Source organism: Rhodanobacter sp. OR92 (assembly GCF_000427545.1).
GTDB classification, from domain to species: Bacteria; Pseudomonadota; Gammaproteobacteria; order Xanthomonadales; family Rhodanobacteraceae; genus Rhodanobacter; species Rhodanobacter denitrificans.
In genome coordinates this window covers 328046-383785 of the sequence record NZ_ATYF01000001.1, presented here as the reverse complement: position 1 = coordinate 383785, position 55740 = coordinate 328046, and the positions used below count along the sequence as shown (strand labels likewise).

General features: G+C 68.0%; 52 protein-coding genes and 3 pseudogenes (2 of these 55 only partly in view). 30 read left to right on the top strand and 25 right to left on the bottom strand.

What is annotated here, in order from left to right; genetic code table 11:
* The 3 genes in view from RHOOR92_RS0102000 to RHOOR92_RS0101990 are tightly spaced (at most 6 nt apart) and all read left to right on the top strand, a layout consistent with a single transcriptional unit that may run on beyond the window.
* Positions 1-282 carry the 3' portion of a hydrogenase 4 subunit F gene (locus RHOOR92_RS0102000; RefSeq protein WP_007508095.1) on the top strand. The gene continues 1170 nt to the left of window position 1, outside the view, so 282 of the gene's 1452 nt are visible here — the last part of the coding sequence; the start codon falls outside the window, past its left edge; it ends in the stop codon at positions 280-282.
* 5 nt (positions 283-287) lie between these two features.
* On the top strand, positions 288-1832 hold the full coding sequence (locus RHOOR92_RS0101995) for an NADH-quinone oxidoreductase subunit C (RefSeq protein WP_231378290.1): 1545 nt from the start codon (positions 288-290) through the stop codon (positions 1830-1832).
* Positions 1833-1838: 6 nt separating this feature from the next.
* Entirely contained in the window at positions 1839-2354 is a 516-nt protein-coding gene (locus RHOOR92_RS0101990) for a formate hydrogenlyase (RefSeq protein ID WP_007508091.1), read from the top strand.
* A gap of 119 nt (positions 2355-2473) precedes the next feature.
* Here RHOOR92_RS0101990 and lolA read toward each other — a convergent pair whose 3' ends face one another.
* The 3 genes from lolA to RHOOR92_RS0101970 form a co-directional block, all read right to left on the bottom strand.
* A complete protein-coding gene (lolA, locus tag RHOOR92_RS0101980; protein ID WP_007508089.1) occupies positions 2474-3133 on the bottom strand; it encodes an outer membrane lipoprotein chaperone LolA in 660 nt (219 codons plus the stop codon).
* 138 nt (positions 3134-3271) lie between these two features.
* Entirely contained in the window at positions 3272-5596 is a 2325-nt protein-coding gene (locus RHOOR92_RS0101975) for a DNA translocase FtsK (RefSeq protein ID WP_027489433.1), read from the bottom strand.
* A 26-nt stretch (positions 5597-5622) separates the two neighbouring features.
* Complete coding sequence (locus tag RHOOR92_RS0101970; RefSeq protein ID WP_027489432.1) at positions 5623-6687, bottom strand: alanine dehydrogenase; 1065 nt, start codon at positions 6685-6687, stop codon at positions 5623-5625.
* Positions 6688-6900: 213 nt separating this feature from the next.
* Here RHOOR92_RS0101970 and trxB point away from each other — a divergent pair, with 213 nt between their 5' ends.
* The 3 genes from trxB to aat all read left to right on the top strand — a co-directional run bounded on the left by trxB (position 6901) and on the right by aat (position 9813).
* Positions 6901-7866 carry a thioredoxin-disulfide reductase gene (gene trxB, locus RHOOR92_RS0101965; RefSeq protein WP_007508084.1) on the top strand — a complete coding sequence of 322 codons (966 nt, stop codon included), beginning with the start codon at positions 6901-6903 and terminating at the stop codon, positions 7864-7866.
* A gap of 76 nt (positions 7867-7942) precedes the next feature.
* A complete protein-coding gene (locus RHOOR92_RS0101960; protein ID WP_027489431.1) occupies positions 7943-9088 on the top strand; it encodes a peptidogalycan biosysnthesis protein in 1146 nt (381 codons plus the stop codon).
* On the top strand, positions 9085-9813 hold the full coding sequence (aat, locus tag RHOOR92_RS0101955; RefSeq protein WP_027489430.1) for a leucyl/phenylalanyl-tRNA--protein transferase: 729 nt from the start codon (positions 9085-9087) through the stop codon (positions 9811-9813). Before RHOOR92_RS0101960 ends, aat begins: the two co-directional genes overlap by 4 nt.
* Before the next feature lie 3 nt (positions 9814-9816).
* On the opposite strand, the gene RHOOR92_RS0101950 is transcribed toward aat, so the two are convergent.
* Complete coding sequence (locus tag RHOOR92_RS0101950; RefSeq protein ID WP_027489429.1) at positions 9817-10617, bottom strand: HD domain-containing phosphohydrolase; 801 nt, start codon at positions 10615-10617, stop codon at positions 9817-9819.
* Positions 10618-10872: 255 nt separating this feature from the next.
* Positions 10873-12132 (bottom strand): flavodoxin-dependent (E)-4-hydroxy-3-methylbut-2-enyl-diphosphate synthase, encoded by a 1260-nt coding sequence (gene ispG, locus RHOOR92_RS0101945; protein ID WP_007508077.1) that lies wholly within the window; start codon positions 12130-12132, stop codon positions 10873-10875.
* 14 nt (positions 12133-12146) lie between these two features.
* Between ispG and RHOOR92_RS0101940 the strand changes: the two genes are divergently transcribed.
* The 8 genes from RHOOR92_RS0101940 (at position 12147) to ccoS (ending at position 18448) form a co-directional block, all read left to right on the top strand.
* Complete coding sequence (locus RHOOR92_RS0101940) at positions 12147-12368, top strand: hypothetical protein (protein WP_007508074.1); 222 nt, start codon at positions 12147-12149, stop codon at positions 12366-12368.
* A 64-nt stretch (positions 12369-12432) separates the two neighbouring features.
* Entirely contained in the window at positions 12433-13899 is a 1467-nt protein-coding gene (gene ccoN / locus RHOOR92_RS0101935; RefSeq protein ID WP_007508072.1) for a cytochrome-c oxidase, cbb3-type subunit I, read from the top strand.
* Positions 13900-14026: 127 nt separating this feature from the next.
* Entirely contained in the window at positions 14027-14689 is a 663-nt protein-coding gene (ccoO, locus tag RHOOR92_RS0101930; protein WP_007508070.1) for a cytochrome-c oxidase, cbb3-type subunit II, read from the top strand.
* The gene (locus RHOOR92_RS0101925) at positions 14686-14868 is read left to right on the top strand and encodes a cbb3-type cytochrome c oxidase subunit 3 (RefSeq protein ID WP_007508068.1); all 183 of its coding nucleotides are present in this window, start codon (positions 14686-14688) and stop codon (positions 14866-14868) included. Before ccoO ends, RHOOR92_RS0101925 begins: the two co-directional genes overlap by 4 nt.
* Positions 14865-15773, top strand: coding sequence for a cytochrome-c oxidase, cbb3-type subunit III (ccoP, locus tag RHOOR92_RS0101920; RefSeq protein WP_007508064.1), 909 nt, complete (start codon positions 14865-14867; stop codon positions 15771-15773). The genes RHOOR92_RS0101925 and ccoP overlap by 4 nt, the downstream gene beginning before the upstream one ends.
* Positions 15757-15999 carry a hypothetical protein gene (locus tag RHOOR92_RS0101915; protein ID WP_015447960.1) on the top strand — a complete coding sequence of 81 codons (243 nt, stop codon included), beginning with the start codon at positions 15757-15759 and terminating at the stop codon, positions 15997-15999. The genes ccoP and RHOOR92_RS0101915 overlap by 17 nt, the downstream gene beginning before the upstream one ends.
* The gene (locus RHOOR92_RS0101910) at positions 15996-18257 is read left to right on the top strand and encodes a heavy metal translocating P-type ATPase (RefSeq protein ID WP_027489428.1); all 2262 of its coding nucleotides are present in this window, start codon (positions 15996-15998) and stop codon (positions 18255-18257) included. The genes RHOOR92_RS0101915 and RHOOR92_RS0101910 overlap by 4 nt, the downstream gene beginning before the upstream one ends.
* Positions 18254-18448, top strand: a complete 195-nt coding sequence (gene ccoS, locus RHOOR92_RS0101905; RefSeq protein WP_015447962.1) for a cbb3-type cytochrome oxidase assembly protein CcoS — start codon at positions 18254-18256, stop codon at positions 18446-18448. Before RHOOR92_RS0101910 ends, ccoS begins: the two co-directional genes overlap by 4 nt.
* An 18-nt stretch (positions 18449-18466) precedes the next feature.
* Here ccoS and RHOOR92_RS0101900 read toward each other — a convergent pair whose 3' ends face one another.
* Entirely contained in the window at positions 18467-20422 is a 1956-nt protein-coding gene (locus RHOOR92_RS0101900; RefSeq protein ID WP_027489427.1) for an acetyl-CoA hydrolase/transferase C-terminal domain-containing protein, read from the bottom strand.
* 54 nt (positions 20423-20476) lie between these two features.
* Between RHOOR92_RS0101900 and RHOOR92_RS0101895 the strand changes: the two genes are divergently transcribed.
* The 3 genes from RHOOR92_RS0101895 (at position 20477) to RHOOR92_RS0101885 (ending at position 24979) form a co-directional block, all read left to right on the top strand.
* On the top strand, positions 20477-21943 hold the full coding sequence (locus tag RHOOR92_RS0101895) for a phospholipase D-like domain-containing protein (protein ID WP_037114680.1): 1467 nt from the start codon (positions 20477-20479) through the stop codon (positions 21941-21943).
* Between the two features lie 96 nt (positions 21944-22039).
* The gene (gene xseA, locus RHOOR92_RS0101890; RefSeq protein ID WP_027489426.1) at positions 22040-23410 is read left to right on the top strand and encodes an exodeoxyribonuclease VII large subunit; all 1371 of its coding nucleotides are present in this window, start codon (positions 22040-22042) and stop codon (positions 23408-23410) included.
* 138 nt (positions 23411-23548) lie between these two features.
* Positions 23549-24979: an aldehyde dehydrogenase family protein gene (locus RHOOR92_RS0101885; RefSeq protein WP_027489425.1), complete on the top strand. Its 1431-nt coding sequence runs from the start codon at positions 23549-23551 to the stop codon at positions 24977-24979.
* Positions 24980-25085: 106 nt separating this feature from the next.
* On the opposite strand, the gene RHOOR92_RS0101880 is transcribed toward RHOOR92_RS0101885, so the two are convergent.
* Entirely contained in the window at positions 25086-25847 is a 762-nt protein-coding gene (locus RHOOR92_RS0101880; RefSeq protein WP_037114678.1) for a YdcF family protein, read from the bottom strand.
* 109 nt (positions 25848-25956) lie between these two features.
* Here RHOOR92_RS0101880 and RHOOR92_RS0101875 point away from each other — a divergent pair, with 109 nt between their 5' ends.
* The 4 genes from RHOOR92_RS0101875 (at position 25957) to RHOOR92_RS0101860 (ending at position 33611) form a co-directional block, all read left to right on the top strand.
* A complete protein-coding gene (locus RHOOR92_RS0101875) occupies positions 25957-27396 on the top strand; it encodes a hypothetical protein (protein ID WP_027489423.1) in 1440 nt (479 codons plus the stop codon).
* Between the two features lie 159 nt (positions 27397-27555).
* Positions 27556-30978, top strand: a complete 3423-nt coding sequence (locus RHOOR92_RS0101870; RefSeq protein ID WP_027484916.1) for a glycosyltransferase — start codon at positions 27556-27558, stop codon at positions 30976-30978.
* 102 nt (positions 30979-31080) lie between these two features.
* Positions 31081-32829 carry an Eco57I restriction-modification methylase domain-containing protein gene (locus RHOOR92_RS0101865; protein ID WP_027489422.1) on the top strand — a complete coding sequence of 583 codons (1749 nt, stop codon included), beginning with the start codon at positions 31081-31083 and terminating at the stop codon, positions 32827-32829.
* A complete protein-coding gene (locus RHOOR92_RS0101860; RefSeq protein ID WP_051281120.1) occupies positions 32826-33611 on the top strand; it encodes a PaeR7I family type II restriction endonuclease in 786 nt (261 codons plus the stop codon). The genes RHOOR92_RS0101865 and RHOOR92_RS0101860 overlap by 4 nt, the downstream gene beginning before the upstream one ends.
* Positions 33612-33685: 74 nt before the next feature.
* On the opposite strand, the gene RHOOR92_RS0101855 is transcribed toward RHOOR92_RS0101860, so the two are convergent.
* Positions 33686-34567 carry an EamA family transporter gene (locus RHOOR92_RS0101855; protein WP_027489420.1) on the bottom strand — a complete coding sequence of 294 codons (882 nt, stop codon included), beginning with the start codon at positions 34565-34567 and terminating at the stop codon, positions 33686-33688.
* A 412-nt stretch (positions 34568-34979) separates the two neighbouring features.
* Between RHOOR92_RS0101855 and RHOOR92_RS0101850 the strand changes: the two genes are divergently transcribed.
* Positions 34980-37709, top strand: a complete 2730-nt coding sequence (locus tag RHOOR92_RS0101850; RefSeq protein ID WP_027489419.1) for an Ig-like domain-containing protein — start codon at positions 34980-34982, stop codon at positions 37707-37709.
* A gap of 104 nt (positions 37710-37813) precedes the next feature.
* Here the strand turns inward: RHOOR92_RS0101850 and RHOOR92_RS0101845 are convergent, their stop codons facing one another.
* Positions 37814-38287, bottom strand: coding sequence for a DUF1456 family protein (locus RHOOR92_RS0101845; protein WP_027489418.1), 474 nt, complete (start codon positions 38285-38287; stop codon positions 37814-37816).
* 128 nt (positions 38288-38415) lie between these two features.
* Here RHOOR92_RS0101845 and RHOOR92_RS0101840 point away from each other — a divergent pair, with 128 nt between their 5' ends.
* The 3 genes from RHOOR92_RS0101840 to RHOOR92_RS0101830 all read left to right on the top strand — a co-directional run bounded on the left by RHOOR92_RS0101840 (position 38416) and on the right by RHOOR92_RS0101830 (position 41163).
* Positions 38416-38670 (top strand): hypothetical protein, encoded by a 255-nt coding sequence (locus RHOOR92_RS0101840; RefSeq protein ID WP_027489417.1) that lies wholly within the window; start codon positions 38416-38418, stop codon positions 38668-38670.
* Positions 38667-39260 carry a YigZ family protein gene (locus RHOOR92_RS0101835; RefSeq protein WP_027489416.1) on the top strand — a complete coding sequence of 198 codons (594 nt, stop codon included), beginning with the start codon at positions 38667-38669 and terminating at the stop codon, positions 39258-39260. Before RHOOR92_RS0101840 ends, RHOOR92_RS0101835 begins: the two co-directional genes overlap by 4 nt.
* Positions 39261-39390: 130 nt before the next feature.
* Positions 39391-41163 carry an ABC transporter transmembrane domain-containing protein gene (locus tag RHOOR92_RS0101830; protein WP_027489415.1) on the top strand — a complete coding sequence of 591 codons (1773 nt, stop codon included), beginning with the start codon at positions 39391-39393 and terminating at the stop codon, positions 41161-41163.
* A 150-nt stretch (positions 41164-41313) separates the two neighbouring features.
* Here RHOOR92_RS0101830 and RHOOR92_RS18375 read toward each other — a convergent pair.
* Positions 41314-41820: pseudogene (locus RHOOR92_RS18375) on the bottom strand (zinc-binding dehydrogenase); the annotation flags it as partial.
* On the opposite strand from RHOOR92_RS18375, the pseudogene RHOOR92_RS19885 reads away from it, so the two are divergent.
* Positions 41800-41969: pseudogene (locus RHOOR92_RS19885) on the top strand (LysR family transcriptional regulator); the annotation flags it as partial. The pseudogenes RHOOR92_RS18375 and RHOOR92_RS19885 sit on opposite strands and share 21 nt — an antisense overlap.
* 79 nt (positions 41970-42048) lie before the next feature.
* Here RHOOR92_RS19885 and RHOOR92_RS0101820 read toward each other — a convergent pair.
* Positions 42049-43251, bottom strand: a complete 1203-nt coding sequence (locus tag RHOOR92_RS0101820) for a serine hydrolase domain-containing protein (RefSeq protein ID WP_027489414.1) — start codon at positions 43249-43251, stop codon at positions 42049-42051.
* Between the two features lie 279 nt (positions 43252-43530).
* On the opposite strand from RHOOR92_RS0101820, the gene RHOOR92_RS0101815 reads away from it, so the two are divergent.
* Positions 43531-44031: a PepSY domain-containing protein gene (locus RHOOR92_RS0101815; RefSeq protein ID WP_027489413.1), complete on the top strand. Its 501-nt coding sequence runs from the start codon at positions 43531-43533 to the stop codon at positions 44029-44031.
* A gap of 112 nt (positions 44032-44143) precedes the next feature.
* Here RHOOR92_RS0101815 and RHOOR92_RS0101810 read toward each other — a convergent pair whose 3' ends face one another.
* The 3 genes from RHOOR92_RS0101810 to RHOOR92_RS0101800 form a co-directional block, all read right to left on the bottom strand.
* Positions 44144-45091, bottom strand: a complete 948-nt coding sequence (locus RHOOR92_RS0101810) for an alpha/beta hydrolase (RefSeq protein WP_037114773.1) — start codon at positions 45089-45091, stop codon at positions 44144-44146.
* Positions 45092-45255: 164 nt separating this feature from the next.
* Positions 45256-46227 (bottom strand): helix-turn-helix domain-containing protein, encoded by a 972-nt coding sequence (locus tag RHOOR92_RS0101805; RefSeq protein WP_081660196.1) that lies wholly within the window; start codon positions 46225-46227, stop codon positions 45256-45258.
* Positions 46205-46735 carry an isochorismatase family protein gene (locus RHOOR92_RS0101800; protein ID WP_231378289.1) on the bottom strand — a complete coding sequence of 177 codons (531 nt, stop codon included), beginning with the start codon at positions 46733-46735 and terminating at the stop codon, positions 46205-46207. The genes RHOOR92_RS0101805 and RHOOR92_RS0101800 overlap by 23 nt, the downstream gene beginning before the upstream one ends.
* A gap of 332 nt (positions 46736-47067) precedes the next feature.
* On the opposite strand from RHOOR92_RS0101800, the gene RHOOR92_RS0101795 reads away from it, so the two are divergent.
* Positions 47068-47559, top strand: a complete 492-nt coding sequence (locus tag RHOOR92_RS0101795; RefSeq protein WP_007514601.1) for a GNAT family N-acetyltransferase — start codon at positions 47068-47070, stop codon at positions 47557-47559.
* A 302-nt stretch (positions 47560-47861) separates the two neighbouring features.
* On the opposite strand, the gene RHOOR92_RS19125 is transcribed toward RHOOR92_RS0101795, so the two are convergent.
* The 4 genes and pseudogenes from RHOOR92_RS19125 to RHOOR92_RS0101780 form a co-directional block, all read right to left on the bottom strand.
* Positions 47862-48221, bottom strand: coding sequence for a hypothetical protein (locus tag RHOOR92_RS19125; protein WP_196801995.1), 360 nt, complete (start codon positions 48219-48221; stop codon positions 47862-47864).
* Positions 48218-48525: pseudogene (locus RHOOR92_RS18370) on the bottom strand (addiction module antidote protein). The gene RHOOR92_RS19125 and the pseudogene RHOOR92_RS18370 overlap by 4 nt, the downstream one beginning before the upstream one ends.
* A complete protein-coding gene (locus tag RHOOR92_RS18365) occupies positions 48522-48776 on the bottom strand; it encodes a type II toxin-antitoxin system RelE/ParE family toxin (protein ID WP_051281118.1) in 255 nt (84 codons plus the stop codon). Before RHOOR92_RS18365 ends, RHOOR92_RS18370 begins: the two are co-directional and overlap by 4 nt.
* Before the next feature lie 303 nt (positions 48777-49079).
* Complete coding sequence (locus RHOOR92_RS0101780; RefSeq protein ID WP_007511327.1) at positions 49080-49313, bottom strand: hypothetical protein; 234 nt, start codon at positions 49311-49313, stop codon at positions 49080-49082.
* A 125-nt stretch (positions 49314-49438) separates the two neighbouring features.
* Between RHOOR92_RS0101780 and RHOOR92_RS0101775 the strand changes: the two genes are divergently transcribed.
* Both RHOOR92_RS0101775 and RHOOR92_RS0101770 read left to right on the top strand, forming a co-directional pair.
* On the top strand, positions 49439-49786 hold the full coding sequence (locus tag RHOOR92_RS0101775; RefSeq protein ID WP_027489410.1) for a RidA family protein: 348 nt from the start codon (positions 49439-49441) through the stop codon (positions 49784-49786).
* Positions 49787-50093: 307 nt separating this feature from the next.
* The gene (locus RHOOR92_RS0101770) at positions 50094-50420 is read left to right on the top strand and encodes a DoxX family protein (RefSeq protein WP_015447985.1); all 327 of its coding nucleotides are present in this window, start codon (positions 50094-50096) and stop codon (positions 50418-50420) included.
* A gap of 69 nt (positions 50421-50489) precedes the next feature.
* Here RHOOR92_RS0101770 and RHOOR92_RS0101765 read toward each other — a convergent pair whose 3' ends face one another.
* From RHOOR92_RS0101765 to RHOOR92_RS0101735, 7 genes are all read right to left on the bottom strand, one after another.
* Entirely contained in the window at positions 50490-50840 is a 351-nt protein-coding gene (locus tag RHOOR92_RS0101765) for a MazG-like family protein (protein ID WP_015447986.1), read from the bottom strand.
* The gene (locus RHOOR92_RS19120) at positions 50837-51754 is read right to left on the bottom strand and encodes an HNH endonuclease (RefSeq protein ID WP_081660195.1); all 918 of its coding nucleotides are present in this window, start codon (positions 51752-51754) and stop codon (positions 50837-50839) included. The genes RHOOR92_RS0101765 and RHOOR92_RS19120 overlap by 4 nt, the downstream gene beginning before the upstream one ends.
* Positions 51755-51856: 102 nt before the next feature.
* Positions 51857-53059, bottom strand: coding sequence for an enoyl-ACP reductase FabV (gene fabV, locus RHOOR92_RS0101755; RefSeq protein WP_027489407.1), 1203 nt, complete (start codon positions 53057-53059; stop codon positions 51857-51859).
* A 294-nt stretch (positions 53060-53353) separates the two neighbouring features.
* On the bottom strand, positions 53354-54079 hold the full coding sequence (locus RHOOR92_RS0101750; protein WP_027489406.1) for a copper homeostasis protein CutC: 726 nt from the start codon (positions 54077-54079) through the stop codon (positions 53354-53356).
* Between the two features lie 12 nt (positions 54080-54091).
* On the bottom strand, positions 54092-55141 hold the full coding sequence (locus RHOOR92_RS0101745) for a N(4)-(beta-N-acetylglucosaminyl)-L-asparaginase (protein ID WP_027489405.1): 1050 nt from the start codon (positions 55139-55141) through the stop codon (positions 54092-54094).
* Positions 55142-55224: 83 nt separating this feature from the next.
* Entirely contained in the window at positions 55225-55428 is a 204-nt protein-coding gene (locus tag RHOOR92_RS0101740; protein ID WP_007511306.1) for a cold-shock protein, read from the bottom strand.
* Between the two features lie 160 nt (positions 55429-55588).
* Positions 55589-55740, bottom strand: partial view of an S-methyl-5'-thioinosine phosphorylase gene (locus RHOOR92_RS0101735; RefSeq protein ID WP_027489404.1) — the end only. 610 nt of this gene lie beyond the right edge of the window; 152 of the gene's 762 nt are visible here — the last part of the coding sequence; its start codon lies beyond the right edge, outside the window; it ends in the stop codon at positions 55589-55591.

The window sequence follows — 55740 nt, the reverse complement described above, 5'->3', positions numbered from 1 at the left end:
CCGTTCGGCGTGTTCACCAGTGAGTACATGGTCTTGATCACGGCCATGCGCGACCATCCGTGGGCGACACCGTTCCTGCTCGTCGCCCTGGCCGTGGCATTCGCCGCGATCTTCCTCAAGGTGCAGCCGATGGTGTTCGGCGAAACGGATGCGCAGCGCCTGCCGCACCCGCCGGCACTGGTGCCGGTGTTTGTGCACCTGTCGATCGTGCTGATGCTCGGCCTGTACATGCCGCCCGCCCTGGCCCAGTGGTATCGGCTCGCCGCGAGCCTGATCGGATGAAGCTCATGTGGCCCGACTTTCTCGACACCGAATCTGTGCCCTTGCCCTCCAACGTGGCGGCCCGCCGCATACAGGTCGATGCCGCGCGCTGGTGCGAGGCCGCGGATGCGATGCGCGAAGCCGGGGCGGACCTGCTGTCGTTGTGGGGCAGCGATGATCGTGACCGCGACCGGTGCCTGCGCGTGCACGCGGCCTACCTGCTGCGCGATCGGGTGGTCGTGGTGGAGCACGCGATGCCCGCCAGCCAGGCAATCTACCCCTCGCTGGCCACGCGCTTTCCGGTGGCCGGGCGGCTGCAGCGCGCAACCTACGATCTGCTCGGCATCCGCGCCGACGCTGGCGATACGCGGCCGTGGCTGCGCCACGGCGGCTGGCCGGAGGATGTGTTCCCGTTGCGCCGCGACGTCGCGGCGACCCAGACCTGGCCAGTGACCAGCAGCCCGTATCCCTTCGTCCCGGTCAGCGGTGACGGCGTGCACGAGATGACCGCCGGTCCGGTGCATGCCGGCACCATCGAGCCGGGGCGTTTCCAGCTGGCCGTGGTCGGCGAAAAGGTGCTGCGCCTGGAGGTTCGCCTCGGTTACACGCACAAGGGCATCGCCAAGCGCTTCGAGGCGCTGGCCCAGCGCGACGCCCACCGCCTGGCCGCCCATATCTGCGGCGATTCGACGGTGGCTTTCAGCTGGGCGTATTGCGCCGCGCTGGAATCGATCACCGCCAGCACACCTTCGCCGCGCGCCCTCGTCCTGCGTGCACTGGCGCTCGAACGCGAGCGCATCGCCAATCATCTGGGCGATCTCGGCGGACTGGCCAACGATGCCGGCTTTGCCTTCGGCCAGACCCAGTTTTCCAGCCTGAAAGAGCAGCTTTTGCGGCACAACGCGGCGCTGTTTGGCCAGCGCTACCTGTTTGACTTTGTGGTACCCGGCGGCGTCGCCCGCGACCTGCCGGCACGCGCGCTGCCGGGCATGCTCGACGAGATCGCGGCACTGGAACACGCGGTAGGCGACCTGCGTGGAATCTACGCTCGACACGCGGGCCTGCAGGATCGTTTCCTCGGTGCCGGCCGATTGACCCCCGCCCAGGCTGCCGCATTGGGTGCGATCGGCCTGGCCGGGCGTGCTTCCGGCGTCGCCCGCGACCTGCGCGTGGACCAGCCATGGTCGCCGTACGATCACTCGTCGCCGACGTTGGCCACGAGCACCGAAGGCGATGTGGCGGCGCGCGTGCAGGTGCGCTTCGACGAGACGCTCGAATCACTGCGGCTGTGCCGGCAATGGCTGCAGGCGCTGCCAGCCGGTGAGCGGGTCTGCGACGTGCCGGTGGCGCCCGCCGGTCAGCTCGGCATCGGCCTGATCGAAGGCTGGCGCGGTCCGGTTATGCTGGCGCTGGAAACCGGCCCCGCCGGTGGCATCCGGCGCTGCCGCGCGCATGATCCCTCGTGGCAGAACTGGCCGCTGCTCGAAGTCGCCATCTTGGGCAACATCGTGGCGGACTTCCCGCTGATCAACAAATCCTTCAACCTTTCCTACAGCGGACACGACGGGTAAGCGCGCATGTTCGATATCCTGTCACGCATTCGTCGAACCGGCCGCCTGAGCGAACCGTATCCGGTGCCGGATACCGGCGAGACGGCGTCAACCGCGATCCAGCGCGAGCTGCACGCCGTGTTCGGGCGCGCCTTGTGCATTCGCCATGTCGACGCCGGCTCCTGCAATGGTTGCGAGCTCGAAATCCACGCGCTGAGCAACGCGTACTACAACCTGCAAGGCGCCGGCATCCGGTTTGTGGCCAGTCCGCGCCATGCCGATCTGCTGCTGGTCACCGGACCGGTCTCGGTCAATATGGAAGACGCACTCAGGCAAACCTACGAAGCGATGCCCGATCCCAAGTGGGTGCTCGCCGTGGGGGACTGCGCGGCGGCCTGCGGCGGCCTGTTCGGCGCCAACTATGCAACCCGGGGGCCGGTCAGTGCCATCATCCCGGTGGATGCCGTGGTCACCGGCTGCCCGCCCGAGCCACTGGCGATCATGCGCGGCCTGCTGCAGATAACCAGCAAGCGGCCGGCATGACATCTCCGCGCTGCCCGGTCAGCGGCCTCATGCGTAATCGGTGAGCGCGACGATACCCTGCTCGTGCACCGGAAACGGCCAGCTGGCTCCGCTGGTCCGCAGATCATCCGGCTGCTGCATCAGTCCTTCAGCGGCTGTACGTCGATCACCGGCGCGTCGCCGATCACGTCGGCGCCCTTCGGCGGCACGAAGTTGAAGGTGGCCGGCGGAATCGGCACGTTGCGCTGCCAGCCGGAGAAGCGGATCTCGGTGGTGGAACCGAGCTGGTCGCGGAACGTCATGCGGGCCAGGCCGTTCGTGTCGAAGCCGAGGTCGGCGTAGTCGAACTGCGGGTCCTTCGCGGTGGAACTGAGCCGCAGCCAGGCCAGGCCGTCGTGCTGGCCTCGCTCGACCACCTTGAAGTCCCTGTCCATCTGCGCGAGGTCGGTCAGCACGGTGAGCGGGCTGTGCGCCTCCTCGCTCGACTGGATGCGCACGGTGACTTGCTCCAGCTCCGGGTCGTACATCCACACTCGGCTGCCGTCGGCCACGATGGTTTGCTTGTACGGTGCGGTGGTGTCCCAGCGGAACTGGCGCGGCGCCTGCAGCGCCAGCGTGCCGGAGCTGGCCTTGCTGGCATGGCCGTTGATGTCGGTCAGGGTCTGGCTGAAGTGGCCGGTCAGCGAATGCAGGCCGCTGGCAAACGCATCCAGCCGCGCGCGGGCGGGGCCGGTGGCGGCCTGGGCCGCGCTGGCCAGCGACAGCAGGAACGCGGCGGCGACGATGGTGAGGCGTTTCATCGGATTCCCGGAAGGTGGTGACATGCCGCAATTGTGGACAGCACTGGCTTAACCGAACCGTAGGAGCGCACTCCGTGCGCGCTGCCCTTCGGTACATCGAAAGGCATCGCCTGCCAGCAGGCTCCTGCGGGTCTCATTTCAATTCTTCGGCGGTGGCGGCGCCAGCACTTCGCGGTTGCCGTTGTGCTGCGGGGCGCTGACCACGCCGTCCTGCTCCATCTGTTCGACCAGCCGCGCGGCGCGGTTGTAGCCGATGCGCAGGTGCCGCTGCACGCCGGAAATCGAGGCGCGCCGGGTCTGCGTGACGATCGCCACGGCCTTGTCGTACAGCTGGGTGTCGGCGTCGCCGCCCTCTTCGCCTTCCTGCGGCAGGCCAGAGTCGTTGATGAACTTGCCGTCGCTGGTCGGTTGCGCCTCTTCCAGCACGCCCTCGATGTAGTTCGGCGCACCCTGCGATTTCAGCCAGGCGACCACGTGGTGCACTTCATGGTCGTCGACGAAGGCGCCGTGCACGCGTTCCGGCGTGGCAGTGCCCGGCGGCAGGTACAGCATGTCGCCGTGGCCAAGCAGAGTCTCGGCGCCGGACTGGTCGAGAATCGTGCGCGAGTCGATCTTGCTGGAAACCTGGAACGCGATGCGGGTGGGGATGTTCGCCTTGATCAGGCCGGTGATCACGTCCACCGACGGGCGCTGGGTGGCCAGGATCAGGTGCACGCCGGCGGCGCGCGCCTTCTGCGCCAGGCGGGCAATGAGTTCTTCCACCTTCTTGCCGACGATCATCATCATGTCGGCGAATTCGTCGATGAACACCACGATGTACGGCAGCGGCTCCAGCGGCTCGGCGGCGAGGTTCGGCATCTCCGGGTTCGGCCGGAACAGCGGGTCCAGCAGCGGCTGGCCGGCGTTCTCGGCGTCTCTCACCTTCTTGTTGAAGCCGGCCAGGTTGCGCACGCCGACGGCGGCCATCAACTTGTAGCGGCGCTCCATCTCGGCCACGCACCAGCGCAGCGCGTTGGCCGCTTCCTTCATGTCGGTGACCACCGGCGCCAGCAGGTGCGGGATACCCTCGTACACCGAGAGCTCCAGCATCTTCGGGTCGATCATGATCATCCGCACGTCTTTCGGACTGGCCTTGTACAACAGGCTCAGCACCATCGCGTTGACCGCCACCGACTTGCCCGAGCCGGTGGTGCCGGCCACCAGCAGGTGCGGCATCTTGGCCAGGTCGACCACCACCGGCTTGCCGCCGATGTCCTTGCCCAGCGCCAGCGACAGCGGCGACTTGGTCTGGTCGTACTTGTCCGAACGCAGGATCTCGGAGAGGTAGACGATCTGCTTGTGCGTGTTGGGGATCTCCAGCCCGATCACGTTCTTGCCGGGGATCACGTCGACCACGCGCACGCTGACCACCGACAGGCCGCGCGCGATGTCCTTGTCCAGGCTGGACACCTGCGAACCGCGGATACCCGGCGCCGGCTCCATCTCGAAACGGGTGATCACCGGGCCCGGGTAGGCGCCGACCACCTTCACGTCGATCTTGAAGTCCTTCAGCTTGAACTCGACCTGGCGCGAGAGCACCTCGAGGGTTTCCTCGGAATAGCCCGGCCCCTGCGGCGGCGCCTCGTCCAGCAGCGACAGCGGCGGCAGCTCGCCCGGCACGGCGGCGCCGACGAACAGCGGGATCTGCGTTTCGAGCTTCGCGCGTTCGCTCTTGGTCACCGGCGCCGGCGGCGCCTCGATGCGCACCGGTTCGCGCTTGGCCTGGCGCACCGCATCGGCCTTCTTGACCACCTCGCGCTCGGTGCGCGCCTGCCGCGCGGCCAGCGCCTGCGGCGCCTCGCGCAGCTTGCCCTTGAGCCAGTCGAGCAGCTTCAGCACGCCATGCCCGGTCCAGTCCATCACCTTGAACCAGGACAAGCCGGTGGCCAGCGTCACCGCGATCAGGAACAGCGCCAGCAGCAGCAGCGGCGCGCCCTTGTCGCCGAACGCGCTGAGCAGGGCGTCGCCCACCCACACCCCGATGATGCCGCCCACGCCCTGCGGCAGTACCGGCTCGTCGTGGAAATTGAGGTACAGCAGCGCCGGGCCGGTGATGAAGAAGAACACGAAGCCGATCAGGCGCAATGCCGGCTCCCACGGATGCACCGCCTGCTCGCCGCGCTGGCGCAGCACCTGCACGCCCAGCAGCAGCAGCAACAGCGGGAAACAATAGGCGACCAGGCCGAAGATCCAGCGCAGCAAGTCGGCGATGTAGGCGCCCACGGTGCCGCCGAAATTGCGTGCATGTTCCAGCTGGCCGGCATTGGTCCAGCTCGGGTCGTGCGGGTTGTAGCTGAACAGGCACACCAGCAGGTACAGCGCCAGCGGCAGCAGCAGCAAGGCGCCGGCTTCGCGCAGCCGTCGCTTCAGCTCTTCGCTGAGTCCCTCCTTCGGTGGTTGCCTGACGTTCGTGCTGCGCGCCACTCTGGGTATCCCTTTCCTGCCCAAGCTCAGAGCATACCTTGCAGCGCGGGATGCACCAGCTTGCCGCCGTCGACATTGATGCCGCTATTCAGCGGGGCGAACTGGCGCCACTCGTTGCCCGCCGCCAGGCGCTGCACGTAGGGCAGGATCGCGGCGGAAATCGCCAGCGACGAGGTCTGCGGCACCGCACCCGGCATGTTGGTCACGCAGAAGTGGGGGATGCCATGCACGTCGTAGGTGGGCTTCTCCCAGGTGGTCGGCTTCGAGGTCTCGAAGCAGCCGCCCTGGTCGATCGCGATGTCCACCAGCACGCTGCCCGGCTCCATCGTCCTGACCATCGCCTCGCTGACCACGTGCGGCGCCCGCGCGCTGGGGATCAGCACCGCGCCGACCACGATGTCGGCGTCGCGCACTTCCTCGGCCACCGACGACTCGTAGGCATACAGCGCGGTGACGTTCGGCCCCAGCGCCATCATCTCGGCCAGGCGGTCGTGGCGCTTGTCGAACACCACCACGTTGGCGCCGGCGGCCGCGGCCAGCGCCGCGGCATTGCCGCCGGCGGCACCGGCGCCGAGCACCACCACCTTGCCGCGCGGGGTGGAAGCCATGCCGCCAAGCAGCTTGCCCTTGCCGCCCTGCGGGCGATGCAGCAGCGTGGTGCCGAGCTGGGTGGCGATGCGGCCGGCGATCACCGACATCGGCAGCAGCAGCGGCAGCACGCCATTCTCCGTCACCGACTCGAACGCCACGGCGGTGAGGCCGATGTCGAGCAGGCGGCGGGTCAGCTCGGGCTCGGCGGCCAGGTGCAGGTAGCAGAACAGCAGATGGCGCTTTTCCAGCAGGGCCAGGTCGCCGGCGATCGGCTCCTTCACCTTCACGATCAGCTCGCCGGCCGCGTACAGCGCGGCGGCGTCCGCCACCACCGTGACGCCTTCCCGGGTGTAGGCCGCGTCGGCAAAGCCGCTTTGCAGTCCGGCACCGGACTGGATGAACACCTCGTGGCCGCGGCGCGCCAGGTCGGCGGCGGCAGCGGGAATGAGCGCGACGCGCCCTTCCATCGTCTTGGTTTCGCAGGGAATGCCGATGCGCATGGAGAAGGAGTCCTAATGGAAGGTTGAACCCATCGCGCCGTCGACGCGGTCGTGCCGCCGATCTGCCGATGCCTTGAATCGGTGCCGCATATTCCCCATTCTTCCGGGGTCGTGCGCTCCGTCGTCATCGCCCGCAGCGGTCCGGAAGGAAACCGCCGCAGGGGTCGGAGCGAATAGCCACTCAAGTCACCCGAAAACCCAAGGATTATAACCATGAGCGTCGCCCCCAAACACAGCCGCCTGCTGATCCTCGGCTCCGGCCCCGCCGGCTACACCGCTGCGGTGTACGCGGCCCGCGCCAACCTCAAGCCGACCCTGATCACCGGCCTGCAGCAGGGCGGCCAGCTGATGACCACCACCGACGTGGACAACTGGCCGGGCGACGTCGAAGGCCTGCAGGGCCCGGCGCTGATGCAGCGCATGGCAGAGCACGCCGAGCGCTTCCACACCGAGATGATCTTCGACCACATCCACACGGCGGACCTGAAGCAGCGCCCGTTCCGGCTCAAGGGCGACTCCGGCGAGTACACCGCCGACGCGCTGATCGTCGCCACCGGCGCCACCGCCAAGTACCTCGGCATCGAAAGCGAGGAGAAGTTCAAGGGCAAGGGCGTCTCGGCCTGCGCCACCTGCGACGGCTTCTTCTTCCGCGACCAGGACGTGGTGGTGATCGGCGGCGGCAACACCGCGGTCGAGGAAGCGCTGTACCTGGCCAACATCGGCCGCAAGGTCTACCTGGTGCATCGCCGCGACAAGCTGCGCGCCGAGAAGATCATGCAGGACAAGCTGTTCGAGAAGGCCGCCGCCGGCAAGATCGAGCTGGTCTGGAACCACAGCATCGACGAGGTGCTCGGCGACGACACCGGCGTCACCGGCGTGCGCGTGAAGGACGTCAACTCCGGCGCCACCCGCGACATCGCCGCCACCGGCTTCTTCGTGGCGATCGGCCACACGCCGAACACCGGCATCTTCGAGGGCCAGCTCGACATGCACGACGGCTACATCAGGATCCACAGCGGCCAGAGCGGCATGGCCACGATGACCTCGGTGCCGGGCGTGTTCGCCGCCGGCGACGTGGCCGACCACATCTACCGCCAGGCCGTCACCTCGGCCGGCTTCGGCTGCATGGCGGCGCTGGACGCGGAACGCTGGCTGGATCAGCAGACGCCGGCCGGCTGATGAGACGGGAGTGAGTGGAGAGGAGTGAGCAACGAGTGGTGGCGGGAACTTGCCGCTTCCTCCACTCTCCACGGCCATGCACGAAATCCGCTTCCACACCGCGATCGCCGAACTGCCAGCCGCGGCGTGGGATGCCCTGCGCGCCGACGCGAACCCGTTCGTGTCGCACGCGTTGCTGGACGCGCTGGAACGCAGCGGCTGCATCCGTCCCGACTGGGGCTGGCAGGCCCATCACCTGGGCCTGTACGAAGACGGCCGCCTGCTCGCCGCCGCGCCGCTGTACCTGAAGGGCAACTCGCACGGCGAGTTCGTGTTCGACTGGAGCTGGGCCAGCGCGTGGCAACGCGCCGGCGGCGAGTACTACCCGAAGCTGCTCAACGGCGTGCCCTACTCGCCCGTTGCCGGTCCGCGCCTGCTGGCCGGTAACGACGCACACACGCCATCGCTGCAGCGCGAACTGGTCGAGGCGATGCGCCGCGAAGCCGAGCGGCTGGGCCTGTCATCGGTGCACGCGAATTTCCTGCAGCCGGCCGAGCTCGCCGCGTTCGGTGACGGCTGGCTGGCGCGCTCGGACGTGCAGTTCCACTGGCACAACCGCGGCTACCGGCACTTCCCGGATTTCCTCGCCGCGCTCAACCACAAGAAGCGCAAGAACATCCTGCGCGAACGCCGCCAGGTGGCGGCGAGCGGACTGGCCATCGAGTGGCGCAGCGGCGACTCGCTCCATGACGACGAATGGCAGCGCGTGCATGCACTGTACGAAGCCACCTTCGACATGAAAGGCAACCACGCCGCGCTGACCGCCGCGTTCTTTCGCCAGCTCGGCACGCTGGGATCGACCGCGCAGCTCGCCCTGGCCCGCGACGGCGCAGCCATCGTGGCGATGGCGCTGTTCGTGCAGGGCGACAAGGTGCTGTACGGCCGCTACTGGGGCGCTGCGGTGGACGTGCCCGGCCTGCATTTCGAGCTGTGCTACTACCGCGGCATCGACTACGCGATCGCGCACCGACTCGACCGCTTCGAACCCGGCGCGCAGGGCGAGCACAAGCTGGCGCGCGGCTTCCTGCCGGCGCGCACGCACTCGCGCCACTACCTGGCAAACCCGGATTTTCGTGCCGCGGTGGCCGCGGCGCTTGCCAGCGAGGCCGAAGCGGTCGACGCTTATGCCACCGAGTTGGGGGATCACAGCCCCTATGCCGATCACGGCGAGGTCGATCGATGAACCGGTTGCCGCTGCTGGATGCCGAAGCCTGGGACCGCTTTCCCGACCCGTGCCACGCACTGGCCGAGCCGAACGGACTGCTCGCGTTCGGCGGCGACCTGTCGCCGCGCCGGCTGCTGGCCGCATACAGCCTCGGTGTCTTCCCGTGGTTCGGCGAGCACGAGCCGATCCTGTGGTGGTCGCCCGACCCGCGCTGCGTGTTTCATACCGCCGACCTGCGGATCAACCGCAGCCTGCGCCGCCAGCTGCGGGACAAGCCCTGGCGGCTGACCGTGGACCACGCGTTCGAGCAGGTCGTCCGCGCCTGCGCCGCGCCGCGCGCCAGCGACGCCGGCACCTGGCTGGTGCCGGCGATGATCGACGCCTACGTGCAACTGCATCGGCTGGGCCACGCACACAGCGTCGAGGTGTGGGATGGCGAGCGGCTGGTCGGCGGCATCTACGGCGTGGCGGTCGGCCGGCTGTTCTGCGGCGAGTCGATGTTCAGCGCCGAGAGCGGCGGCTCCAAGCTCGCTCTGGTCACGCTGGCGCGGCTGCTGCACGCGATGGATTTCCCGCTGCTCGACGCCCAGGTCGCCAACCCGCATACGCTGGGTCTGGGCGCCGTCGAGATGCCGCGCGTGGAGTTCCTGCGCCAGGTCGCCCGGCTCGGCCAGCTGCCCGGCCTGGTCGGCAGCTGGGCCGCCTTCACGTCGCGGCTGATCCAGCCCGGCGCCGGCGACTGAAACTCAGTGCGCCAGCGCCTTGAGCTCGTCGTAGTGCTCCAGGAACAGCGCCACCAGCTCGGGATCGAGCTGGCTGCCGACGGCGGCGCGCAAATAAGCCAGCACGTCCGCCTCGGGCCACGCCGGCTTGTACACGCGCGCGGTGATCAGCGCATCCCAGATATCGACCACGCTGAAGATGCGCGCCGCCAGCGGAATGTTCTCGCCGGCGAGGCCCTGCGGATAGCCGCTGCCGTCCCAGCGCTCGTGATGGCTGTAGGGAATCTCGCCGGCGTCGCGCAGGAAATCTACCCGCTGCAGCAGCTCGTGGCCCAGTTGCGGGTGCTGGCGCATCACCGCCATCTCCGCGTCGTCCAGCTTGCCCGGCTTGATCAGCACCGCGTCCGGCAAGGCCAGCTTGCCGATGTCGTGCAGCAGCGCGCCGAAGCTCAGGTTGCGCAGCGCCTCGCCATGCACGCCGGCCAGCCGCGCCAGGCCGGCGGCCATGCGCATCACCCGGTCGGAATGGTCGCTGGTCTCGCGGTGGCGGATGTCCATCGCCGACACCAGCACGCGCAGGGCCTGCTCGTACCCGTCCAGCAGCCTGCGGTTGGCGGCCTGCAGTCGGCGCAGGTCGCGCGCCACCATCCAGTACAGCAGCGCGCCGGTGCAGGCCACGAACAGCCAGCCCTTGACGCTCTGCAACCAGCTCAGCTCGGCCCGATTGCGCACCAGTGCATCCAGCGCGCGATCGGACAACCATATCCACAACGCGGACAGCAGCACGTAAAGCAGGACCGTGCGGAACTGCGGGCTGATTCTCACGAAAGCTCCCTTGGCAGGATCATCCCGCACACGCTCGGGCTGCGCATCATGCGGGCCGGCGCAAGCATGAACCAGGATCAGGCGCGGCGGTGTGACCAGGGCCTCAGCGATGGTGAAGAACACCACTTCCCGTGGTTTTCTTCGGTCGCGAGTCCGGTACACACCCGGGCTCGCTCACATGAAAAATCACTGGCGTGACTGCTTCATGTCCGGCCATCGGCGGCCGGGCTTCGAGGTTGAAAAATCCACAAGCTCTCAGCCCGTTCGTGCCGCGTACCGGCGCGCGACGTAATCATCGAGGATGCCGACGAATTCCTCGGCGATGCGGTCGCCGCGCAGGGTCATCGCCTTCTCGCCGTCGATGAACACTGGCGCCGCCGGCGCCTCACCGTTGCCGGGCAGCGAGATGCCGATGTTGGCGTGCTTGGACTCGCCCGGGCCATTGACGATGCAGCCCATCACCGCGAGGGTGAGGTTCTCCACGCCGTCGTACTTGATGCGCCACACCGGCATCTGTTCGCGCACGTGTTCCTGCACGGTCTTGGCCAGCTCCTGGAAGAACTCGCTGGTGGTGCGCCCGCAGCCCGGACAGGCGGTGACCAGCGGGGTGAACGAGCGCAGGCCCATGGTCTGCAGCAGCTCCTGCGCCACGATCACCTCGCCGGTGCGCGAGGCGCCCGGCTCGGGCGTGAGCGAGATGCGGATGGTGTCGCCGATGCCTTCCTGCAGCAGTACCGCCAGCGCGGCGCTGGAGGCGGTGATGCCCTTGGAACCCATGCCGGCCTCGGTCAGACCCAGGTGCAGCGCGTAATCGCAGCGTGCGGCCAGGTCGCGGTACACCGCGATCAGCTCCTGCACGCCGGACACCTTGCACGACAGGATGATGCGCTCGCGCGGCAGGCCGATCTTCTCGGCCAGCGCGGCCGAATCCAGCGCCGAGCGGATCAGCGCCTCGCGCGCCACGTGGCTGGCGTCCCACGGCTCGGCGCGGCGCGCGTTCTCGTCCATCAGCGCGGTGAGCATGCCCTGGTCCAGCGAGCCCCAGTTGGCGCCGATGCGCACCGGCTTGCCGTACTGGATCGCCTTCTCGATGATCGCGCCGAACTGGCTGTCCTTCTTCTTGCCGAAGCCGACGTTGCCGGGGTTGATGCGGTACTTCGCCAGCACCTCGGCGCAGGCCGGCTCGCGTTCCAGCAGCTGGTGGCCGTTGTAGTGGAAGTCGCCCACGATCGGCACCTCCACCCCCATCATCGCCAGCCGCTCGGCAATCCGCGGCACTGCGGCGGCGGCGGCCGGCGTGTTGACCGTGATGCGCACCAGCTCGGAACCGGCGCGGGCCAGCTCGGCGACCTGTTTCGCGGTGCTGGCCGGGTCCTCGGTGTCGGTGTTGGTCATCGACTGCACCACCACCGGCGCGCCGCCGCCCACCGTCACCTTGCCGATCTGCACGGCCACGCTGGGCCGGCGCGGCGCCGGGGCGGCCGGATGCGGTTTCTGCGGAACGAACTCGCTCATGGAATCAACCGGATGTGCTCAAGGTCGCGATGGCCCGCGACGACGACGCCAAGAATACCCGATCGACCACCGTTTCCCGCCGGAAGCCCGATCGCGCCGGCGCCGGCAAGCAGGAAAACGCTCCGCGCATCACGCTTGGCGACCCGACGCACCTGCCGCCAGCGGGCCAGGCGTCGGCCGGGCCGGCGCGGTGCATACTGGCCGCCGGCGAAGGACGAATTGCCGCAGGCGCTTGATCGAAGTCATGACGACGTTACATGCTTCGCGCCAAAATACGCAGCTATCTTCACGGGGGCGTCCATGCCGAACACCGAGTATTACAACGACAAGGTCGTGCGCCAGTTCCTGCTGGCCGCGGCGGTATGGGGCATCATCGGCATGTCGGTCGGCGTGTATGCCGCCGCCGAACTGATGTGGCCGGCACTGAATTTCGAGATCCCCTGGCTGACCTTCAGCCGGATCCGCCCCGACCACACGTTCGGCGTGATCTTCGCGTTCGGCGGCTCGGCGCTGATGGGCACCTGCTATTACGTGGTGCAGCGCACCGGCCACGCGCGACTGGCGTTCAGGAAGCTGGCCGCCTTCACCTTCTGGGGCTGGCAACTGGTCTGCGTGCTGTCGATGGTCTCGATGCCGCTGGGCATGACCCAGAGCAAGGAGTACGCCGAGCCGGAATGGATCATCGACATCCTGATCGCGATCGTCTGGGTCAGCTTCGGCGTGGTGTTCTTCGGCTCGTTGGCGCGCCGGCGCATCAAGCACATCTATGTGGCGAACTGGTACTACGGCGCATTCATCATCGCGGTGGGCCTGCTGCACATCGTCAACAATCTCGCGCTGCCGGTGTCGCTGTTCAAGTCCTATCCGATCTATTCGGGCGTGGTCGACGCGATGGTGCAATGGTGGTATGGCCACAACGCGGTGGCGTTCTTCCTGACCGCCGGCTTCCTCGGCATGATGTACTACTTCGTGCCGCGCCAGGCGCAGCAGCCGCTGTGGAGCTACCGCTTCTCGATCGTCAATTTCTGGGCGCTGATCTCGGTCTACATGTGGGCCGGCGCGCACCACCTGATGTACACCGCGCTGCCGGACTGGGTGCAATCGGTCGGCATGGCGTTCTCGCTGGTGCTGCTGATGCCGAGCTGGGGCTCGGCGGCGAACGGCCTGCTCACCTTCAACGGCTCCTGGCACAAGCTGAAGACCGACCCGGCCGCCAAGTTCATGGTGATGTCGCTGGTGTTCTACGCCGCCTCGACCTTCGAAGGCTCGATGATGGCGATCAAGACGGTGAACCAGTTCACCCACTACACCGACTGGACCATCGCCCACGTGCACTCCGGTTCGCTGGGCTGGGTGGCGATGATCACCATCGGCTCGCTGTATGCGATGGCGCCGCGCGCGCTGGGCCGCCCGGAGATGTATTCGCACAAGGGCATGGAGGTGCATTTCTGGCTGCACATCCTGGGCACCTTGCTGTACGTGGGTGCGATGTGGACCGCCGGTGGCGTGGAAGGCCACATGTGGCGCGCCACCCAGCCAGACGGCGCGCTCACCTACGGCTTCCTGGACAGCCTGATCGCGATCAAGCCGATGTACGTGATCCGCTGGCTGGGCGGCGTGCTGATCCTGTCCGGCATGTGGGTCATGGCGTGGAACCTGTGGCATACCGCGGCCGATGCCCGCGCGCGGCTGATCAAGCCGATTCCGGTGCCGGTACCCGAACCCGTGCCGCACCAGGTGCCGGCACCGCTGCCTGCCGCCGGTTGAGGGAGCCGATTGATGCGCTCGTCCATGATCGCCGCTTCAATCAAATCCCTCTTGCGTGGCGGCAAGCCGGCCCGGCAAATCCAACAGCGGCCATCCATGGCCGCACTCTTCAAGTAGAGCTCACACCATGGCCTACAAGCATTTCGAAGCAATCGAGAAACACGCCGGCCTGCTCGGCATCGGCATCGCGATCATGGTGTCGCTGGGCGGACTGGCCGAAATCACCCCGCTGTTCGTCGAGGCGCATGCGCTGAAGGCGCCGCCGAACGTGCATCCGTACGACCCGCTGCGACTGGCCGGCAAGGACGTCTACGTGCGCGAGGGCTGCTACCTGTGCCACTCGCAGATGATTCGCGCGCTGCGCTTCGAGACCGAACGCTACGGCCACTTCTCCACCGCCGCCGAATCGGTCTACGACCGCCCGTTCCAGTGGGGTTCCAAGCGCACCGGCCCGGATCTCGCCCGCGTCGGCGGCAAGTACTCCGATGACTGGCAGCGCATGCACCTGATGAACCCGCGCAGCGTGGTGGCGCAGTCGAACATGCCGGCCTACCCGTGGCTGGCCGGCAAGAAGCTCGATGCCGCCGACATCCAGGCGCGCATGCGCACCCTGCGCAAGCTCGGCGATCCGTACAGCGACGCGGACATCGCCGGCGCGCCCGCCGCGGTGGAAGGCAAGACCGAGATGGACGCACTGATCGCGTACCTGCAGGGCCTGGGCATCAAGAACGAGCCCGATGCGGCGGGCGCCACGGCCACCGCATCGGCGGACACGGGAGGCACGCCATGACGCCGATGAACCCGGTCTGGGGCCACCTCGCCGGCGTGCTCATCCTGCTGATGATGTTCAGCTTCATCGGCATCTGGATCTGGGCCTGGCGCAGATACCACAAGTCCACGTTCGACCGCATGGCGCACCTGCCGATGGAAGACGAAGCCGCTTTCGACAACAGGGAGGATCGCCCATGAGCACGGGATGGTCGTTTTGGGTGATGTTCCTGGTAGTGCTCAACATGGGCACCACCTTCTTCCTGTACCTGTGGGGACCGCGCGCGAAGATCCCCACCCTGCCCGACGGCACCAGCGGCCACGTCTGGGCCCATGGCGTGCTGCGCGAGGGCGTGCGTCCGCTGCCGCTGTGGTGGGTGCTGCTTTCCGGCGCGATGTTCGTGGCCGGCTTCATCTACCTGGCGCTGTTCCCCGGCTTCGGCAATTTCAGGGGCGTACTGGGCTGGACCTCGCACGGCGAGCTGGCGAACGCCGTGGCCGCCAACGATGCCCGGCGTGCCTCGCTGACCGAGCGCTTCAAGCTGTATCCGGTGGAGCAACTGGCCAACGACCCCGCCGCGCTGCAGATGGGCAAGGTACTGTTCGAGGACAACTGCGCGGCCTGCCACCAGCGCAGCGCGAAGGGCAACATGACGCTCGGCGCGCCCGACCTCAGCGACGACGACTGGCTGTACGGCGGCAGCGGCAACGACATCACCACCTCGATCCACGATGGCCGCAGCGGCGTGATGCCGCCGTGGGCCAGCCTGGGCGCGGACAACGTGAAGAATCTGGCGCAGTACGTGCTGAGCCTGTCCGGCTCGCCGCACGACGCCGCCAGGGCCGCGGCCGGCCAGCCGCTGTTTGCCACCTGCGCGGCCTGCCACGGCGCCGACGGCAAGGGCAACCAGGCGCTCGGTGCGCCAAACCTCACCGACCACATCTGGCTGCACGGCGGCAGCGTGGCCGACATCGAGAAGACCATCGGCGAGGGCCGCCAGGGCCGCATGCCGGCGTGGAACCCGCGCCTGTCCGACGACCAGATCCGCGTGCTCGCGGCCTACGTGTACCACCTGTCGCACCAGCCCGATGGCGACAAGCCCTGACCGCACTGCCCGCACCGCATCCGCCTGGTATCGCCAGCCGGTGCTGTGGCTGGGCGTGTTCGTCTTCGTAGCGTCGCTGGCCGGCTGCGTGTGGATCATCGTGCTCGGCGCGAACCACGCCGACACGCCGCTGAGTACTTCGCACACCGTGTTCGGCGTGCCGGTCAGCGCACACAGCAGCACCAGCCCGCCGCAGCAGCGGCCGCCGACCGATCGGCCACGATGAACGCCTACGCGGCCTGGGCCCACCCGCAACTCGCCGCGCAGGTGCTGCGCGTGCGCCGCGACGGCTGCAGCGAGGTCGCCTTGCGGGTCGAACCCCTGAACGACGCACGCCAGGTGCTGTGGCTGGAGCAGCGCATTCGCGCGTTGCCCGGCGTGCGGCGCGTGGCCATCGACCGGCCGGCACAGCGCGTGCGGGTGGTGTGGGACGTGCAACGCACATCGCTGCCTAGCCTGCTCGACAACTTCGCCATCGCCGGCTGCCCGGCGCAGCCGCTGCAGCAAGACAGCATCGACGACGCCCGGGCGCAGGAACAGCACGATGCGCTGAAGCGCCTGCTGGTCGCCGGCATGTGCTCGATGCAGGTGATGACCTACGCGTTCGTGATCTACATCGGCGTGGTCGATTTCGTCGACTTCAGCACGCGCAACCTGTTCCGCTGGCTCGGCCTGCTGACCAGCCTGCCGGTGGTGTTCTATTCGGCGCTGCCGTTCTTCCGCGGCGCCGTGCGCGAACTGGGCCAGCGCCGGCTCGGCATCAACTTGCCGGTGGCGCTGGCGGTGGCGCTGGTGTTCCTGGCCAGCACGTTCAACACGCTGCGCGGCAGCGGCGAGATCTATTTCGACTCGGTGACCATGTTCGTGTTCCTGCTGCTCGGCGGGCGCTACGTGGAACTGCGCTCGCGCCATCGCAGCGGCGCGCTCGGCGATGCCGCGATCGACGCCACCCCGCTGCTGGCGCAGAGACGCCGTGCCGACGGCGAGCTGGAGACGGTGGCCGCGATCGCCCTGCTGTCCGGCGACCGCGTGCACGTCGCCGAAGGCGGCACCGTGCCGGCGGACGGCGTGCTGGAAAGCGCCGGCGCGCAGGTGGACGAGGCGCTGCTGTCGGGCGAGTCGCGCCCGCTGCAGCGGCTGCGCGGCGAGCGGCTGGTCGCCGGCAGCGTGCTGCTGTCCGGGCCGGCCGAGCTGCGCGTGGAGCACAGCGGCGCCACCACCGTGGCGGCGCGACTCGGCGCCCTGGCGAGCCGCGCGCGGCATGCGCGTTCGCTGATCGCCCCCAGCGATCGCGAAGTCGGCCGCTTCGTCGCCCGCGTGCTGGTGCTCACCGCGCTGACCGCACTGGGCTGGCTGCTGCTCGATCCCGGCCGCGCGTTCGAGGCCGCGGTCGCCGTGCTGGTGGTGGCCTGCCCCTGCGCGTTTGCGCTGGCCGGCCCGGCCACGCTGACCCGTGCACTCGGCGTGCTGGCCGGCCGCGGCGTGCTGGTCACCGACGGCAAGGCGTTGGACACGCTGGCCACGGTCGACTATGCGCTGTTCGACAAGACCGGCACGCTCAGCGTGCCGCAGCTCGACCGCCGTGCGGTCGAACCCCTGCGCGGCGACACGCCCGACCGCGTCCTGCAGCTGGCCGCCGCGCTGGCCCACGAAAGCTCGCACCCGCTGGCGCGCGCACTCGCCGACGCAGCGCGCCAGCAGGCGCTGTCGCTGCAGGCGCAGTCGGTACAGGTCCATGCCGGCGCCGGCATCAGCGGCGACATCGACGGCCGCGAACTGCGCCTGGGCCGCGCCGACTTCGCACTGGCGCTCGCCGGCCAGACGGCGCCATCGGTGGTGACCGACACGCTGCTGCTGGCCGATGCGCAAGGTGCCATCGCCACGTTCCATCTCGACGAACAACCGCGTGCCGACGCCCGCCGCATGCTCGACGCGTTGCGCGCCGACGGCATCGCCGTCGCGATCGCCAGCGGCGACAGCGCCCCCCGCGTCGCCACGCTCGCCGCCCGCCTGGACATCGGCGACTGGCATGCGCGGCAGTCGCCCGCCGCCAAGCTCGAGCGGCTGCAGGCCGCGCGCGAGCACGGCCACACCACCCTGGCCGTGGGCGACGGCAGCAACGACGCCCCGGTACTGGCCGGCGCCGACGTCTCCGCCGCGCTGGCCTCGGGCACCGAGCTGGCCCAGGCGCATGCCGACCTGCTGCTGCTGGACGGCCACCTGGGCAGCCTCGCCGACGCCCGCGCGATCGCCCGCCAGTCGCGGCAGCTGATGGCGCAGAGCCGGCGCTGGTCGCTGCTGTACAACCTGTGTGCCGTGCCATTCGCCGCGCTCGGCTTGGTGCCGCCGTGGCTGGCCGGCATCGGCATGTCGCTGAGTTCGCTGGCGGTGATACTCAACGCGTTGCGCGTCGGCGGCGACACGGCAGCAGGCCGCTCCGGCGCGTCCGGCCCGGCAGCCCGCCCGCGCGAGCTGCGCGCATGAACATCCTGCTGGTGCTGATCCCGGTCACCCTGCTGGTGGTGATCGTCGCGGTATGGCTGTTCTTCTGGGCAGTCAACCACCAGCAGTTCGACGACCTGGACAGCCCCGCGCAGCTGCCGTTGATGGACGATCCGCCCGAGCCGGCGCCGCCTGCGGAAACCCCGCAGCACGACCCCACCGAACCGCCGTAGGCGCCCGCCGGCGGCCCTCTACCGTTGGCGGCGCAGGGCAGTCTGCAGCAAGCGTCGCTGCGCGCGCCCGGACCAGCTCGCCGGCGCATCCAGGCCCATCCGTGCCAGCGCCTCGCTCTCGCCATCCACGACGTCGCCCGGGCGAACCACGGCACCCAGCAAGCGCCACCTGCCGCGCCAGTGACCGCTGCAGGCTTTCAGCCATTCCAGTGCCGGCAACAGGCGCTGTTCGACCTCGGTGAAATCGCTGCCGAACGGAAACGCCGGCAGCACGCCCTCGTGCCGCAGCGGCGCCAACGCCTCGTGCAGATGCTCCGGGCGATGGCGACGCCAGGCTTCCGGCACCACGAAATCCGCGGCCAGCTTGCCGTGCGCCTTCGCCTGCGCGCACAGCGCGTCGAGGAAGCGCGCATCGGCGATCGACAGCATCGCCTCGACGCACTCGCCGTCGCTCTTGCCGCGCAGGTCGGCGATGCCGTACTCGGTGACGACGATGTCGCGCAGGTGGCGCGCAATGGTGGTCTGGCCGTAGTTCCAGCGGATGTTGCTCCCGATCCCGCCGCGGCTCTCGCGGGTGGCGCGCAGCAGCAGCGCCGAGCGTGCGTCAGGCAGCTCGTGCGCCATCGCCACGAAGTTGTACTGGCCGCCGACGCCGCTGACCACGGCGCCGTCCTCCAGCGTGTCGGAGACCGCCGCGCCGAGCACGGTCGCCATCATGCAGGTGTTGAAGAAACGCGCGCCGCGCCGCTGCAGCATCGCCAATGCCTGGTGCTCGCCGTACAGCTGGTTGACGTTGGAGACCGCGCACATGTCGATCGCGTCCGGATCGGCCGCTTCGGTGGCGGCCAGCCACGCGTACAGTTCGCGCGAACCGAGGAAGAACGCGCCGCGCAGATAGTGCCCGCCCGGCGTGGCCGGGTTCAGGCGACCTGCCGCCGCCGCGCGCTCCAGCGCCAGGTTGTCCCAGCTGCGCCGCTTCAGGATGCCGCCGCGTTGCAGGTGCATGAAGCCGTCCATCACCATCTCGCTGGCGCCGTACAAGCCGGCCTCGAACGGCGCCAGGCCGCCCTGCTGCTCCGCCAGCACCCGGGTGGCGCCGGCCGGATCCAGCGCCGCCAGCGCCTGGCGCCAGCGGGTGTTGTCGTGCTGACGCAACAGCAGCGCCTTGACCAGCGCGTCGGACAGCGCGCCGATGCCGATCTGCAGGCAACCGCCGTCCCTGACCAGCGCGCTGGCGTGCAGGCCCAGCGCGTACTCGGCCAGGCCCACCGGCGAGCGCGGCAGCGCAAACAGCGGTGGCGACGTGGCCGGGCGCAGCTCCACGTCGAAGTACGCTTCGGCCACTTCGGCGTCGCCGCCCAGGTACGGCAACTCCGGATGCACCACCGCCACGCACAGCGGCCGCGGCCGTCCGCTCGACTGCAGCCGGCGCAGCAGATCCAGGGTCAGGTCCGGATTGCACGACAGGCTGTAGTGCACGCCGTCCGGGCCCTCGCGCCGCGCCACCAGCTGCACCAGCAGGTTGATGTCCTGCAACGCGAGGTCGCGCGCCACGTGGGTGTAGTTCTGGCTGATGTAGCTGCGCTGGGCGCTGGCCGAACGCAGCAGCGCGCCGGACTGCAGGTAGAACTCGTGCACCTCGACGTTCGCCGGCAGCGCGCCGCGCGCCTGGTCCAGCGCGTAGTGCGGATCGACCGCGTCGGCGCCGAAGTGGCGCTCAAGGAAAGGCCCGAGGAAACGCTGCTCCAGCCCCGGCATCGGCTGCGGCCGGGTCAGCGACAGTGCGGTGTACAGGCGCATCGAGCGCCCGGTATCGGCCGCGACCAGTCGATACAGCGCGTTGAGCAAGCCATGCGGTTTGCCCAGGCCCAGCGGCGCGGCGATGCGCAGGTGCGGACCGAGTCCGTCCGCAAGATCGCGCGCGCAGGCATCGGTGTCGGCGTAGCGATGCTCGATTGGCATGCACGCGATCATGCCAGAAGCCCCACGACGTCGGCGCGCCGACAAGCCATCGCCTACACTCGGGCCATGCCCACGCCACTGATCCCCGCCACCCCGAGCCGCCTGCTGGCCGAACAGGCGCTGAGCCGCGCCGCCGGCGCACCGCTGCTCAATGGCAACGCGGTGGACCTGCTGATCGATGCCGTCGCCCATTACGAAGCCTGGCTGGCGGCCATCTGCGGCGCACGCCAGCGCGTGCTGCTGGAGAACTACATCATCCGCGACGACGAGGTCGGACGCGCCTTCCGCGATGCGCTGGTCGAACGTGCCCAGGCGGGCGTGTTCGTCGCCGTGGTGGTCGACTGGCTCGGTTGCCTCGGCCAGTCGCGCGGTGCGTTCTGGGCGCCGCTGCGCGCGGCCGGGGGCGAGGTGCGTGTGTTCAATCCGCTGCAACTGGGCGAGCCGCTGGGCTGGGTCAGCCGCGACCATCGCAAGCTGCTGGTGGTCGACGGCGTGCTCGGTTTCCTGTCCGGCGTGTGCATCAGCGCGAAGTGGCTGGGCGACCCGGCACGCGGCGTGCCGCCATGGCGCGACACCGGTGTGGCCCTGCGTGGCCCGGCAGTGGCCGAGCTGGAAGCCGCGTTCGCGCAGAGCTGGGGCGAGACCGGTGTGGCACTGCGTCAACTCGCCGCCGCGGCAGAGCCAGCCGTGCCGGCCGGCAACGTGTCGTTGCGGCTGATCGCCACCCAGCCCTCCACCGCCGGGACGTACCGGCTCGACCAGCTGATCGCGGCGATGGCACGCAAGACGCTGTGGCTCACCGACGCCTATTTCGTGGGCCTCGCGCCGTACGTGCAGGCGCTGGTCGCCGCCGCGCGCGATGGCGTGGACGTGCGCCTGCTGGTGCCCGGCAGCAGCGACATCCCGATCGTGGCCGGTGTGTCGCGCTCGGGCTATCGGCCGCTGCTGAAGGCCGGCATTCGCGTGTTCGAATGGAACGGCTCGATGCTGCACGCCAAGACCGCGGTCGCCGACGGGCAGTGGGCGCGGGTCGGCTCGTCCAACCTCAACATCGCCAGCTGGCTCGGCAACCGCGAACTGGACGTGGCGGTCGAGGACGCGGGCTTCGCCGGCCAGCTCGCCGCGCAATACGAACAGGATCTGGGCAATGCCACCGAGATCGTGCTGGCCTCGCGTCGCCGCCGGCGCGGCAGCGGCGGCCGTGAGCGGGTGCGCCGCCGCGAGGCGCGGCCGCCGCACGTGCGCCATGCCGGCGGCAGCTCCGGCCGTGCCGCCGCCGGCGCGCTGCGCATCGCCAACAGCGTCGGTGCCGCGCTGGCCAACCGGCGCGTGCTCGACGACACTGGCGGCGCGCCGCTGGCGATCGGTACGCTCGTGCTCGTCGTGCTGGCGGCGGTCGCCTTCGTGTGGCCGGCGTGGATCGGCTGGCCCTTCGGCGCCCTCGCCGCCTGGTTTGCGCTGAACCTGGCCATCCGCAGCTGGCGTGTGCGCAGGCGCCGCTGGCGCGAACGGCGCGACGCAGGCGACGACTGAGGCCGCCTTGCTTCTTGAGGCTTTCCCTGCGCTTCCCGTGTCAAGCGGATGTTTTCTCACAACTTGATACGACGCGCATGTTAGGCTCGCGCCCTTATGTCCGCGCCGTTCGACGACACCACGCCACGCCACGTGCTGACCCCCAGCTCGCTCAACCGGCTGGTGCGCGACCTGCTGGGCGACGCGCTGCCGCTGGTGTGGATCGAGGGCGAGCTTTCGAACGTGGCCAAGCCCGCATCGGGTCATCTGTACTTCACCCTGAAGGACAGCGGCGCCCAGGTGCGTTGCGCCATGTTCAGGATGAAGGCATCCGCGCTGCGCTTCCGCCCGGTCGACGGCATGCAGGTGCTGCTGCGTGCCAGGGTCGGCCTGTACGAGCCGCGCGGCGAGTTCCAGCTGGTCGCGGAATACATGGAACCGGCCGGCGAAGGCGCGCTGCAGCGCGAGTTCGAGCAACTCAAGGCCAGGCTCGACGCCGAAGGCCTGTTCGACCCGGCGCGCAAGCGTGCCCTGCCCGTCTACGCACGGCGCATCGGCGTGATCACCTCGGCCACCGGCGCTGCCGTGCGCGACGTACTGAGCGTGCTGGGGCGGCGCTGGCCGCTGGCCGAGGTCGAAGTGCTGCCGGTGCCGGTGCAGGGTCGCGAGGCGCCGCCGGCGATCGTGGCGATGCTGCGCAAGACATCGGCCAGCGCACGCTACGACGTGCTGTTGCTGACCCGCGGCGGCGGCTCGCTGGAAGACCTGTGGGCGTTCAACGAGGAAGCGGTGGCGCGCGCGATCCACGCCAGCGCGGTGCCGGTGGTTTCCGCGGTGGGCCACGAGATCGACTTCAGCATCGCCGACTTCGTCGCCGACCTGCGCGCGCCCACGCCATCGGCCGCCGCCGAGCTGCTGGTGCCCGACGCGGTGGCGGTCGATCGCCACCTGCGGCAGCTGCAGCAGCGCCTGGCCACCTTGCTGCAACGCCGGCTGCAGGCGCAGTCGCAACGCGTCGACCATCTGCTGGCGCGGTTGCAGGCGCAACGCCCGCAGGCACGCCTGCAACGCGACCGCGAACGGCTGCAGCACCTGCGCCTGCGCCTGGCCAGCGTGCTACGCGAAGCGCAGCACCAACGCCGCGCGCGCCTCGACCGCCTGCACGCACGCCTGCTGGCGCAACACCCGCGCACGCGACTGCCGCTGCTTACCCGCCGGCTGAACGAACAACAGCTGCGCCTGCACCGCGCGATCGCGCAAATCCTCGAACGCCGGCAGACCACGCTGCGCCACGCCGGCCATGCGCTGCACGCGGTCAGCCCGCTGGCCACGCTGGAACGCGGCTACGCCATTCTGTTCGACGCCGACGGCCAGGTGCTGCGTTCGGTGCAGGGTGTTGAGCCCGGCAACGCGCTGCGGGCGCGCTTGGTGGACGGGGAGCTGGGGTTGCGGGTGGAGGAGTGTCGGCCTGCGAAGTCACGCGGGTAAGTGCGCCTGACCCCGCTTTGATCGTTGGTCAGAATGAACGGGTCTAGCCCGTTAGCGCAATGATGGATGGCGGCAGCTCACGAGCCCTGAACGCCACGACGCCCTATGCTTGCCGGATCGCAGCCGCAGGCAAGCGCCATGTTGAACAAGAGCTACCCCTACTACCTCGCCAACCGCCCGCAGGCGTCGAAGACGATGCTAGAGGTGCGCGACAAGTACAGTGGCAGGCTGGCCACCCGAGTCGCCGTGCCCGATGCCAAGGCCGTCGAGAAGGCCATCGCCGCCGCAGTGAATGCCGCGAAGCCGATGCGCGAGTTCAAGCCGTGGGCGCGGCAGACGGTGCTGCAGTATTGCGCGGCGCGCTTCGCCGAGCGCCGCGACGAGCTGGCCGAGGCGCTGTGCATCGAGGCGGGCAAGCCGATCAAGGATGCCGCCGGCGAAGTGACGCGGCTGATCGAGACGTTCCGCATCGCCGCCGAGGAGGCGGTGCGCATCAACGGTGAGACGATCAACCTGGAACTGGCCAGCCGTCTGGACGGCTATCACGGCTACACCAGGCGCGTGCCGCTGGGGCCGGTGTCGTTCATCACGCCATTCAACTTTCCGCTGAATCTGGTAGCGCACAAGGTGGCGCCGGCGATCGCCGCCGGCTGCCCGTTCGTGCTGAAGCCGTCGGAGAAGACCCCGATCGGCGCGCTGATCATCGGCGAGGTGCTGGCCGAGACCGACCTGCCGAAGGGCGCGTTCTCCATCCTCACCCTGGATGGCGCGCACGCCGCACCGCTGGTGGAGGACCCGCGCTTCAAGCTGCTCTCGTTCACCGGCGGGCAGGTCGGCTGGGCGCTGAAGGCGCGCGCCCGGCACAAGAAGGTGACGCTGGAGCTGGGCGGCAACGCGGCGTGCATCGTCGACGCCGACCAGGACGGCAAGCTCGACCACGTCGTGCAGCGGCTGGTGTTCGGCGCGTTCTACCAGTCCGGCCAAAGCTGCATCGGCGTGCAGCGCATCTACGCGCATGCCGACATCTACGATGCGCTGAAGCGCAAGCTGGTCGCCGCCACGAAGAAGCTCAAGGCCGGCGACCCGAAAGACAGGAGCGTGTTCCTCGGCCCGATGATCGACGAGGCCGCCGCCGAGCGCCTGCACGGCTGGATCCTGGAGGCGAAGCAGGCCGGCGGCAGGATCCTCTGCGGCGGCAAGCGCCATGGCAACATGCTCGACGCCACCCTGATGGAAAACGTGCCCGCCGACGCCAAGGCGAATCGCATGGAGGCGTTCGGCCCGTTCGCCCTGCTCGCCCCGTTCCGGCGGTTCGACGAGGCGATCGCGATGGTCAACGATTCCGACTACGGCCTGCAGGCCGGCATCTTCACCGACAGCCTCGCCCACGCGATGCGCGCATGGAACGAACTGGAACAGGGCGGCGTGATCGTCAACGACATTCCCAGCTTCCGCGTGGACAACATGCCGTACGGCGGCGTGAAACTGTCCGGCCTGGGCCGCGAGGGCGTGCGCTACGCGATCGAGGACATGAGCGAGACCCGCCTGATGGTGATGCGCGAGTCCTGATTGCGGGAGCGTGCTGCATCCCCCCGCCCGCCGCGTCGTACCAGCCACGAAGGCGGGCAATGCCCGTCGATCCATCGCCCCAAAGAGCCGGCGGGCAGTGCCCGCCCTACAGCGCGCCAGGTTTCGTCGCCTGCACGTTCCAACCCATCGCGTCGTACACGTGGTAGCGCACGATGCCGGCGTACTCGTGCAGGGCCAGGTCGGCCATGGCAAAGTTGTACGACAGCGGCAGCCAGGAACGCACGCCGTCGACGTGATCGGCCGGCACCGGCACGGCATGGATGCCGAAGTGGGCGAAGTACAGCGTGCCGCGGCGCAGGTGGAAGCCGGACGACACCAGCAGCACGCGGTCGGCACCGTACGCCTGCAGCAGCGGGCCGCTGAACTGCGCGTTCTGCCAGGTATTCATGCTGCGCGACTCCAGCAGCAGGTCGGCGGCATCCACGCCGAGCCGCTGCAGATCGCCGGCATAGACGATTGCCTCGGGCCGACCGAGTCCGCGCGCGTCGCCGCCACTCACCTCGATCCTGCACTCGCGCCCGGCCTGCCGGCATGCGCGGTACAGCTGTGCCGCCTTGCCGATGCGCCCGTAGGCGAACAGGCTGGGCTCGACCTCGCCGCTGCCGGCCACGCGCACGGTGCCGGCGCCCAGCAACACGATCGCGTTGCGTTGGCCCCAGTCGATCGATGCGGTCGTCGCCTGGCCCGATTGCAGCTGCGCCAGCAGCCAGCGCGGCACCGGCCCGCAGCCGACCGCCAGCAGCAGGATCAGCGCCGATCCCAGCAGCACGCGGCTGCAGCGGCGCCACTTCAGGCGCGACAGCACCACGGCCAGCGCGATCAGGATCAGCAACACGTTCAGGGTCATGGGCAAGGCCGGTGGAGATGACGGGGCACGGGTGCCATTATGCCGATGCGCCGCGCGGGCACGAGCCGCTCGCGTTCGTCGGACCGGACCACTGCACCGGAGCTGAGCCATGACCACCCTCGTCTTCGTCCACGGCTGGAGCGTCACCAACACCTCCACCTACGGCCAGCTGCCACGGCAGCTGCAGCAGCAGGCGTCCGCCGCCGGCCTCACGCTGACCCTGGCCGACCTCTGGCTGTCCGAATACGTGAGCTTCGACGACGCGGTGACCATGCCCGACCTGGTGCGCGCGTTCGACCACGCCCTGCGCGACCTGCACCTGCTCGACGCCAGCTTCGCCTGCATCACCCATTCCACTGGCGGCCCGGTGGTACGCGAATGGCTGCGCGCACAGCGCGACAAGCCGGCCACCTACAGCACGATCAAGCTCAGCCACCTGGTGATGCTGGCGCCGGCGAACTTCGGCTCGGCGCTGGCGCAACTGGGCAAGGGCCTGCTTGGCCGGTTGAAGGCCTGGTTCGGCGGCGTGGAGCCGGGGCAGCGCATCCTCGACTGGCTGGAACTGGGCAGTGCCGCATCGCTGTCGCTCAACCTCGACTACATCCACAGCGACGACCCGGTGAAGCGCGGGCAATTCCTGTTCGTGCTGACCGGCGACCGCCCCGACCGCCAGTTGTACGACCACCTCAACAGCTACACCGGCGAGGACGGTTCTGACGGCGTGGTGCGCATCGCCGCCGCCAACCTCAACGCCCATCACGCCGTGCTGTCGCCGCAGGCCACCAGCGCCGGCGGCCTCGACATGCTGGCACTTACCCTCAGCCGCGGCCCGCGCTGCGCGTTCAAGCTGATCGCCGGCGCAGCCCATTCCGGCGACGAGCGCGGCATCATGGCCAGCGCCGCACCAGCCACCGTGCAGGCGATCCTGCGCTGCCTCGGGGTACGAAGCGCCGACGACTACGAGAGCCTGTGCGACGTTTTCGAGCGCGAGAACGCCGCGCGCGACGCCGACAAGGTGGAACTGGAGCCGGCCGGACCGTTCGCCCCGCGCGTGCACATCCACGACCCGCGCAGCCTGCTGATCGTGCGGCTCGCCGACGAAGCCGGCGAACCGCTGAGCGGCGCCGGTTTCCTGCTCACCGCAGGCAGCCAGGCCAGCCCCGACCTGCTGCCGGACGGTTTCCTGCTCGACCGCCAGGCCAACTCGAAACAGCGCACCACCATCTCGCTGTTCCTCGACCACAGCCTGCTCGCCGGCGACGACCGCGTGGCCGACCCGCGCAACAGCCGCAAGACGCTGCGTGCCACCGTCGCCAGCCACCGGCCCTACGGCGCCAGCGTGCAGCCGGTGGACCTTGCCGGCCTGGTCCACCATGCGCTGGCCCGAAGCGCCGCCGGCGACGACCTGTTCGCCCTGCTCGGCCCGCACCAGAGCACCGTGCTCGACGTGGTGCTGCCGCGCAAGATCCACGAAGGCGTGTTCCGGCTGACGCAGACGCTGACGCCGCAGGACTTCAGCAAGCCGGTGGCCGGACCGGTGATCGGCTGAACCGGCGAATGGGCAACGCCGGCTGACCGTCCTTGCCGGTCAGCCGCGTGGCAGGCTCCGCATCGGCGATACTGCGCATCCCGGCGCCGCGCCCAGCCAAGACGGCGCCGGGACCCACGCAGAGCCGCGCAACACAGCGTTCGCCGAACCGACCCCAGCATGCAAAAGAAACCGATCTTCTTCGACCCCACCGGCCGGCGGGCCAGCCATGTCTCGCGGCTGGCGCTGGCCGCCGCGGTGATCAGCACGCTGTTCGTGGTGGCCTGCGCGGCCAGCCTGTTCGTGTGGCCCAGCATGAGCGGCCTGCATATCGGCGAGCACAACCGTACCCGGCACGCGCTGGCCAACGTGAAGGCGGCGGCGCCCGAACTGCTGAAGCCGGCGGCGCGGCTGGCCGCCGAGGTCCGCGCCCGGCAGAAGCTGCTGCATCCGCCGCGCACCCACGCCGGCAAGACATCCGCGCACGTGCCGCCGCCGTCGCTGGACAAGCCGGCCGGCCGGCCGCTGGCGATCGGCTTCTACGTCAACTGGGACGAAAGCAGCTACCCCTCGCTGAAACGCGCCTTGCCCACGCTGGACTGGGTCATTCCCTCGTGGATGCATGTTTCCGGCCCGGACATGGCGCTGCACACCGACATCGATGCCAAGGCACTGAAGTTGATCCGCGCGCAGAAGCCGTCCACGCCGATCCTGCCGCTGCTGCAGAACATGGTGAACATGGCCTGGGACGGCCCCGGCCTGGCGCGCATGCTGGCCGACCCGGCGGTGCGCCAGGCGCGCATCGCGCAGATCGTCGCCTTCCTCGACGCCAACCACTTCCAGGGCGTGACCATCGACTTCGAGGACGTGCCCGCCGCCTCGCAGAAGGACCTGAAGGCCTTCCTCAGCGAGCTCAACGACGCGTTCGATCCCCACGGCTGGGGCATCGTGCTGTCGGTGCCGTTCGACGACGCCGACTGGGATTACGCCGGCTACGCCGACATCGTGGATTTCGAACTGCTGATGGCCTACGACCAGCACTGGGCCGGCAAGGACCCCGGCAGCGTCGCCGCCCAGGACTGGTTCGAGGACACGCTCGACCAGCGCATGAAGGTGCTCGACCCCAACCAGGTGATCGTGGCGATCGGTAGCTACGGCTACGACTGGTCGCACGGGCAGAACGCCGAGGCGCTGACCTTCCAGGACGCGATGGACCGCGCCAGCGACGCGCAGGCGGTGATCACGTTCGACCCGGACACGCAGAACCCGACTTTCTCCTACGGCGAGGACGATGGCAGCACGCACCAGGTCTGGTTCCTCGACGGCGTCACCGCCTTCAACCAGATCCACGCCGCCGACGACTACCGGCCCTACGGCTACTCGCTGTGGCGGCTGGGTTCGGAGGACCCGTCGGTGTGGTCGGTACTGGGCCGCCCCTACGGCGCCGCCGCACCCGACGCGCTGCGCACGATCGGCCAGGGCGAGGACATCGACATCCAGGGCCAGGGCGAAGTGCTGGAGATCGCCGCGCAGCCGTCGCCCGGCGCGCGCAGCATCGAGGTGGACAAGAACGACGGCAGCATCGACGACGAAAACTACAGCGCGCTGCCCAGTTCCTACGTGATCCGCCGCGCCGGCACGCTGCCGCACAAGATCGCGCTGACCTTCGACGACGGCCCGGACGCGCAGTGGACGCCGCAGATCCTCGACATCCTCAAGGCGAAGCACGTGCCGGCGACGTTCTTCATCATCGGCGCCAGCGCCGAGATGTCGCCGAAACTGGTGCAGCGCGAGGTGGCCGAAGGCCACGACGTCGGCAACCACACCTTCACCCACCCCAACCTCGGCGACACCCCGCCCGGCATCGTGTCGCTGGAGCTCAACGCCACCCAACGCCTGTTCGAGGCGCTCACCGGCCGCTCGATGCGGCTGTTCCGCGCACCCTACTTCGGCGACGCCGAGCCGACCACCGCCGACGAGCTGGTGCCGATCGGGATCGCCCAGAAGATGGGCTACATCTCGGTCGGTCTGCACGTCGACTCGGAGGACTGGCAACGCCCGGGCGTCGACAAGATCGTCGACAACGTGCTGGGCCAGGTCGCCGCCAGCAACTCCGAGCGCACCGGCCAGGTGGTGCTGCTGCACGACGCCGGCGGCGAGCGCTCGCAGACCATCGCGGCGCTGCCGCGCATCATCGACGGCCTGCGCGCGCGGGGCTACGACTTCGTCACCGTGTCCGAGCTGGCCGGGCTCACCCGCGAGCAGAGCATGCCGCCACTGCCGCCCGGCTCGCTGTCGCGCTGGGCCGACCGCTCGGTGTTCCTTGCGCTGGGCTGGTTCGGCCACCTGATCAACTGGCTGCTGACCACCACGATCGCGCTGGGCGTGGCCCGCCTGCTGCTACTCGGCGTGCTGGCGCTGGTCAACCGCTGGCAGGAGCGCCGGCGCGCGCCGCCGACCCTGCCGGACGATCCGCCGCTGGTCTCGGTGCTGATCCCCGCCTACAACGAGGCGAAGGTGATCGCCAGCTCGATCCGCCGCATCCTCAAGAGCCGCTACGCCAATCTCGAGGTGATCGTGGTCGACGACGGCTCCACCGACGGCACTTCCACAGTGGTGCGCGAGCACTACGCCGCCGAGCCGCGCGTGCGGCTGATCAGCATCCCCAACGGCGGCAAGGCGCACGCCGTCAACACCGCGCTGCGCGAATCGAACGGCACGGTGGTGGTGGCGCTGGACGCCGACACCCAGTTCGAGCCGCACACCATCTCGCGGCTGGTGCGCTGGTTCGCCGACCCTAAGGTCGGCGCCGTGGCCGGCAACGCCAAGGTCGGCAACCGCATCAACCTGATCACGCTGTGGCAGGCGCTGGAGTACATCACCGCGCAGAATCTCGAACGCCGCGCACTGGCCGCACTGGGCGCCATCACCGTGGTGCCGGGCGCCGTCGGCGCCTGGCGGCGCGAGGCGCTGGAGCGACTCGGCGGTTTCCCCGCCGACACCCTGGCCGAAGACCAGGACCTGACCATCGCGGTGCAGAAAGCCGGCTACCACACCCTGTTCGATGCCGAGGCGATCGCCTGGACCGAAGCGCCCGATACCGCCCGCGGCCTCGCCCGCCAGCGTTTCCGCTGGGCCTACGGCACCTTGCAATGCCTGTGGAAGCACCGCGACACCACCTTCAATCCGCGCTACGGCGCGCTCGGCATGGTGGCCTTGCCGCAGGTGTGGTTGTTCCAGATCCTGTTCTCGGTGGTGTCGCCGCTGGTCGACCTGGTGCTGGTCTGGCAGATCGTCAGCACCGGCATGGACTACCTGCAGCATCGCGCCCAGTTCGACGACACCAACCTGCTGCGCATGCTGGCGTTCTACGCCGCCTTCATGGCGGTCGACCTGGGCGCCTCGGCGCTCGCCTTCGCGATGGAGAAGAAGGAGAAATGGAGCCTGCTGTGGTGGCTGGTCCTGCAGCGCTTCGGCTACCGCCAGCTGATGTACTACGTGGTGGTGCGCTCAGTCTGGACCGCCATCAAGGGACCGTCGGTGGGCTGGGGCAAGCAGGAGCGCAAGGCGACGGTGAATACGCAGGATGGCAGCGGACACTGAAACCCTTGTCAATCAAGGGCTGGAACGGTATTCGTTGAAGGGGCGTGGATCGGCTGCCATTCACGCTGGACACCTCCTGGCCACCTCGGCACCATGGCATCCATGAATCTTTCGCTCGACCTCTTCGATCACGCCGCAAGAGCCCCTGAGATAGAGGCTGCCATCTCACACATGGCCCGGCACGATGAAACGGATCGCGGTGCCGTTTTCACCCGTCCGGAAGTGGTCGATGCCATCCTTGACCTTGCCGGCTACCGTTCGGATCGGCCATTGCATCGGCTGCGGTTGCTGGAGCCTTCGTTTGGAGCCGGCGACTTCTTGCTCCGTGTCGTGCATCGCCTGTGGTCGGCTTTCGTACGCGACGGTGGCACGCCGGCGACAGCCCCGGAAGAATTGCGCGATGCAATCATCGCCGTGGAACTGCATCAGGCCACATTCGACCTGACTGCCCAGCGGCTTGTCGCCCTGCTCCGGCAACAAGGCCTCAGCCCACGCGATGCGGATGCGCTGTGCGCGTCGTGGCTGATCCGCGACGACTTCCTGCTGGCGCCACTGAACGGACCATTCGACTTTGTCGTCGGCAATCCACCCTACGTCCGCCAGGAACGGATTCCCGCCGCACTGCTGAACGAATACCGGCGTCGTTTCCACACGCTCTACGACCGCGCCGACTTGTACGTGCCGTTTTTCGAACACGCTCTCGACCTGCTTGGCGACGAGGGCGTGCTCGGCTATATCTGCGCCAATCGCTGGCTCAAGAACCGCTACGGCGGCCCGCTTCGCGAGAAGGTCACGAACGGCTACTGGCTGAAATATTTCATCGACATGGAAAGCACCGATGCCTTCCATTCGGAAGTCATCGCCTATCCCGCTATCACCATTTTCCAGCGCGCCGCCCCGGAATCCACCGGCCGACAGGCCACCCGCGCCGTTGCCGCCGGCGCTGCCACGTCACTGCCCGTGCTGGTCGATGCCCTGCTCGACGCTCACGGTTCCGAACACGTCGCGGAATTCAAGCTGGACAGCATGGGCCCTGCCCCGCTGCTGCTCGACGACATTCCCCGGCTCGTGCTGCTTCGTCGCATGGAGCACGAACTCCCGACGCTCGAGCAGGCCGGCTGCAAGGTCGGCATCGGCGTGGCGACCGGCTGCGATCGCGTGTTCATCGATGCCATGGACGCCCTGCCGGTCGAAGCAGAGCGCAAATTGCCGCTGGTCATGGCCCGCGACCTGGTGGACGGCAGTATCCGCTGGGGCGGCAAGGCAGTACTGAACCCGTTCGACGAAACGGGGCAACTGGTTCCGCTCGAATCCTTCCCGCGCTTCAAGCACTACCTCGACACGCATCGCGACAGCGTGGCAGGGCGCCACGTCGCACAGCGCAACCCCGGCGGCTGGTACCGGACGATCGACCGCATCCAGCCGGGCCTGCTGGAAACCCCGAAACTGCTGGTGCCGGACATCAAGGGCGAAGGTGTCTTCGTCATGGATGAAGGTCGCTATTACCCGCACCACAACCTCTACTTCATCACTTCAGGCGAGTGGGATCTGCGAGCGCTTCAAGCCGTACTCCGTTCATCGTTGACGTTGATGGTGGTGGCGACCTATTGCACACGCATGGCCGGGGGTTTCCTGCGATTCCAGGCGCAGTATCTGCGCAGGATCCGCCTTCCCCGTTGGCGCAACGTCGATGAGCGCATGCGCGACCGCCTGATCGCCGCAGCCGCGACGAAGGACCAGGACGAAGTCGACGCCCCCATATTCGAGCTGTACGGACTGAGCAGCGCGGAAGCGCTGCGGACGCGCCAGATCGCCGATGCCGCACGCGTGGGAAAAGGATCGCTCCAGTGACCATCAGTCTGCTTCCCCCATCGTTCGACGAACTCACCCGCCATGCGGTTCACGTTTTCTGGCATTCACGCAACAGCGGCTCCCTCAACGCGGAGCATGAGGGCGGTCGTGCGGCGGTCGTTGGCGGCAAGAACATGGACGGCTTCATCGAAGTCGTGCGTGCGGTCGTGACGCACTGCGGTCTGGCTGGCGATGCCGTGCACGTGCGCAAGTCGGCGGTGATACTTCCCGGCTTCTTTCGCGCCACCAAGAGCTGGGACGTGCTGGTGGTTCACGAGAAGAGATTGCTCGGCGTATTCGAGTTCAAGTCGCAGGTCGGTTCTTTCGGAAACAACTTCAACAACCGAAGTGAAGAGGTCATCGGATCGGCAGCCGATCTTTGGGTGGCGCACCACCATGGCGCCTATGGCGGCCTGCCCAGAAGCCGGAGCGAAGTGCGCGAATACTCGTCGGCACTGTTGAACCCGGTGATCCAGTCGGATCCGCGCCCGCCATTTCTGGCGTGGCTGATGCTGCTCGAAGAATGCGATGCCTCGATGCGGTCCGTACGCTGCGACGAGCCGCACTTCCCCGTATTCGAGGAGTTCCGCGACGCCTCGTACGCCCGTAGGTATCAAATCCTTTGCGAACGACTGGTGGAACGCCAGCTCTACAGCGCGGCAGCGCTGGAGCTGACCCCTACCGGCAAGGACACGCACCGGGCACTGTCAAAGGCGACCAGCCTGCGCAACATGTTCTCGGAGTTTGCGGGGCGCATCCTCGCCGCCGTCCAAGGTGCGTAGCGCTGCTGCGGCAGTCGGCCAGTTCTCGCGCCACCACACCGGCATTTGCCAAAAGGAGCCGGCTGCAGCGGCACTCAGTTCGCCAGCGGCTCCGCCAACGCCGGCCGCTGCACGCTCAGCGCGGTACCTGCCGCCGCCACGATGATCGTCGCGATGGCCAGCCACTGCAGCAGGCTGAGCCGTTCGCCCAGCAGCGCCACGCCGGCGACCGCCGCGATGGCCGGCTCCAGGCTCAGCAAGGTGCTGAACGTGCGCGCCGGCAGGCGGGTCAGCGCCACCATCTCCAGCGAATACGGCAGCGCCGAGCTGAGCACGGCCACGCCGAGCGCATACGGCAGCAGCGCCGGCGACAACAGCGCGCTGCCGGCATGCGCGATGCCGAACGGGATCGCCAGCAGGGCACCGATCGAGGTGCCCAGCGTCACTGCGTCCGCGCCGTGGGTGGCGCCCGCCTTCTTCCCCAGCACGATGTACAAGGCCCAGCCCGCGCCGGCCGCCAGCGCGTACATCACGCCCGCCGGATCGAGCGCATGCAGCTGCCCGCGCAACGGCAGCAACAGCGCCAGCCCGGCCACCACCAACGCGATCCAGACGAAGTCGAGCCACCGGCGCGAGCCGGCCAGCGCCAGCGCCAGCGGCCCGGTGAATTCCAGCGCCACCGCGATGCCCAGCGGGATCGTGCGCAGCGACAGGTAGAACACCAGGTTCATCGCCCCCATCGCGAGGCCGTAGCCCCACAACGCGCGCCAGTCGCGCCGGCCAGTGTGGCGCCATGGCCGCCGCCACAGCAGCAGGAGCAGCGCGCTGAGCCCCAGCCGGTAGGCGGTGGCGCCTTGCGCGCCGACCAGCGGGAACAGGTGCTTGGCCAGCGACGCGCCGCACTGGTACGAGACCATGCTGACCAGCAGCATGCCGACCGCGAGCGCGAGCGGAGCAACGGTGGAACGTGATGACATGCGTGCAGCCCCGGCGAAAGACCTTGTCCATGATGCTCGAAGACCCCGGTGAAACCCACCCCGCGGATCGTCTCGCCGTCGCCGTTGCCGATCGTGTCTGGCAGCAATGCGCGGCACGGCTCGCGGGTGATGCATGGAGGCCGGGATTGCCGCCGCCAGGCAGGCCCCCGCACGTTGCATCAACCAGCCGCATCCGCATCCGCAAGGGAGCATTCCGGAAAACGGATGGGCACCCTCCCGCTCGAACGCCTCTCCGCAAAATCTTCGACCACCTCGTGGTGATTCTGAGCACCCGGTCAGAAACTGGTGCCCCGGCGGTCCCATGCTTGTCATCTGGCGCTGGGATAAATGGCGGGTCGAGACGATGGCCGGGGGGCTCTTGCTCGACCCACTCAACCGGGGACACTAATCAATGAACTGGAAAACCAGGATCGCTGGCGGCTTGCTGCTCGCCTGCGCAGTCGTTGCCGTTCCGGCATTCGCCGGCAGTCTGCCCGACCACGAGGAATTCGACGCCACGCTGCAGGTGCCGTTCCGCAGCGCCGGCGCGCGTCCCGTGACGATGCACTTCTCCTATCCAGGGGCGACGCCGGGAACACAGGTGGCGTGGGAGGTCGCCCTGCTCGGCCACGATGGCAGCGAGCTGCGTGCGTGGCGGGGACACAGCGCGCTCGGCACCGGCAGCACGCAGGCCAAGGTGCTCTGGGACGGGCTGGGCCGCAACGGCCAGGCCGTACCCAGCGGCTATGTCACGGTACGGCTGCGCGCCGTGGCGCTGGACGGCGCCACGGTCGCGCGCATCGGCAGCGGCCTGCCCGGCCAGGCGCTGACGCTGGCGCAACAGCGGGCACCGGAGCTGGTCGAGGAGCAACGCTACGACGTGCTGGTGGGCGCCGTCGCTGCACCCGTCATGCCGCACTTCCAGGCCCTGCGCCAGCACAACGGCACCACCACGGCCCTGTCGCCGATGTCGGCGACGAGCACCGGCGGCCTGCCGTACACCATCTACTTCGGCAACCTGCACAGCCAGACCAACCACAGCGACGGGGGCGGCGTGCTCTCCACTTGTGTCGGCGCGCAGAACCCGCAGAGCGGCGCCTATGGCCCGTCGGATGCCTACCAGTACGCCCTGAACGACGGCCTGGACATCCTGATGACGTCCGAGCACAACCACATGTACGACGGCTCGACCGGCACCAACACCTCGGCCAGCCCGACCACGGCGCACAACCTCTACCAGTCCGGCCTGCAGGCGGCCAGCACGTTCAACGCCGCGCACGCGAATTTCCTGGCGATCTACGGCCTGGAATGGGGCGTCATCAGCAACGGCGGGCACCTCAACATCTTCAACACGCCAAGCCTGCTGGAGTGGGAATACAACAGCTCCAACCAGCTGATCGGCGACGTGTTCACCGCCAAGAGCGACTACGGCTCGCTGTACGCGCTGATGAAGGCGAACGGCTGGGTGGGGCAGTTCAACCATCCCGCCAGCACCGGCCAGTTCAACATCGGCGGCACGGATCTCGCCTACAGCGCCGACGGCGACACCGTGATGGCGCTGGCCGAGGTGCTCAACAGCTCGGCGTTCTCCACCAACGTCACCGAGACCGAAACCAGCCGTACCAGCTACGAGGCGGCGTTCAACATCCTGCTCGCGCGCGGCTTCCACGTGGCGCCGAGCTCCGACCAGGACAACCACTGCGCCAACTGGGGCGCCAGCTACACCAACCGCACCGGCGTGCTGATTCCCAGCGGCACGACGCTCAGCCTCGCCAGCTTCCTCGACGCGGTACGCGCGCGCCGCGTATACGCCACCGAGGACAAGACCGGCCAGATCGTACTGACGGCGAACGGCCATGTGATGGGCGAGCGCTTCGGCAACAGCGGTCCGCTGACGCTTGCCGTCAACTACGCCAGCAGCGCCGGCCACACCGCACAGCGCGTGCAGGTTTTCGAAGGCGTACCCGGCGGCAACGGCGCGGTGACCGCCACCTCGAGCACCGCCACCACCACCATCACGCCGGCCAACGGCGACCACTTCTACTACGCCAAGGTCACCCAGGAGGACGGCAAGCAGCTGTGGTCCGCGCCGGTATGGGTCACCCAGGGTGCGGGGGGCGGCGATACCACTCCGCCGACGGTGAGCGCGTCGGAGAGCGGCACGTCGGGCACCATCACGCTGTCGGCCAGCGCCAGCGACAACGTTGGCGTGACCAGGGTGGAGTTCTACGTCGACAACGCGCTGGTGGCCACGGACACCGCCACGCCGTACACGGCCACGCTGGATTCCACCACGCTGGGCAACGGCACGCACAGCCTCGTGGCCAAGGCCTACGACGCGGCCGGCAACGTCGGCACCAGCAGCACGGTCAGCTTCAGCGTGTCCAACAGCACCGGTGTCGACACCACGCCGCCGACGGTGTCTGCGTCGGAGAGCGGCAACTCGGGCACCATCACCTTGTCGGCCAATGCCAGCGACAACGTGGGCGTGACCAAGGTGGAGTTCTATGTCGACAATGCGCTGAAGGCAACCTCGACCGCCGCGCCCTACCAGGCCACGCTGGATTCCACCACGCTGGCCAATGGCAGCCACAACCTGGTGGCCAAGGCCTATGACGCCGCCGGCAACATCGGCACCAGCAGCACGGTCAGCTTCAGCATTTCCAACGGCGGCACCGCCACCGAGCTGGTGAAGAACAACAGCTTCGAGAACGGCACCACGCCGTGGACACAGACCAGCGGGGTCATCACCAACGCCAGCGGCGAAGCGGCCCATACCGGCAGCTACAAGGCCTGGCTGGACGGCTATGGCAGCGCGCACACGGACTACGTGCGCCAGCAGATCACCATCCCGGCGACGGCGACCAAGGCCACGCTGGACTTCTACATGCACATCGACACCGCCGAGACCACGACCAGCACGGCCTACGATAAGCTCAGCGCGCAGGTGATCACCTCGGCCGGCAAGTACGTGACGCTGGCAACCTGGTCGAACCTCAACGCGGCCAGCGGCTACGTCGAGCATGCCGTGGATCTGTCGGCCTACATCGGCCAGACCATCCAGATCAATTTCTACGGCGTGGAAGACAGTTCCAACCAGACCTCGTTCGTGATCGACGACGTCAGCGTGAAGGCGCAGTAAGCGGGCAGGCGGGAGTTCCGCGGCGAACTCCCGCCCTCCTCCGGCTCCGCTCGCACGCCCATCGGGTGGAAGGGCGTGACGGCAGGCGCACCTCCGCCAACCGCTCAGTCGTTGCCGCGCACCTTCATCGTCAGCCCCTTCAGGAAATTGCGCAGCAGCTGGTCGCCGCACAGCCTGAAGTTCTTGTGGTCGCTCTGGCGGAACAGCGCGCTGAGCTCCGGCTTGGAGATCGGGAAACCGGCGGCCTCAAGGAGCTCGTGCATGTCCACGTCCTTCAGCTCGAACGCCACGCGCAGCTTCTTCAGCACCACGTTGTTGGTGACGCGCTTTTCCGGCGGGCGCGGCGGCCGGCTCTCGTCCTTGCCGCGACGGTGGAAGACCAGGCCGTCGAGGAACAGTGCCAGCACCTTGTTGCTGCACTCGGCGTAGCCGGGTTCGTCATCCTTCTTCAGGAACGCCTGCACGTCTTCCTTGCCGATCGGCGAGGCCGCATCCGCCAGGTGGATGATGTCCACCACCCTGCCGTCGCTGAGGTCGAGCATGTAGCGGATGGCGCGCAATACGTCGTTGCTGATCATGGGGTTCGGTCGGTCCTGCAAGGGACGCCATGCTACCGCACCGGCCCGGCGTACCCGGTAAAGCCGGCCGGCGGCCCGGCGCACGCCACCTGCCCGCTGTCCGGCGATTTGCCTTAACCTCGCCACCCATGGATGCCACGGCCACCCCCGATACGATGCCGATACCAGCCGACAACCTCGTCGCGTTGGAGGCGTCGCACGCGCACCGCCGCGGCGGGCGGCACCACTTCTTCCTGCCGCGCCGCATGACCACCCCGCGGCCGCCGCAGAAGCCCGGCATGCCGGGCGAACGGCAGCCCGACGGGGCCGCGTCGGAACAGGCCCGCCCCGGCGCAGCCGTGGAACGCCGCAGGGCGCTGCGCGCGAAACCGCGCGAGCCATGAGCGGAACGCTGTCCACGCTGGCCCAGCCGTGCCGCCACCAGGAAGAGATCAGGAAGAGCCGCTTCCTCGCACTGGCCGCACCGGTGGATTCGCCCGAGCAGGCACTGGCGTTCGTGCGCGAGGCGGGCGACCCCGCCGCCACGCACAACTGCTGGGCGTACCGTATCGGCCAGGACTACCGTTTCAACGACGACGGCGAACCCGGCGGCACCGCCGGCCGGCCGATCCTGCAGGCGATCGAGGGCCAGCAGATGGATCGCGTCGTGGTGCTGGTGACGCGCTGGTACGGCGGCATCAAGCTCGGCGCCGGCGGGCTGGTACGCGCCTACGGCGGCACCGCGGCGGAATGCCTGCGCCGCGCCGGGCGCGTGCCGATCGTGGCGATGGCGCGGCTGGAGCTGCGCTGCGATTTCGCCGATTTGGCCCTGCTCAAGGCGCGCCTGAAAGACTTGCAGGCCGAGGTCGAGCACGAAACGTTCGGTGCCGACGGCGTGGAACTGCAACTGTGCCTGCCGGACAGCCGGGTCGACGAAGCCCAACTGCGCGTCAGCGACATCAGCCGCGGACGCAGCACCGCGAAACGCCTGTAGGAACGCGTCAGGGCCGGCTGAATACTTGAAAACCACGGCCGCGGATTGAATCGACGGCAACCCGCCCCACCTTAGAACGGATCGCCCGTGTGCGGGCCCGCGTCCATCTTCGATCCGCCGGTGAGAACCCATGAGCGACGCCCCTACCGACACGTCCCGCCCCGCCCACCGCATCGGCGCGCTGCGCGAACTGTGGCCGTTCCTGAAACCGCACCGCGCGCTGGCGCTCGGCTGGCTGCTGTTCCTGGCGCTGTCCTCCGGCGCCTCGCTGGTGCTGCCGCTGGCGTTCCGCCACATCATCGACCAGGGCTTCGGCCACTCCAGCAACACCGTCATCAACCAGACCTTCGTCGCCCTGTTCGGCGTGGCGCTGGTGCTGGCCTTCGCCACCGCCGCGCGCTACTTCTGCATCACCCTGCTGAGCGAACGCGCGCTCGCCTCGCTGCGGCAGACCCTGTACGCGCACGTGATCCGGCTCGACGTGGGCTTCTTCGAGAAGAGCCGCGTGGGCGAGCTGCTGTCGCGCCTCAGCGCCGACACCGAGGTGGTGCAGGCGCTGATCGGCTCGGGCGTGTCGGTGGCGCTGCGCAGTGCGGTGATGCTGGTGGGCGCGGCGGTGGCGATGGTGTGGACCGCGCCGTCGCTGGCCGGCCTGACCGCGCTGGTGATTCCGGCGGTGATGCTGCCGATCCTGCTGTTCGGCCGCCGCGTGCAGAAGCTGTCGCGCGCCAGCCAGGACCGCCTCGCCGACGCCGCCGCGATCGCCAACGAGACGCTCAACGCCTCCACCGCGGTGAAGGCGTACGCGCGCGAGGACATCGAGAGCACCCGCTACGGCGGCGCGATCACCCGCGCGCTGGCCACCGCGCGCCGGCGCATCGGCATGCGCGCGCTGCTGACCATGGCGGTGATCGTGCTGGTGTTCGGCGCGATCACCCTGGTGCTGTGGGCCGGCGCACGCCACGTGCTCGCCGGCACGCTGGGCGCCGGCGTGCTGGGCCAGTTCGTGCTGTATGCGGTGTTCGCCGCCGGCTCGGTGGCGGGCCTTTCCGAGGTATGGGGCGACGTGCTGCGCGCGGCCGGCGCGATGGAGCGCATCGGCGAACTGCTGGGCGAACGCGCCGACATCGTCGACCCGGCGCAGCCGCAAGTGCTGCCGCAACCGATGCGCGGCGAGCTGCGCTTCGACGGCGTGACCTTCCACTACCCCACCCGCCCCGACGCGGCGGCGCTGCACGACTTCACCCTGACCGTCCGTCCCGGCGAGACGGTGGCCCTGGTCGGCCCCTCCGGCGCCGGCAAGAGCACGGTGTTCGCCCTGCTGCTGCGCTTCTACGACCCGCAGAGCGGCAGCATCCGCATCGACGGCATCGACCTGCGCGAAACCACCCTGGCCGGCCTGCGCGGCGCGATCGCGCTGGTGCCGCAGGAAACCGTGATCTTCGCCGGCAGCGCCGCCGACAACATCCGCTTCGGCCGCCAGGACGCCGGCGACGACGAAGTGCGCGACGCTGCCCTCGCCGCCGAGGCGCACGAATTCATCAGTGCGCTGGAGCACGGCTACGACGCCGAGCTGGGCGAGCGCGGCGTGCGCCTGTCCGGCGGCCAGCGCCAGCGCATCGCGATCGCCCGCGCGATCCTGCGCGACGCGCCGCTGCTGTTGCTGGACGAAGCCACCTCGTCACTCGATGCGCAATCGGAAGCGGCGATCCAGCAGGCGCTGGCGCGGCTGGAACAGGGCCGCACCACCCTGGTGATCGCCCACCGCCTCGCCACCGTGCAGCGCGCCGACCGCATCGTGGTGATGGACGGCGGCCGCATCGTGGCCCAGGGCACGCACGAGAGCCTGCTGGCCGAGGGTGGGCTGTACGCGGAGCTGGCGCGGCTGCAGTTCGTGGCCTGAATACCTTGCTCCTCCCCCTGCTTGCAGGGGGAGGTTGGGAGGGGGTGAAGCTTTTGACGGCAGCCTTGGTTTGACGAAGAGCGACCCCACCCCAACCCTCCCCTACTGCGCAGGGGAGGGAGAGAAGCCGCTCTGTCCCCGCAAGTGGGCTCAACCCGCCAGCGTCGCGTTGTCGATCACGAAGCGGTACTTCACGCCGCTCTTCACCATGCGGTCGTAGGCCTCATCGATCTTCTGCGCCGGGATCGTCTCGATGTCGGCGACGATGCCTTTCTCCGCGCAGAAATCCAGCATTTCCTGGCTCTCGGCGATGCCGCCGATCAGCGAGCCGGCGATGGCCCGGCGCTTGAAGATCAGGCTGGCGATGCTCGGCGACGGGTGCGGATGCTCCGGCACGCCGACCATCACCAGGGTGCCGTCGCGCTTGAGCAACGCGGTATACGCGTCCAGCGAGTGGCTGGCGGCAACGGTGTTGAGGATGAGGTCGAAGCTGCCGGCGTGCGCCTTCATCTCGCCGGCGTTGCGCAAGACCACCACCTCGTCCGCGGCCAGGTCCAGCGCGTCCTGGCGCTTGCTTTCCCAGGTGGTGAACGCCACCACGTGCGCGCCCATCGCATGCGCGATCTTCACGCCCACGTGGCCGAGCGCTTCGATGCCGGCATCCGCCTCGGCGAGCAGGTGGCCCGGGACATGATCGCCGTGCCGATCGGCCCGCCGACTGGTGCCCGCCCTTCCCCGGCTACCACCTCTACTACCCGGGCCGGCGGCAACCGCCGCCGGCGTTTTCGCTGCTGGTGGAGGCGTTGCCGAAACGGGCCCGATATTTGATGTCGGCACGCCAGGCACTGGCCCTGACTCACATATCGGTTCGCAGCGCAACGCGACTCAGTGCGTCGACGACTTCCGCTCAGCATCCACCGCCCGCTTGACGGCGGCCACGAACTCGCGCCGCGCGGCGACCAGTGCGTCGGACGTCGCATGCGGCCACGCACCGACCTGGGCGATCACCAGCTGGCGTGCGGGGTCGACGTAGACCATCTGGCCGAAGATGCCGATGGCGGCATAGCTGCCGTCGGTATCCGTCCACCACAGATAACCGTAGCCGCGGTCCGGATCATCGACGCTTTCCTGGCGACGCAGCGCGCCGTCGAGCCACGCCTTGGCGATCACCGGCTTGCCCGCGATGCGGCCGCCGTCGAGCATGAACTGCCCCAGCCGCGCGTAGTCGCCCAGCGTCGCCGACAGGCCGCTGCCGCCGGTGTCGCTGCCATCGCATTCGTCCTTGATCCAGTACGCATCGGCGGCCATGCCGTACGGCTGCCAGATCGTCTGCGACAGGTAGGCGGCCAGCGAGCGGTGCGTGGCCCGCTGCACCAGGATGCCGAGCAGGTCGGTTTCCGCAGTGTTGTAGTTCCAGTGCGTGCCGGCGGGCCACTGCCGCGGCTGCTTCTTCAGGTACGACAGCACGTGCGCCTGGCCGTCGATGCAGGCGTGCATGTACATCTGCGCCACGTCCGACTTCGCATCGGCGTAGTCCTCGTTCCAGTGCACACCGGAGGTCATCGTCAGCAACTGCTGCACGGTGACCTCCGCATAGGCGCTGTCGCGCAGTTCCGGGATGTAGCTGCCCAGCGTGTCGTGCAGGCTATGGATGTCGCCGCGCTGCAAGGCGACCCCGAGCAGCACGGAGGTGACCGACTTGGCCACCGAGAACGAGGTCCAGCGCTGCGCCGGCCCGAAGCCCAGCGCGTAGCGCTGCAGGCGCACGCGGCCGTGCTGCAGCACCATCACGCCGGCGAGGTGGTGCTGGTCCATGTAGCCGGCCAGCAGCCCCGACGCACCCTGCCCGTCCAGCAGCAGCGGCTTGCCCTGCGGCAGCGCGTGAACCTGCGTGCCGTGCGCGGCGCGGTCGCTGGGAAACCGTTCGTACATCCGCCGGAACTGTGCCTCGCGCTGCGCCTGCGGCCAGAACAGCACGCCCTCGCGTTGCTGGCCGATGGTCTGTGTGCTCTGCTCGTTGGCTATCGATGGCAGCGCGATGAGCAAGCACAGGGTGGTAAGCAGGCGGATGCAGAGAGTTGGACACATGGCGGTGTTTACCGAATCGGCAGCGAAACCGGCATTTTACCGACTTGTGCCAACGTCGACCGCTGCAGGAAGTGCGCGATTCGCGCGCGGCCGGGACTGGGCACGCCGGCGCGCACTCAGTGCGCTCCGGCCAGGGTCTCGGGTTCGGGCGCGCGCCTTCACGCCTTCGTCCCGGGCACGGTGGTCCCATCGGTTCCCCACGAGTCGGCGTTGGGTGTCAGCCGCCGGGTCACGCCGGCTCTGGCGACGCATGCCGTGTCCAACCAGAAGGAGTCCCCCATGATCAAGCGCGTACTTCCCCTACTGCTCGGACTGTCGCTTTGCAGTGTGGCCTTCGCACAGGATCTGCCTGCCGCTGCACAGTCGACGACAACGACTACCCAGACCACTACGATTTCCACCTGGACCTCCCAACCGCCGACCGGCGCGTTGAGCGAGGAGGCCATCAAGACCGCGATCGCCAACGCCGGCTACAAGGAGGTCAAGGGCCTGAAGTTCAAGGACGGCGTATGGCGCAGCAAGGCCCGCGGCGGCAACAAGCAGTGGGCCGAGCTTGCGGTGGGGCCGGTGAGCGGCAAGGTCTACGTCAGCGGTGCGCCGTCCAAACTCAACGAGGACGAGGTCAAGGCGAAACTGGCCGCCGCCGGCTACGAAAACGTCCATGACGTGGAGTACGAGCACGGCCTGTGGAGCGCCGAGGCCAGGACCCGGGGCGGCGCCGACATCGAGCTGCTGGTCGATCCGGACGATGGCAGCGTGGTGGCCAAGTCGCACGATTGATGCGCTGGGGTTGCGATGATTGCGGAAGCCCGGTGCGTTGCGCACCAGGCTTCTCATCATTGCGCCGTGGAAAGCAAACCCTCCCGCCCCGCAGTTTTCCCCCAACCCCGGCCTATCGGCCTGCCGCAGGAAGCATCCCGATCGTGCGCAGCCAGGTCTCGGCCAGGGCCGGCCAGTGCGTGATCGGGTTCGACGTTGGCCGCAGCCCGAACGCATGCCCGCCATGGGCGTACAGGTGCATCTCGGCCGGCACTTTGGCGTTCTTCAACGCGATGTAATAGGCCAGCGACTGGTTGACGCCATCCACGTAGTCGTCTTCCGCCTGCACCAGGAACGTCGGCGGCGTGTCGCGGGAGACCGGGGCATTGGCATTGAACTTGTCGTCATCGGTCGCCAGATGCCCCGGATAGATCGGCATGGCGAAATCCGGGCGGGCGCTTTCCCTGTCGGCAGCGTCCACCGGCGCATACAGGGGGCGCGCAAAGTTCGTGCTGATCTCCGCCACCAGAAAGCCTCCCGCCGAAAACCCGAGCACGCCCACCTTGTGCGGGTCGATGTGCCATTCCGCGGCGTGATGGCGCACCAGCCGCATCGTTCGCTGGGCGTCCTGCAACGAAGGCACCGATAGCTGGTAATTGTGCGGACGGCAATCGCATTGCCAGACATAAGGGATACTCGGAACGCGATACTTCAGCAGTACGCAGGTGATGCCCCTGGACGTCAGCCAGTCGCAGACCTCGGTGCCTTCGAGATCCATGGCCAGCCCCTGGAAGCCACCACCGGGAAACACCACCACCGCGGTTCCCGTGTTCTTCCCGGTCGGGCCGTACACCGTCATCGTTGGCCGCGACACATTGACCACCGACACCACAGCCTTGCCGCCGATCAACTTCTTGCTGGTCGTGGTGTACTCGGCCCCCGGCATGGGCTTGGCATTCGGCGGCGTGCCTGGCCACAGCGGTATCTGTGCATGTCCGGCAGCAGGTTGCCAGACTGTTGTCGCAGCATGCACGCCACCACATGCAGCCAGCAGACACACGGCAATGACCCAAGGCTTCATGACGATCCTCCGTTCCAGCGCTCGCCAACGCTGCGCGATCAACGCAGCAAACAGGCCCTGCATGCTGCACGCCGCATCAGGCCTGCTGCGGCCGCTTCCATGGATTTTTTCGGGCAGGCCGGCGGCAGTCCGCGGCTCTTGCGCCGGGCATGCCGCAGGGGCTTTCAGCTACGCCGGCGCGCTGATGCGGGGCTGTCGCCGGCGTGCGCCGACCACAATCGACGCAGCTGGCGTGCCGAACCCAGCCCGGCGCGTTCGGCGGCACGTTCCACGCTGTCGCCGCTGGCCAGTGCCTGGCGGGCGAGTGCCAGTCGCAGGCTGGCGTGGTAGCGGTTGATCGACATGCCGCTGGCCTCGCGAAAATGGCGGGTAAGGCTGCGCACGCTCATGTGCCCGATGTCGGCCAGGCGCGCCAGCGGCCAGTCCTGGTCGGGCGCCTTGGCCAGCGCATCCTGCACGCGATGGATGGCCATGCTCATGTGGTTGCGCCCTTCCAGCCACGGCGACAGCGCCGGGTCGCCGGACGCACGCCGCACATAGACGGCCATCTCGCGTGCGACGGCAGCGGCCAACCACGGCGAGCCGAGCCGGGCGATCAGGTGCAAGGCCAGGTCGATGCCGGCCGTGATGCCGGCGCTGGTGCACACCTCGCCGTCCTCGACGAACACGCGGCTGTCCAGCACTTCGGCGCTGGGCACCAGTCGGCGCAGCGTGTCGAGCAGGCTGTGGTGGGTGGTACAGCGCCGACCATCCAGCAAGCCGGCAGCGCCGGCCAGCAAGGCGCCGGAACAGACGCAGGCCAGCGACCGGCCGTTGCCGCCATGCTGCCGCAGCCAATCGACCAGGGCCTGGCTGGCGGGCGACGACAACACCGCCTCGCCGCTGCCGGTCGCGCCGCAAACCACGATCAGCGTGTGCTCGCCGAGCCGGGCCGGCAGCGGTTCGATGCCGGTCAGGCCCACGCCGAGCGCGGTCGAGGCGGCCTCGCCGCGCCGCAGGGGCGCCACCATCCGCAGGCGCACCGGCAGCCCCATCGACGCGGCGATCCTGAAGGCATCGGCCGCGCCGGCGAGATCCAGCAGGATCAGCGCCGGCGGCAGCACGAAGCACACCTCAGTGATCGGCGAGGACGTCATCGACGCTGCGAATGCGGGCAAAACGGCCATCCAGAACCAGCTCGGTACGCTGCTTGATGTCCTGCGCATCGTAGCGAGTTCCGCTGCCGGCGTGGATCATCGGAAAGGTCAGCGTCGCCTCGGTCACGTAGTCGACGGCAAAGCCGAGATCCGACGCCACGCGCGCCGTGGTCTCGCAGCACTGCTCGGAGCGGATGCCGCTGACGATGACCCGCTCGATGCCGCGCTCCTTCAACCAGGCCCGCAGGCCGGTATCGGTGAAAGCGTTGTGGACGTGCTTGCGGAACACCACGTCATGCGCGTCGGGCACCCACGCCATCGGCCGCACCAGGCCGGACGCCGCGCTGAAATGCGCGTCGTTGTCCTCGTGCAGGATCCGCACGACCGGCCAGCCGCGCTCTGCCGCCGCATCGAGCAGCTTCACCAGGTTTTCGCGGAAAGCGGGGACATCGTCCTCGCGCCAGTACGGCGCGTGCAGGAACGACTGCTGGACATCGATGACCAGCACGGCAGGCAGCTGGGACATGGGGCGACTCCATCGATAAAGGAGTCGCCACTGTAGGCAGCGCGCGAACGGCCAACCAGCACCATGGCGGACCACGAGCGGACGGATCGGGCCAGTCCGCCAGCAGGACAAGGGCGCGCCTGCGCAGGCGCGCGCAACCGGTGCCCCGCGGACCGATCGTCACACCGGCTTCCCGTCCGACGATCGATGGCGGCAGGTTTCGGCACCTTCCTGCGTGCGCGAAGGCACGAACCTTTCGTTTCGCGCCTTGCCTGCCGAGCCCTTCGCCCCGGCAGCAGTTACGATACTTTCCACCCTGTAAAGCCGGGACCACCATGCGCGACGCCCTTGCCATCCGCGAGTTCAGCGACGAACTCGCCGTGCACTTCCGCGACATCAACGCGGAATGGATCAACGCCATGTTCCGCCTCGAAGCAACCGACCGGGACGTGCTGGAGAACCCGCGAGCGCGGATCATCGACGCGGGTGGCGTCATTCTCTTCGTCGAGGCCAGCGGGCTTGGGATCGTCGGTGCATGCGCCCTGCAGAAGACGGGGGCCGCCAGCTACGAGCTCACCAAGATGGGTGTGCGCGAGTCGGCACGCGGCATGAAGGCCGGGGAGTTCCTGCTCGCCGCGATCATCGAGCGGGCAAACTCGCTGGGCGCCGATCCGCTGTACCTGCTCACCAACACCCGATGCGCGGCTGCCATTCATCTGTACGAGAAGCTTGGCTTCCGGCACGACGCCGAAATCATGGCCCGCTATGGCGCACGCTATGAAAGGTGCGACGTGGCCATGCGCTACCACGCGGAAGCCTTGCGGTAAGCCACCTCGTGGCGTTCAGCACGGGCCCGCATGCCGCTCGGGGTCGAGAGCGCTGTTGTCGCGGATAAAAGCTGCATGGCTTGAAACCTGCACAGCGCGCCACCCGACCCGCCTGCGCTCATAAAACGCTTCAACCCTGCCGCGCGGGCAGGAGGCGGCTGTCGCGCAGCAAGCCCGCCGAGACCAGCGACCCCGGTACGCAGACCGGAAGATCTTCGCGACGGTCATAAAAATAAGATGCCCGGGACAATCCAAGCGCTACCGCAGCCGCTACTACATTGTCACTGACACCTTTTTCCACCTCAGCCAAAGAAAAGCCCCGCGACGCGGGACTCTTCATGCAGCGTGTTGCCGTGCGGCCGACGATCAGGCCGCCGCGGGCTCGGCTGGGGTGACCGGCGTCGAAGGCGCACGCGGGCCGCGGGCGAAGCGGGTGGCGAGCATCCGGCGCAGCTCGTCCACGCCCTGCCCCCCTTGCCGGTGACTTTGAGCACGGCGTAACCCTCCAGCGCATTGGTCATCAGGTCGCTGCCCACCGCCATCTGCGTGTCGTCACCGCGCTGGCTCAGCTTGGACAGCCGCGCCAGGCACGGACGCAGCGCATCCAGCGTGGCCAGGTCGCGACGATAGGCCGGACAAGCCGGTCTCCATGCGTACGTCATTCCCGATCAGGCACCAGTGCCAGTCGATAACCGAGCGCCTTCGCCACCTTCATGGTGTGTTGGCAAGGCTGGGGTTGCCTTCACCCGACAGTGCCTCGTACAGCCCGGCGCGGGTCATGCCAGCAGCCTCGGCCAGCTGGCTCATGTTGCGTGCGCGCGCCACCGTGCCGAGGGCTTTCAGCATGAATACGGGGTCGTTGGGCGCTTCCTCCGCGCAGGCTTCGAGATAGGCAGCCATGTCCACCTCGGTCTCGAGGTAGTCGGCACTGTCGTAACGGGAAAAGGTCTCTCGCACGCCTTTCATGATCCACGCTCCCACTCGGCTGCAACGCGCTGGGCTGTCTTGATATCGATACGCTGGGTGCGCTTGTCGCCACCGGCCAGCACCACCACGAGCACCGAGCCACGCTGCATGAAGTACACCCGATAACCGGGGCCGTAGTCGATCTGCAACTCGCTGACTCCGCCGCCTGCCGGCTTGACGTCACCAAGGTTTCCGTCGGCGATGCGATCAAGCCGAGCCGCGATCCGTGCCCTGGCGCGGGCATCGCGCAGGCTGACGAATCAAGTATCGAACGTCGCGGATTTGACCAAGTCAAACACAGATAAAATGCAAACTATGGTTGTCACTCAATCAAGCCATCGTAGGCGGCCGTGTACTCGACTCATGAAGTGCGGGAAGAGAGAATCTCGGTACGGCTGCTGCCCCGCGATGATCGAACCTAAGACTCGACGCTCCGTCAACGAGCGAGCAGCCCACCAGGACATGCCGGTCGGGTGGACCCGCATCAAGTGAACCTGACGCCCATCCTTAACTTCCTCCGTCCCGATTTTCGATTTTCGCATCGCGCGCGACGACTACGCCCACGGCACCGATTCGGCGAGCAGCTCGCGCAACCGCGACTCGCTCATGCCGGCCAGATCCTGCTCCGCCAGCCGCATGTTCTGCGCACTCATGGCCGTCTTGCGAACCGCGCCATCGCCGGAACAGGAGAACACCAGCAGCGTCCCCCCAAACGAGCCATCCAGCACGGCCGCTTGCCAATGTCCGCCTGCCGCATCATCAAAATTGCGCATGAAACCGGAACCCATCTGAAATGAAATTGGCGTCGGGCGGCAGTTCCCCGCCGACACCCCCGAAAGCCTACTACTCCGCTGCTGCCTTGGCGCTTCGGTCGGGCAACAATGGCGGCGACATCCCCCACAGGAAGCCGCTCATGATCCAGCGTTTCGACACCGGTCCGCGCATGTCCGAAATGACCACCCACAACGGCGTGGCCTACCTCGCCGGGCAAGTCCCCGAGGACACCGGCGTCGACATCGTCGGTCAGACCGAGCAGGTGCTCCATGCCATCGACGACCTTCTGCAACAGGCCGGCACCGACAAGACCCGCATCCTGCGCGCGGAAATCTTCCTGGCCGACATGGCCGACTTCAACGGCATGAACGAAGCCTGGGAAAAATGGGTACCGCAAGGCGCCACGCCGGCACGTGCCACGGTGCAAGCAAAACTGGCCAAGCCCGACTGGAAAATCGAGATCGTGATCACCGCGGCGATCGCGTGATCGCCGGATACCACAGCCGAAAGCGGCGGAGCCGAGGCCTGGGAACGCCGCCACACCCCGGTTTACACGGTTCGGATGTCGGAAGTCGCCCCGGCATCTTTCTGGGCGCCAAGGCTTGTGACCCCGGTTTTGCCGATGACTGGCACTGCTCCGGCAGATGAGCATTCCCGCATGAAAGCGTGGGGAAACCTCAGACTCTGACCCGAGTTTCTGCCGTTTGCGATTTGCGGGCACGACTCAAGGTATCAGGAACAATTCGTGCTACGCGCGGCCGCTTCCAAATTGTCCCTGACACCTTTTCGGCTTCTTGGCCCTTGCCGCTTTCTTCGTCGTGGGTTCGCTCAGCAACATCTTCGCCCCGGGATCCATCTACGAGGAATACCTGAAATGGGGATACCCGCGCTGGTTTCATTTCGTGACCGGATCGCTGGAACTCGCTGCGGCCATGCTGCTTTTCCGGGCGCCGAGTCGCCTGCTGGGCTCGGCACTCGGCTGCACTGTGATGTTTGCTGCCCTCGCGACCGTCATCATCCACGGCGAATACGGGCACGCTGTGCCACCACTCGTCGTGGCGACATTGTCACTTGTGGTCGGCTGGATAAGCTGGCGCAAGCGGCCAACCGTCTCAGCGTGACTGACAGCACGGTAACGGGCTCTGAAGACCCGGTTGGTTTCTCTAGTTCTTTCAGAGCCATGATCGGATTCATTCGTTGTATTTGCGGAATGATCCCTTGAAGCGATCTACCGGGTACTTAGCACCGTTCGCTTCCAACTTTCTTCGCACGACATCGTCGACGTTGATAGCTAAGTCGTGCACCAGATAGGTCAAAAGAATACAGAGGTCGGCAACCTCCTCCTCGATCTTGCCGCGAGCCTCGACCGATCGCTTGGCCAGGTCAGCGTCTGGCGTCCATTGAGTGATCTCCGCGAGTTCTGCTGCTTCCACGGCTAACGCAGTCGAGAGCGTGCGCAAGGTATGGAACTGCTCCCAGTCACGTGCAGACCTGAAATCCAGCACGGATTGCCGTAGTGCAGAATCTTTCAAGATACTCATGGCATGAACCTGTTTTCATTGTGCCAGCGCAGGGCGTCACGATCCGGTCGGTCAACGGACCGCTCTGGCAACAGGGCAAGCTCCTGCCCGTCGAGGCGGTAATAGGCCTTGCCATTGAAGTATTGATCGCGAATCTTGGAGCTGATGCGGATGCGATAGTCCGGTTGGACCGTCACTAGGCCAAGATCAAACAGCTTATGGAAATCAGAACGTAACAACAGGCCGTTGGAGATGACATGCCGTCCTTGATCGGCATAGGGCCGGATATGTGCAGCCTCCAACACGGGCAACGTTGATTCACCCGTCAATGCGCAGCGGCGTGCATATGCATCAAGGACGAGCGTACGGAAGGCTCCTTGACCGAGCCGTCCGCGTTGAAGGTATTCGGCACCATAACGAGGTGCATCGTCCTCCACTCCCTTCGCCAAGACAGCCAAAGGCAAGACTGCCTGAATTTCTTGCCAAAGAGCTGCACCCTGCTCGTTCGACGAGTCGTATTTCTTGCCTCGTACGATCCCAGCCGCGCTGAAATGCTCTTCTACAGGAATCCACAGCTGGCGCGGGAGATAAAAAACGTCAGAAACGACGGTACATCCAATTGGCTGCTCGACCCCTACCGCAGTATGGGCATTTTCGCCGATCAATTCCGCGAACTGGCGAAGCGACGAGGCCCCATTTCGTTCACCGAAGAAATCCCAAGCAACTGAAAGTGGCAACTGTGTGAAGTGCGAGAAAAACCCACCTCCAACGATGTGGTTCTGCGGGCGCTTCAACTTGAAAAGGAACGGAGTGCCCGCTGGCAAATTAGTAAACGGCGCACGCGCTGATGGCTGCCAGAAGTTAACTTCATCAAACGCCCGATCGCTGACGAACTCATACCATTGGTTATCTGTGACGCCCAACCAGAATTTCATGCCGCCCCCGAACGAACGACTCCCTTACCGAGAGCTGTTGGAAGTATGGCCGTATTGACGCAGTCAGTTCATGTCAAGTGGAGGAGCTGGGTGGCGTGCTTTTCAAAGCTCTACGCAATCAAACCGCCGATCCGCCTCCACCTCCGCCTCATAGTCCACATCCGCCCGGTCAAACCCGAACAGCTGCAAAAACTCGTGCTTGTAGCCCGCGTAGTCGGTGATCTCACGCAGGTTTTCGGTGGTGACGGTGGGCCAGAGGGTTTTGCACGGGATCTGCACGTCGTCGCGCAGTTCCCAGTCGTCCAGCCGCAGGCGGCCTTCGTCGTCGGTGGGTGCAGCCTTGCCATCGGCACGATAGAGGCGGTCGTGGAACAGGCGGTTGGCCTGCTCGATCGGGTTCTCGTGGATGCCCTTCTCCTTCATGATCTTGAAGGCGATGGACACGTACAGCGGGATCACCGGGATGGCGGCGCTGGCCTGGGTGACCACGGACTTCATCACGCCGACGTAGGCGTCGAGGCCGGGGTGGCGGCTGCGCAGTTGCTTCGCGGTGTTGTCCAGGTGCTGCTTGGCCTGGCCCAGGGTGCCGTGCCAGTACATCGGCCAGGTGATCTCGGTGCCGATGTAGCTGTAGGCGACGGTCTTGGCGTGCTCGGCGAGCACGCCGGCGGCGCTCAGCGCGTCGATCCACAGCGCCCAGTCCTCGCCGCCCATCACGGTGACGGTGTCCTTGATTTCCTGCTCGGTAGCCGGCTCGACGGTGGCCTCGATCACGGTGTCCTTGTTGGTGTCGACCGAGGTGTTGTGGAACGGCGCGCCGATGGTCTTGAGCGCCGAGCGCACCACGTCGCCGGTGTCCGGCAGCTTGCGCACCGGCGAGGCCAGCGAGTAGACCACCAGGTCGATCGGGCCGCCCATCTCGTTCTTGATGATCTCGATGGCCTTGGCACGGGTTTCGTTGGCGAACGCGTCGGCGTTGATCGACTTGCTGTACAGGCCGGCGGCTTTGGCCGCCTTGTCGAACGCGGCGGAGTTGTACCAGCCGGCGGTGCCGGTCTTGTCGTGGCTGCTGGGCTTCTCGAAGAACACGCCGAGCGTGGCGGCGCCGTAGCCGAACGCGGCGGTGATGCGCGAGGCCAGGCCGTAGCCGGTGGAGGCGCCGATCACCAGCACCCGCTTCGGGCCCTTGGCCTTGTCGTGGCCCGCGGCCTGGGTGACCTTGATCTGGTCGAGCACGTTGCGCTCGCAACCGACCGGGTGGGCGGTGATGCAGATGAATCCGCGGACTTTGGGCTTGATGATCACTCGGGGCTCCTGCTGGTATTCGGATGCTGATGGGCAGTTCGTCATATTAACCAAGCGGGGCGGCCATGCGCTGCCGTAGGGAGTTTCTAGAGGTCCGCCCCTCGCTCGTCATCCCGGCGCAGGCCGGGATCGCATTGGCTGTTGCAAACGGCTCTTTGGATAACCCTCCTCGTTGCCGAAGTGCGATTCCGGCCTGCGCCGGAATGACGATGTGGGGGCGAGGTGCGTCATTGCGAAGTGCGATTGCGGCCTGCGCCGGACACCTTGGACAAGAGCATCGTCCGCGGCGGGCTCCTACGACAGGGTGTGCAGGACGGTCGCCATGGCGCGCACCTGCCCGGCATCGCTGCGCAGCTCGCCGCTTTCCATGTCGGACAGCACCGCCCGCCGATGCTGCATGCCGGACGGCTGCCGGCTTTTGGCGGAGGCGTGGAATTCGCGCGCGCCGGTGGCGGCGGCGAGCGCCGCGATGTTCTGCGCGGTGATGCCGGCGCCGGGCATCACCGCCAGACGCCCGGCGGCCTGCGTCACCAGCTCGCGGATCAGCGTGGCGCCGTCCACCGCGCTGGCCTGCGCGCCCGAGGTCAGCACGCGCTCGCAACCGAGCGCGACGATGTCCTCCAGCGCGCGCGCCGGGTCGCGGCTGAGGTCGAAGGCGCGGTGGAAGGTCACGCCGAGCTTGCCGGCGGCGGCGATCAGGGCGCGGCAGCGCGGCATGTCGACCTCGCCATTCGCATCGAGCACGCCGAGCACCACGCCGTCGCAGCCCAGCGACACGCAGGTCTCGATGTCGCGCTGCATGGCCTCGCATTCCAGTTCGCTGTAGAGGAAGTCGCCGGCGCGCGGGCGGATCAGCACGACCAGCGGGATGCGCAGGCGTTCGCGGGCCAGCGCGATCTGCGCGTGCGACGGCGTGAGGCCGCCCAGTTCCAGCGCCGTGCAGAGTTCGACCCGCCCCGCTCCGCCCTCTTGCGCGGCCAGCGCGGAGGCGACCGAATTGGCGGCAATCTCAAGCATCATGGGCAAGCGGGATCATGAATAGCTCGTCGTGTAGACGCTTGGCGAGGGGATCAGGGTGTCCTGCTTCTTCGCATCGCATACCGCGTAGGAGAAGCCGTGCTGGATGGCGTAGGCGCCGACCTCGCCGTCGCGGTTCATGGCGAGGAAGCCGACCTGCAGGGTCTTGGAGGCTTCCGGGCGCTTCTTGACGATGCGCATCACCGCCTCCTTGCAGGCCTCGTGCGGCGAGCGGCCCTGGCGCATCAGTTCGACGACCAGGAAGCTACCGGCGTTGCGGATCACTTCCTCGCCGACGCCGGTGGAGGTGGCGCCGCCAACCTCGCCGTCGACGTACAGGCCGGCGCCGATGATCGGGCTGTCGCCGACGCGGCCGCGCAGCTTCCACGCCATGCCGCTGGTGGTGCAGGCACCGGCCAGCTTGCCGTGCGCGTCCAGCGCCAGCATGCCGATGGTGTCGTGGTTGTGGGCGCCGCCGGGCAGGCCGGGGGCGCCGCCCTTGCCGTAGTCGTGCACTTCGCTGTTGATCGAGGGCTGGTACTTCGCCGTCTTCAGCCATTCGTGCCAGGCCTGCTCGGCTTCGGGCGTGAGCAGGTCCTGCTTCTTGAAGCCCTGCTCCAGCGCGAACTGCAGCGCGCCCTCGCCGACCAGCAGCACATGCGGCGTGCGTTCCATCACCCGCCGCGCCACCGAGATCGGATGCTCGATGTGCTCCAGGGCGGCCACCGCGCCGCAGCTGCCGTCGGCGTCCATGATGCTGGCGTCGAGGGTGACGTGGCCGTCGCGATCCGGGTAGCCGCCCTTGCCGACGCTATGGTTCTTCAGGTCGGATTCGGGCACCTGCACGCCGGTCTCGACCGCATCCAGCGCATGGCCGCCCTGGCCCAGGATCGCCCAGGCCGCGCGGTTCGCGGCGACGCCGAAGTCCCAGGTTGAGACGACCCGTGCCGCCGACGCCTTCGTCCCCCGCACCGCCGGCCCGGCGCTCCGCCCGCCTGCCCACGCCAGCAGCGGCGCCGAAGCGCCGAGCAGGGATGCCTTGAGGAAACGCCGGCGATCAGTCATGGCCTACTCCGCAGTCCGGAAACAAAAAAACCCCGCACAGGATGCGGGGTTTCGCTTTTGCTTTACAACGTTTGTCTGGCTGATCAGGCGGGTTCGACTGCCGACGCCTGGGCGCCCTTCGGGCCCTGGGTCACTTCGAACTGCACGCGCTGACCTTCCTGCAGGCTGCGGAAGCCCTTGGAGTTGATCGCCGAAAAATGGACGAACACGTCCGCACTGCCGTCCTCGGGTGCGATGAAGCCGAAACCCTTGGCATCGTTGAACCATTTGACCGTACCGAAACTCATTTGAGCGAACCTCTGGATCCATGGAATGGGTGCGCCAGGAACTGCGCTGAACCACAGTTCTCCCCTTGGGTTCGCCGCCCCGGCCGGCGCAAAGTAGCAATATGTGAAGGCCGAACGCAATACGAAAATGTCCCGCCAGTGCACAAATTCGCCGCGGCGCTCAATTTCCCGGCAGGGCGGCGAGGATGCGCGGCACCTCGGCGGTGGCCGCCGCCAGGTGGGCGAAGATTTCCTCGATGCTGATCTCCGCCTGGTCGCCGCAGCCGGCGGCGAAATTCGCCACCAGCGCAAGGCAGGCGTATTCCAGCGCCA

What these genes read in the sequence shown, in the direction of transcription:
- RHOOR92_RS0101830 (WP_027489415.1), top strand. Translation starts at nt 39,391, where the DNA reads ATGAGCGACGCCCCTACCGACACGTCCCGCCCCGCCCACCGCATCGGC.
- RHOOR92_RS0101775 (WP_027489410.1), top strand. Translation starts at nt 49,439, where the DNA reads ATGATCCAGCGTTTCGACACCGGTCCGCGCATGTCCGAAATGACCACC.
- ccoO (WP_007508070.1), top strand. Translation starts at nt 14,027, where the DNA reads ATGGCCTACAAGCATTTCGAAGCAATCGAGAAACACGCCGGCCTGCTC.
- RHOOR92_RS0101895 (WP_037114680.1), top strand. Translation starts at nt 20,477, where the DNA reads ATGCCCACGCCACTGATCCCCGCCACCCCGAGCCGCCTGCTGGCCGAA.
- ccoS (WP_015447962.1), top strand. Translation starts at nt 18,254, where the DNA reads ATGAACATCCTGCTGGTGCTGATCCCGGTCACCCTGCTGGTGGTGATC.
- RHOOR92_RS0101780 (WP_007511327.1), bottom strand. Translation starts at nt 49,313, where the DNA reads ATGGGTTCCGGTTTCATGCGCAATTTTGATGATGCGGCAGGCGGACAT.
- RHOOR92_RS0101995 (WP_231378290.1), top strand. Translation starts at nt 288, where the DNA reads ATGTGGCCCGACTTTCTCGACACCGAATCTGTGCCCTTGCCCTCCAAC.
- RHOOR92_RS0101910 (WP_027489428.1), top strand. Translation starts at nt 15,996, where the DNA reads ATGAACGCCTACGCGGCCTGGGCCCACCCGCAACTCGCCGCGCAGGTG.
- RHOOR92_RS0101850 (WP_027489419.1), top strand. Translation starts at nt 34,980, where the DNA reads ATGAACTGGAAAACCAGGATCGCTGGCGGCTTGCTGCTCGCCTGCGCA.
- RHOOR92_RS0101915 (WP_015447960.1), top strand. Translation starts at nt 15,757, where the DNA reads ATGGCGACAAGCCCTGACCGCACTGCCCGCACCGCATCCGCCTGGTAT.
- RHOOR92_RS19125 (WP_196801995.1), bottom strand. Translation starts at nt 48,221, where the DNA reads ATGACGTACGCATGGAGACCGGCTTGTCCGGCCTATCGTCGCGACCTG.
- RHOOR92_RS0101840 (WP_027489417.1), top strand. Translation starts at nt 38,416, where the DNA reads ATGGATGCCACGGCCACCCCCGATACGATGCCGATACCAGCCGACAAC.
- RHOOR92_RS0101835 (WP_027489416.1), top strand. Translation starts at nt 38,667, where the DNA reads ATGAGCGGAACGCTGTCCACGCTGGCCCAGCCGTGCCGCCACCAGGAA.
- RHOOR92_RS0101870 (WP_027484916.1), top strand. Translation starts at nt 27,556, where the DNA reads ATGCAAAAGAAACCGATCTTCTTCGACCCCACCGGCCGGCGGGCCAGC.
- RHOOR92_RS19120 (WP_081660195.1), bottom strand. Translation starts at nt 51,754, where the DNA reads ATGAAATTCTGGTTGGGCGTCACAGATAACCAATGGTATGAGTTCGTC.
- RHOOR92_RS0101815 (WP_027489413.1), top strand. Translation starts at nt 43,531, where the DNA reads ATGATCAAGCGCGTACTTCCCCTACTGCTCGGACTGTCGCTTTGCAGT.
- trxB (WP_007508084.1), top strand. Translation starts at nt 6,901, where the DNA reads ATGAGCGTCGCCCCCAAACACAGCCGCCTGCTGATCCTCGGCTCCGGC.
- RHOOR92_RS0101900 (WP_027489427.1), bottom strand. Translation starts at nt 20,422, where the DNA reads ATGATCGCGTGCATGCCAATCGAGCATCGCTACGCCGACACCGATGCC.
- RHOOR92_RS0101855 (WP_027489420.1), bottom strand. Translation starts at nt 34,567, where the DNA reads ATGTCATCACGTTCCACCGTTGCTCCGCTCGCGCTCGCGGTCGGCATG.
- RHOOR92_RS0101805 (WP_081660196.1), bottom strand. Translation starts at nt 46,227, where the DNA reads ATGACGTCCTCGCCGATCACTGAGGTGTGCTTCGTGCTGCCGCCGGCG.
- lolA (WP_007508089.1), bottom strand. Translation starts at nt 3,133, where the DNA reads ATGAAACGCCTCACCATCGTCGCCGCCGCGTTCCTGCTGTCGCTGGCC.
- RHOOR92_RS0101875 (WP_027489423.1), top strand. Translation starts at nt 25,957, where the DNA reads ATGACCACCCTCGTCTTCGTCCACGGCTGGAGCGTCACCAACACCTCC.
- RHOOR92_RS0101820 (WP_027489414.1), bottom strand. Translation starts at nt 43,251, where the DNA reads ATGTGTCCAACTCTCTGCATCCGCCTGCTTACCACCCTGTGCTTGCTC.
- aat (WP_027489430.1), top strand. Translation starts at nt 9,085, where the DNA reads ATGAACCGGTTGCCGCTGCTGGATGCCGAAGCCTGGGACCGCTTTCCC.
- RHOOR92_RS0101925 (WP_007508068.1), top strand. Translation starts at nt 14,686, where the DNA reads ATGACGCCGATGAACCCGGTCTGGGGCCACCTCGCCGGCGTGCTCATC.
- RHOOR92_RS0101960 (WP_027489431.1), top strand. Translation starts at nt 7,943, where the DNA reads ATGCACGAAATCCGCTTCCACACCGCGATCGCCGAACTGCCAGCCGCG.
- RHOOR92_RS0101845 (WP_027489418.1), bottom strand. Translation starts at nt 38,287, where the DNA reads ATGATCAGCAACGACGTATTGCGCGCCATCCGCTACATGCTCGACCTC.
- ispG (WP_007508077.1), bottom strand. Translation starts at nt 12,132, where the DNA reads ATGAGCGAGTTCGTTCCGCAGAAACCGCATCCGGCCGCCCCGGCGCCG.
- RHOOR92_RS0101745 (WP_027489405.1), bottom strand. Translation starts at nt 55,141, where the DNA reads ATGACTGATCGCCGGCGTTTCCTCAAGGCATCCCTGCTCGGCGCTTCG.
- ccoN (WP_007508072.1), top strand. Translation starts at nt 12,433, where the DNA reads ATGCCGAACACCGAGTATTACAACGACAAGGTCGTGCGCCAGTTCCTG.
- RHOOR92_RS0101810 (WP_037114773.1), bottom strand. Translation starts at nt 45,091, where the DNA reads ATGAAGCCTTGGGTCATTGCCGTGTGTCTGCTGGCTGCATGTGGTGGC.
- RHOOR92_RS0101865 (WP_027489422.1), top strand. Translation starts at nt 31,081, where the DNA reads ATGAATCTTTCGCTCGACCTCTTCGATCACGCCGCAAGAGCCCCTGAG.
- RHOOR92_RS0101765 (WP_015447986.1), bottom strand. Translation starts at nt 50,840, where the DNA reads ATGAGTATCTTGAAAGATTCTGCACTACGGCAATCCGTGCTGGATTTC.
- RHOOR92_RS0101795 (WP_007514601.1), top strand. Translation starts at nt 47,068, where the DNA reads ATGCGCGACGCCCTTGCCATCCGCGAGTTCAGCGACGAACTCGCCGTG.
- RHOOR92_RS0101885 (WP_027489425.1), top strand. Translation starts at nt 23,549, where the DNA reads ATGTTGAACAAGAGCTACCCCTACTACCTCGCCAACCGCCCGCAGGCG.
- ccoP (WP_007508064.1), top strand. Translation starts at nt 14,865, where the DNA reads ATGAGCACGGGATGGTCGTTTTGGGTGATGTTCCTGGTAGTGCTCAAC.
- RHOOR92_RS0101750 (WP_027489406.1), bottom strand. Translation starts at nt 54,079, where the DNA reads ATGATGCTTGAGATTGCCGCCAATTCGGTCGCCTCCGCGCTGGCCGCG.
- RHOOR92_RS0101970 (WP_027489432.1), bottom strand. Translation starts at nt 6,687, where the DNA reads ATGCGCATCGGCATTCCCTGCGAAACCAAGACGATGGAAGGGCGCGTC.
- RHOOR92_RS0101880 (WP_037114678.1), bottom strand. Translation starts at nt 25,847, where the DNA reads ATGACCCTGAACGTGTTGCTGATCCTGATCGCGCTGGCCGTGGTGCTG.
- RHOOR92_RS0101990 (WP_007508091.1), top strand. Translation starts at nt 1,839, where the DNA reads ATGTTCGATATCCTGTCACGCATTCGTCGAACCGGCCGCCTGAGCGAA.
- xseA (WP_027489426.1), top strand. Translation starts at nt 22,040, where the DNA reads ATGTCCGCGCCGTTCGACGACACCACGCCACGCCACGTGCTGACCCCC.
- RHOOR92_RS0101740 (WP_007511306.1), bottom strand. Translation starts at nt 55,428, where the DNA reads ATGAGTTTCGGTACGGTCAAATGGTTCAACGATGCCAAGGGTTTCGGC.